Below are 57,671 nucleotides of genomic sequence, written 5' to 3'. Positions count from 1 at the left end.
ATCTGGCATTTGAACAGCATATTCAAGAAATAAACCATCTTCATCTTTAACATGACGCTGATTCGTTTCTAAATCGGGGTGCAGCATTGGAATAAATTTCCAAGGTGGTTTCGCTGCATTATCATTTTTTAAAATGAGATTAGGAGGATCATCCCAACTATTAATTGTTTGCCATTGATATTCGGGTTCAAGATCAGGGTTTTGTCGATGCCATTTCTGGTTGTCAATAAACCATTCATCACAACCGTCATCAGAAATAATTTTTGTCCAAGGAATTGGGACATAAAAATATTCAGGAGCATCTAACTTAGCCCAAAACGGCCCAGCTACATACAAGTTATCCCGAAGTTGTTTTTGAAGCTCTGTTTTTTTCAAGGCACTTTTGTTTTGATTTTTTTCTCGGCTAGCACTAAAGATAAGCCCTGATAAAGTAGCAGCTTCGGGGGGGAATTTAGAACGAGAAAGTCCCACTAAATTTTCAGGAGAAAGAAAACCGCCTGCGCTTCCATACATTAATCCTAAAGGCGTAACTGTAATCAGATATTGAAATCTAGGGCATTTTTTTTCTTCAGTCATCCTAAGTACCTGAACGCAAAAGTTGAATGAGTTATCTATCTATAAAATTATTTGATTTAGGAACACAGTTGCCATCCTACCTCAATTAAGTCATTAATCCAGAAGATCAGTTCTAAGGAGGAATCTTTGCCGACTATTTCCTCTCGTTCAAAAGATAAATATTCATCTTCACTTTGAAAATAGATCTTAACTAAAGCTAGAGCCATTCTTTCATCAATTAAATCTTCTTGCTCTTCAATTAAACTTAAATCAATAACATGGCGAGATCGGAGATAAGCTAAATCCTGATAAATATGGCTCCAATTTTGCCCTTTGTCTCGATCTTGATATTGATTTAAAATTCTTAAATAGTGCCAAGGGCAAGTCCATTGCACATATTGACCACTGTTAAAAACGACTCGGATAGTAACGCGATCGCGTCCTAAATTTTTCGAGCGTTCTTGAGCTTCACGGCAATGTTGTAAAATATCTCGTTGGGGAACACCAGAAGCTGCCCAAACCAACCCTAAACTAAGCGTAATTGCTTGTTCATGTTTAGCCCATTCTTGAGGAAGTTCCATTAACCAATCAAGAACAGTTTGACGAGAAATTGGTTGTTTTGGGTTACGGCTATAAATAACACCTAAAAAATCATCTCCTCCTGCATAAATAATTCGCCCCAATTTCTTTTTAGCAAACTCTCTTGTAAAGTTTTTTCCCCATTTCCGCATCGCTTTACTAAATTCTTGAAGCCCTTGATCACCGTCTTCCTCAGCAATTTCTTTAAGTTTATCTCCAACTTTATCTCCATCTCCCATAAACCAACCTGTCCACTGTCCATCTGATTTGGGGTTGCTATCTTCAGGACGGCGAACAATATCCTTAAAACTTCTTCCTAAAAAGGGCATTTCTAACGATTGACTAATATCACTGCGAGTGACTAATCGCTTCACTAATTCAGGAATGCTCAGGCGTTCTGAATCAGACAGAAATTTGCCTTCGGGTTGTACTTCTGGGTCTGAAGCTTCAGCAGTTAGCAAGATTTCTTCTTCTAAATCTTCTTCTTCTTGGGTTTCTGGATGAGTTTCTAAAGCTAAGGATAAATCTGTGTAGAACTGGTTTATAGCTTGGCGTTCAGAAGCAGATAATGCTTTTCTGGGGTCTAGGATTTTACAACCTAATCCAGGGTGAGCGATCGCATCGGTTCCTGTCAAACTAGAACTTTCACCAACCCAGTTTAAAGCAATCCAATTCCGAGACAGCTTTTGTTCCTCCAAATCTTCCATCGCAGTTTTTGGGCTTTCACCTTCACCCCGAAAAATTTCCCAGCTATAATTTCCCCAATGTTGCCATTGTTCTTCCCAATCATAAGTATATTGATCTAATTGACCTTCAATCCAACTTCGGCATTGGTTCAAAATCTGTTTCCATGCTGTTAGTAGTGCATCCCTAGCTTGTTGTTCACTAAACTCTCCTCTTAACAAGATTCGATTAGGCATTCCTTTTGGAATATTAATCAAACCGGGCGACAAAACTTGACAGCTTTTTTCAGCTTCTTTCACTAATCTATAAGTTAGATAGGAAAGGATTAATGATGCACCATAAAGGTCTCGCAGTTTTCGGGATTTTTCGATAAATCCTTGAACTGGAGCAAATGTAACAGCAATGTAACAATCCATAACTCCTGGTTCTGGCACTACAATTGGTGAACTTTTAACCTGATTAAAATGTCCCAGGACATTAGAAAATCTAATGTTCACCACAGGTTTAATCAGCCGAAACTTAAACGACTCATCGTGATACTTAAATTACAGCATTTATAGAAAACCTTAATCCCATTTGGTGCGATTGACGTAATTCTTAAGATTTTCTTGACAGTTGAAAACTTGTTATCTATTGTTAAATTTTACTAATTTTTTTAAAGTTTACTGGGCAAAAAACCTTAACTGCTCATATTAAAGCTTGTCTACAAGGCAAGAGCAAAAATCTGTTGCGCCGATAATTTAAACAGGGGAAAGGTTGGAGAAATAATAGAAGTATTTTCCCTAAATGGATTCATCTGATACTCTCCATCCTCTAAATTACAGACAAACAATGTCGGTTGCTTAGGACTACCAAGCAACTTTCTCGGCCCTAATGCTGCGTAATCAAGAATCCAATATTCCTCAATGCCCATTTCTTCATAATCTCGAAATTTATTGTAATAATCATCACGCCAATTCGTTGAAACAACTTCGACGATTAATTTAACTGAGTCAGGATTTTGGATAATTGATTCACTTTCCCATCGAGGTTCAGCCCCTAGAACTTCTTGATTCAAAACAATAATATCCGGTTCATAACCCGATTGTCCGCGCTTGGGTTTGATAATCGATTCTCTGGGAATAGTCCATATACCACCTTTGCTCATCTGCCTGATTACTATCAAGAGTTGCTCAATCAGAGAACCTGTTAAATTTGAATGTTGTCCCCTTGGCTTGGGCATTTCGATTATAACTCCATCATGCAATTCGTACCGTACAGTAGAGTTTTCAGGATACCAGTTGATAAACTCATCAAAGCTGTAAAGTTTGGATTCGGTTTGGGTTTGAGTCATCATTTTTTTACACAATTTTGATGGTTTTTTCAAGGCGCTGACGCGCTGTTAAGGGGATAGTTTTAATTTTTATCAATGCAGGGTTCACTGATTAAACTCATTGAAACATTAAGTCTTCTTCCCCCTCACTGGCGTATCGTTCCTGTTAATGGTAACAAACAACCATTAGGTTATTCCTGGCAACATCATTATTTCTCTCCCCAATCTCTAAAAACATCCCTGATTCACCAAGGCTCAGTCGCCGTATTCAATAAAGATAACAAATTGTACTCTGTCACTCCCAAGGGGATTGGGTTGCTCTGTGGACAAACTCAATCTGAGTTTTTAGTTGCTATTGATATTGATGGCATGAGTGCAATGGATGTTGTCGAAAAATTGTCTGCGGGTCAAGGATTACCTGCGACTGTCGCTTGGTCTTCGGGGCGGTCGGGGAGGGCGCAATATCTCTTTTCTATTCCCAGCCCAACAACAAGCTTTAAGTCTCGGAAAATCTCCACTGTCTCCGGTGAAGGATTGGAACTCAGGGGAGAGGGGCATCAATCCGTTCTCCCTCCTTCTCCCCATCCCCTTACAGGTTCTTACCACTGGCTTAATCGACCTGATACAACTGAAGTTGCGATCGCACCAGATTGGGTGATTGAGTTACTTTCCCAACCCCAACCTTCTCGAAAATATAAGAGAGTATCACCCCCAAAAATCCCCTCCGTTTCCTTCCTAAACTGCTCTATGACCGTAGAACAAGCAAAGCTGCTGTTGGAAATTATTCATCCTCGCTATGCTGACGACTATGAATCATGGATTTTCATAGGAATGTCACTGAAATATATTAGCGATTCTCTACTTCCTGATTGGGAGGAATGGAGCCAATTAAGCCATAAATATCAACCGGAAGAATGTAAATACAAATGGGAAAGTTTTCGAGGCATTGGAATTACTGAGCGCACCCTACATTACTACGCTAAATGTTCATGAACTGGTTAGCTCAGGCTTCTAACATCAACTGAATTGAACAATATTTATGTTGAATTTAAGCAAGATTTATTCAAGCTCTATTACCTCTGACTGGATTAACTTATTAATGGGAAAAACTTCAGAGCCTCAACTATCGCTTCCTAACTTTCGAGTCAGCCGCGTTTTAGCACCTGTTAAAATTCATCAAGTAACAGAGCCATTCCTCAAAGGAACATTTGTAACCAATGGAAAATACTTTGGTGTTGTCTCACAGGTTATTTCTAACTCCCATTATGCGATCCAAATTTCCTGGTGGGAATCTAATTCTGAGCAAGTCTCTGAAAAATTCTGCTACTCCTGGGATATGTTGCAGGCTTTAAAGATTAAACCGCTTGATTTATTTATTCCTCAAAAAACTCTTTTAACAATTCCAAATGGAACGTTAGTGATAACTGAAACAGGTGAGTTAATTCAGCTTTCACAAACTTTATTTTGGCTAAAAAGCGTTGATGAAGCAGGATATCATTTACTTAATCAAAATGAATCTTGGCTTTTTCCCCTTAAGGATTTCCCCGGAATCCCTTATGCTTGTCTGATTGATTTGCCCTCAAAAAATATCCTGGATGCTGCTAAAAATTTAAGTTTAACTGAGTTAAAAGTTCGGGCTAACTTGTGGCTAGCTCTCAATAGTCCCCAGAATCTTTTAGAACAACTACACTCATCCCCTAATCTTGCATCTGCTCTCAAAAAAGCTTTCATCCAAAGCAAATATTTACAAGCAGAACAGTTTTTGGGTGAAGATTTACAAACAGCATGGCAAGATGCTTTCTTATCTTACCTAGAAGAAAAAAAACGGACTGTTGGTTTATGGGGTTATCAAGTTAGTTCATCTGTTGTTCAGTCTACACTCAAATCTCGGCTTAACTCTTCCAAAGAATGCAACTATAACTATAAGTTTGGGCAAGTTATCGAGTTAAAACTTAACTCTAAAAAGCCTGTTATCATTAGATGGGAACCGGATGAAAATAACATTAGCTATGATGACCTAGAGCTTAAAAACAACTCAATTAGCCCTATTCTTCCATTCGTCAAATTATCAGAACAGGTTGGCTATCGAACCAGTGCAGATCATAAGTTTTATCAAGCAATAGTAGGGTTTTCCTCGAAAGCAGTTGCTCAATCTTGGTGGCGATCGCTCAAACAAGAACTCGGCTATCTCTCTAACTTAATGCCCAGTTACCACCCCAGTTTTAATCCAATCTCAGAATTAATGCCATCCCTCAAGTATTTCTATTGGGCTGAAAATCCTCGCCAAAAAACTCATACAGCCCGTTTGAAGCACTTAAAACAAGTAGCATCTTGGAACTTAAAAAAAGCTTATGAATTTTAAAGATAAATCTCTTCACTCTTGGTATACTACTATCCTTCGAGAGCAAGAAGATACAGCCTACTGCGATCATTTAGCAGTCAATATGCTGATAGAATTGTGTGAGATTGCTTTTCGTACCTCATCAAAACAATCCAAAAATCAGCCCCATAATTCTTCAATCATTTTAACCCGTTTAACTACCTTAGCACAGGTTCTCAACGTTTCCTCTTCTGCTATTCAACGCTCTCTAGAACTTTTAGACCAACTTCAGCTAATTTCTGTTTCTTATCCCTTTCAACCTGAAAAGTTGTTAGCTGGAGAAATTCAAATTAAAATTCAATATGAGCAGATTGCTAAATTATCAGAAGCTTCAACCTTGTCTAGTCGCAGAGGCTACATCTATGTTGTTCGTTCAGGAGTTAGTAATTTGTATAAAATTGGTCGAACAACAAACCTCAAAAAGCGACTACAAACTTTACAAACATCCTGTGCAGTCTCGTTAAATGTGGTTAAAACTCTTTTTTGTTCAGATGCGATCGCATTAGAAAAAGCTGCCCATACCAAATTTGCCCATTATCGAAAAACAGGAGAATGGTTTGCTCTCAATAATGAACAGTTAAATCAACTTTTAACTTGGCTAGACAACTGGAGATGAAACAGTTTCATCTCTCCAGTAGAATGCGCTGACGCGCTTAAGTTAAGTGAATTCAAGGTGAAAAATGTCAGATTTGGACAGTCAGTATAATTTTGAAAGTAATACAATTACCATTCACATTCAACTCTTACCTAAAACAGAATTGAACCAACCCAGAGTGGCTCTTATCGGTGTGGGAATTTCTAATTCTCCACCCATTCTTTCAAAAACAACCCTTGAGGAATTAAGGTTTCCCGATTTAATCAACTCAATGTTGGTACAATTAGAAAATGAACTTCCCCAAAGAAAAGCAATTGCACTAGAATTACTTGAGAAGCAAAAACTTGAAGAATCCCAACACAATTACCAGAAACGCTCCGTAGATTCACCCCCTCCACTTTCCTCATCAGTTTCTTCTCAATCTTCATCTCCCAAACATCAACTTACTCTCTTTTAAAACCATGCCTATCTTAATCCTTGAAGGTCAACGGATTCCTTTGTCTCCTGAACAAGCAGCAACAGATGAAACCATTATCAAAACTCTACTTCCATTCTATGCAGATGTTGCTGGAGCTACGCTAACTCGAAAGATGGTAGATGGAGAAGAACACATTGAAATTGTTAAGAAAGTTGGCACTAAGGGAAATGTAGCACTTGTTAACTCTCTCAAAGCAGCACCGGAAGCCATCAACCCTGCTTTGGCTTTAAGTTGGAAACTCAAACAACCCGAACTCCAGGGTCAATTAACGGTAGAAACTTTAATTGAAATAAGGGAAGAAATTGATGCAGCGATCGCTCAAGCAGAAATAGAAATTCACAGTACCTCAAAGACAATCTCTAATTTAATCCATTCCTCACCCCAGCCCTGTTGTTATCCAATTCTATGTTTTTAACCCCTTCATTATCAACAAATGCAATAACTTACTTGCAATCTCTCAAAGTTCCTACGCAAGTTAAGGATGGATTAGATTATTTAGAACAACTTAGGGAAAGTATTATACTGCTTTCCCTTTATAAAATCAACTTTCCTGATGACTGGAATCATTCAAAATCTCCGGTTTTAAACTTTAATTTTAATTCAGTTCATTCTCTCAGAGAATTAGAATTTTTTGATTTAGTTAATGAACGGCTTTTTCCTATATGTCAAAATGGATTTGAATTAGATGAACGGCTCTCTTTTATTCCTTTTATTCCTCAAAACTTTGATTGGTATTCACTTAGTATTGATGAATTTGAACCCATTGAACAGTTCCTAATTTGCTTATACGACTCTAGTTACCTTCAAACAAGTTGGAAGGAACATTTTGGAATTAATCCAAGTGATGTTTTAACAGTTGAACAAATTGATTGGCAGAAACTTCAATCTCTTTGCCAGACTGTACCAGAACCTTTATCCTATCTCTATGATGTGATGAGTATTATCGATCATAGTACAGGGAATATTTGGCTTGATGCCACCTTAGAAAGTAGTATTTACCTTGAATGGAACCAAGATAACATTGATATCCTAACTCAAGATTGGCAAGAAGCCCTTAAACTAAAAACGGCTTTTTGGGAGTTGAAACAATGGTTACAAACAGAAATTGCTAACCAACTCACGCTTATTAATCTTTGGAATTTAGCCCAAAAAGATGAATCTTTCTCTAACACCGCTTAATCCTCATACCCTTATTAATTCTCTCACTCATTCTCTCAATTCTCAAGTTCTTTGTACCTTAATTATTTTAGAGGGACAATACCTGATTCGATATCAAAAAGACAACCAAACTCTAACCCAGTTTATTTCCAGTGAAGCGGTCAGAAATGCTTTCTCTGAATTACCTATAGATTCAGGATTTCTTTCCCCTGGTATTGTTCGTATTGGCAGCCATCAAAAAGCACAGTGGATTGTTAAATTTATTCCCCCTTCTCGTCACAACTTACTAACGTTAGAAAATCATTCTCAATTTCAAATGATTTCGATTCCTTTACCTGGATTAGTTTTAATCGGAGTTAACCATCAATACTATTTATGGGCAATCAAATCTAAACAGTTTGATCCACAAGCTCAAGTTTACAATGCACCTTTTCCCAATATTAATCCCTTTAATGGTCGAATTTGCTTTGGAACTAATCCCGTACCAACTGCCTTGGCAACAACTATTAATGATGTATGGAATCTATTTATGAAGACTTCCTTCAATGGTGATAGCGTATCAGGAAAATCACGGAAATTTCCTCAAGATATAAGGTTGCAATGGGCAAAATTGGTTAATACAAAGCATTACCTATTGGGGGACTTAATCGCTATTTCTGATTCCAAGGATTCCAAACGAAAAGTTACTATTGCTGAAGTCATTGAATGTCTAATCAAACCATGACTACTCCACCACTAGCGAATTACTTGATCGCTCAAGATCCAACCCTTCCCCCTTTTAACGCTTTGATGTATGAGTTTATTATGGCAGGCAATGGTGTCATGCTTAGAAGTGTTCGGGAAGGATTAAATGTCATTGCTCCTTTCAAAGCTTGTACAATTCCTGGGTTAGCTTTTGTTCCTCCACAGTTTCATCTTCAATATCCTAAAGTTCCCCAAACTTTATTACAAGAAATTCTGAGACTGTCACAAAATGTAGCACCTCAAGAAATTCTATTTCATTTGTCTTGGCAAGATTCCCATTGGCAATTAACAGTTCCATTACAAACCCGTGACTTTTTAAGCGTAACTCGTTGGGAAAGTAGCTCAAATATCCTCATCGAAATTCACAGTCATCATGTTATGGAAGCTTCATTTTCTCAAATTGATAATGAAGAAGAATCCGGCTTCAAAATTTATGGAGTCCTCGGTACAATTTTTACTCAACCCACTTTGCGGTTAAGAATTGGAGTTTACCACCAACTCTTCTGGGAAATTCCAAGTCATTGGGTTTTCAATCTTCCCCCTCAAATTTCTGATGCGGTTTTCTAAAATTATGATAGATAATTCTTACTATAATGCACTTCCAATTGCCCTTGCTCCTCACAAACAAATCCAATTTATTCAAGTTGGTTGTGGAGGAACAGGCGGATTTTTAGTCCCAATGCTGGCACGACTCATCTTAGCATTGGAAAAAGGGGGAATAGCGGCTGAAGGTGTGTTTGTAGATTTTGATTCAGTAGAAGCCGTTAATGTTCCACGACAAAACTTTTGTGAAGCTGAAATTGGTTTGAATAAAGCTGATATTTTAGCCGTTCGATATAGTTTAGCTTATGGGGTTAAACTTGGAGCGATCGCAGAACAATTCTCACTTTCAATGATTCAACGTTCTTGGCAAAAACTAATTATTATCATTGGATGCGTTGATAATAGTACCGCAAGAATAGAACTCAGTCAATGTTTAGATTATGAGAGTTACTACTTCAGAGAACCCTTTCCTGAAATTTGGTGGTTAGATTGTGGAAATATGGGCCAAGGCATACCCGCCGGACAAGTCTTAATCGGTTCTACTAATAAATTTGATGCTAAAGCCGCCTTTAATGACTTTAAAAATCCCTCTTTCTGTATCCATCTTCCTTCTCCTAGTTGGCAACATCCTGAACTGCTTTTAGCACAGCCAGAGGAATTCTCTAAAAACCCCATTTCTTGTGCTGAAATCGCTCAAAGAAATGTTCAAAGTTTATTTATTAACCAACGAGTTGCTACTGAAGCCATAGAAATGTTATCCCAACTGGTATTAACCAAAACCTTACGACGATTTGCTACCTACTTTCATGCAGAAAGTGGTAGTAGTTCTCCTCGTTATACTTCCCAACAAACTTTAATCTCAAAACAGGATTCCTCTAAATACCTGATTAAGAGCGCGGATGCGCTTTAAATGGGAATAATTTACCTCCTAATGGAAAGTTAATCCATGAGCCACTTTTCAACTGTTAAAACCACTCTATCTCATCGGCAATCTCTTCTCAAAGCACTTGAAGTAATTCTCGAAAAAGTGGGAATTAATTCAGAGATTGAAAGCCATAATGTTCCGGTTCTGCTTAATAATGATTACGACAAAACCGATCAACAACAAGCTGAGGTTGTCATTCGTCGTAACTTCTTAGAAGGCTTACTAGATCTTGGCTTTCGTTGGCATCCTGAACAAAACAGTTTTGAAGCCGTTATTGATCCTTGGGATTTTGAACGCAATTTACTGGGAAAACATTTTAAAACTGTCCAAAATTTCCTAGAAGAACTGCAAATTGCTCATAATACAGCGTTCATTGATATTCACTATCCTGAACATCTCTGGACAAGAGAAACACTGATAACCGGAGATGGAACAACCACTATAACTTTGACTCAAAAAGTAGATGTTTACGCTTAAATAATTTATGTCTCAACCCATCCAAATCCAAATTACTCAAACCAAAGGGCAACCTTTAAAAGTAGAAGTTTTCCATGCCGAAGGAGAAACTTGTACGGCCATTACAGCCCCCCTAAATCAATTAGGATGTTCTCAAACTCAACTCAAATCTGAATACTTTGAACCTACCCTTTCAGTTCAAAAACCAACGGATATTCATTTAGAGTAAGTGAGAAAATTCTTTATTTTTTGACCATTAATTAGGAAGTTAAATCTGGTTATAAAATTTAACTTCCTTTTCCCTTTTAACTTCTTTATCTATGTTTGACACAGAACAACTTATTTTACTGTTCAAAGCAGGAATTGCTACGGTTACAGTGGATACACCTGCCGCTTCTGAACCTACATTGATTGAAAAAATTGCCCTAGAACTCCGAGAACGATACAGAGTTTTAATCCAATGGGATTGTGGGAACCAATTCCTTAACTTAACCCCAAGAGTTGAGAGAAATCTGATTACTAAAATTAACAAGAGTGCTACCCCAAATGTTAATCAAGAAGTTCATCCTGTTATTACTTTTATTAAACATTTGGAACGCCTTATTTCTGAAGATAATCAGCCTACTTTAATTCTCGCTAAAGATTTCCTTGAATTGGTCACTCAAGGCAATTCCCGTTCCGACTGGTTAAGACTTTCCAAAGATCTATTTTTCGGACTTAAACGTTCGCCCCATCGTTTGATACTGACTCATCATGAGTTAAATATTCCCCATTATTTTCAAGATTTAGTGTGGGAACTATCTAATCCTTTACCCACAGAATTAGAAGTTGAACAGCTTAAGATTAACAAAATTACTTTTCTATCTGCCAATGCCAGACAAAATAACATTGATTTTGAAGTCAATCTAAGTGAGCAACAACAACGACAATTGACTGGCGCTCTTCAAGGAATGACAACTGAAGGCATTGAAGATGCACTGCAACTGGTGGCAATTACCAACCGAGGCATTACACCCCAAGCGATTACCCAAATTCTGGAAATTAAAAAGCAGCATTTGGCAAGCAAAGGCGTAACTTTTGCCCCATCCCCCGATGTACCTGTGCAAGGTCTTCCTGCCATTAGTCATTGGGCGCAAATGCAACTCCCATTGCTTGATGCCACTTCCCGTGCTACTCATCATCTGGATCAACCTGCTCATATTCTTTTTATTGGTGTGTCTGGTACAGGTAAATCTTTAGCGGTTAAAGCGATCGCTGCCGAATGGGGAGTTCCTTGTTTAGTGTTAGATCTGGGAAAACTAATGAGTAAAGAACTCGGTAGTAGTGAAGCAAATCTCAGAAGTATTTTGCAACAAGCGGAAGCTTTAGCGCCCTGCTTACTGTGGATTGATGAGATGGATAAACAAGTGTCTCAACAGTCTTCTGAGAGGGACGGGGGAACATCTTCTCGGATGATAGGAACATTATTAACTTGGCTTGAAGAGAACAAAACAGATGTAATTGTTGCTGCAACAGCTAATCGTCCTTGGGGATTTTCTAAAGAAATGCTGCGCCGTTTCAAAGTCTTTTATGTAGATTTACCCAATCTTTCAACAAGAGCAGAAATTTGGCAAGTACAACTTGCTCATTATCTCATTGAATTAGATGCTCAATGGATTCAACAATTAGCAGAACGCTCTATTTCAATGACGGGTGCAGAAATCCGTAATGTAGTTAAAGAAGCTGCCACAGAAGCATTTGCTTTAGGACATCCTAGAATTGTGAGTGGCGATCGCTTGCTTAATTTAATTAACTCTAAACCTGCACAATTTCGAGGGGATACCGAAGAATTAAATGCTTTGAGAAAGTGGGCTATTAATGGCGGAGGTGAATTAGCATCTCCTGTCAGTTCGTTTAATTCATCTGAATCTTCTGATACCTCATCTAATCCCTCATCCCATCGAGATTTGTATTGGAATTAACCAGTTTTTAAAGTTAAGTGCCAGTTTTTAATCCTGGCACTTTCACAGTGATATTAGGAGAGAACCAATAATGCTAACTTGTCGCTACCGATTCAATCGAGCATCGGGAAAAGTGTATCGAGAAAGTCCCACAGGTTTAGTAGAACTTTCGGAATCGCTAGATACAATTATTCTTCATGCAACACCTGCGGTTTACGGTCAACCTTTTCCTAACTTAATGGCACAGGACTGGATTAACTTATGTTTTCTAGATCCTCAGATGAACTGGTGTTTTGCTTTACTTAATAGTGGACAATCAGATGCCTTGCGTCCTTTTCTCAATTATCAAATTCAACAAGGACAGAACCTTTTCAATCAATTAACTCGTATTACTTTAATTCCGCAAACCTCCCGCTTAGGTAGGCGTTGGTATACTTATTCATTTGAAGCGCATCCCTTACCCGTGGGAATTAATCTGCTCCAAATACTCCAAAAAAATTCTCATTTTCCTCTCATTGACCCAACCATTGATCTTAGCTTTCCTGAACCTAAATTAGATTTTTTAAACTTTACCAGTCCTCCTCCTCAACTTTCTATCCAATTAGTTGATCAACGAACTCCCTTCTTATCTTGGGATTGATTTCAATGATTTGGACTTCTACTCTAAACCCTTTTTTATTTTAGTAAACTCACATGATGTGGATAACGGCTGAAGATTTATCTCGTCTTGCTGCTTCAAACAATCTTGAGAATATGGAAGCAATAGCAGAAGCTAAAAGTCATCCAAAAGAAGAACAATTTCGTCTCCTGATGGAACAATCTTTAATGGAACTTCCTATCGCTCCTTTTCTAGCCAACACCCCTCAGTTTAAACAGTGGTTCTCTCAACTACAATTATTAGCTCCTGAAATCTGGAGTAACGAACCCAATACCTGGAAAACCTATGGACAATTGCTTCAATTTTCATATAAAAATGTCATTCTTTCTACCAAAATTGACTTACTCATTTATCGGTATCAGCAACTTGAAATTATCAATTGGGCAACTCATTGCCCTGAAGATTTAGAAAACGTCCTCACCGATTGGAAGCCTCAACTTGACTTATTCATCCTAGCCAAAACTGAGTCTTATCTGCCTTCTCAAATTCAGATGACTTATTGGTTTCTTCAAGAAGAGAATGATCCCATTAAAGTCAGCCGCTCATACAGTATGGAAGCTTATCAAGCTTTTCAAGAGCAACTCGAACAAGTTCTTTCTAAAATTTCACCCCCAGACGGGACTAATAACTTTCCTGTTGAAGATACATTGACTCAATTTTTAAGAGGAAAAATATCTATCAAGAATTATCTTGATTCCATCCCAGAAATTGAAATTTAAAAGCCATGAATTCTTCTCATTACCCCCCCTTACCTCGACAAATTGACTTAGGTTCAGGCTTCCATCTCAATGTACTTTCAGATCGAATTGCGACAATAACCGACTCCAAAGGTAACAGAAAGACAACCTACTTCGGTTTTCACACAGAAGAAGACGCCCTTCGATTTAAAATAGCAATTGAACAGCAAGGATTAGGGAGTGCTGCAATTGTCAGACCTAGCCAGAGGCTATCAAGGGTTAATTGGGAATGTAAGGTATGGGGGTGTGCTACCCACCTGATTCTGGCTCTGCTTGAACGACAATCAATAGTGGCTCTTAACTCAACAGTATTATCACAGCGCTGACGCGCCATTATCAGACACAATTGAACTACAAAATTCAATCATGAATTCATCAAATAACGACGCTAAACTACAACGGGCTACCGCAAAGCTAATTCGTTTGGTTCGACAAGCGGTTCAGCAAGCTTCACCTTCAGAGGCTTTAGCCATCTGGAAATTAGTGAAAACTCAAGAAATTCGGCGACAAGCACCTAACCTGGAAGCTAATCAACTGGACGCTATGTTGGCAATGTTAGCTAAGGATTCTGGTGCTGACATTGTAGAAGCAAGCCTAACTTTTGAAACAGCATCCCCTCCTTCCCCACCTACTTTAGACACACAAGAACCTGCATTAGCTTCATCAATAAACCGTAAAGGAAAATAGTTCAAAAATGGCAAATACATCCATTCAACCCATTTCTGAAACATTAGATGAATTGGGAGAACAGCTTGAACTGCTCAGTCAATATCTAGAATCTGAAAATCCAGAAGACAAAGCGATGGCAGAAGAAATTTATCAACAATTAGAACCTAAGTTAGAAAAGAAAATTGATGGATATGTCGCTTATATCAATCGTCTAAAAGCTAACCGAGAGTTCCGCCAACTTGAAGCCAAACGAATCTCTAGTTTAGCTAAAAATGATGAAGCCCGGATTATTTGGCTAACAGAAAAGCTATTGGGATTTATGGAACAGAGAATTGAACAACTCGGCGAACAACGAGGACGTAAACTCGAAGGACTCCTGTGTAAAGTTTCCCTTTGTCAAAATGGAGGTCAACCTCAAGTTTGGATTAATTCAGAACTTGCAGTTCAAGATTTTCCGGCTGAATATGTTCTTCAACTTCCCCAATTAAATACACAAAAGCTTAAAGAGGATGTTCTTGCTACTGAATCAGGAGAACTTTGTGATGAGCAGGGTCGTATGATTGCCAAAGTTTTGCCCAGAGGCAAACATATTCGCCTTGTTTAAGCTAACTGAAATCTTTTCTAATCAGGTTTGTCCAGGCTTTTTCTACCAGTCTGGACAACCGCTAATATTCAAAGCATTTCTTGGAGTGTTCATTTCATCTTTTAACCATGCAAGTGTTTAAACAAGTTTCCTATGTACAAATTCTGAAGGGATGGCAAACTTATGTGTTTCCGGTTTCTGGTGGTTTTTTACGCTATAAGCTGTTGACAACTTCCCAAGAATTAGAGGAAGCAAAAGAACGCTGCCATCTTGAAGGATGGAAAATAATCGATGCAACTCGACTGGTTAAACAACTCAACAAAATTAGTCGATGAAAACTTAGCGCTGACGCGCCTCTCCTGTGATCTATTGGAGCTTAAATTTAATGCTAAATTCCTCCCAAAGTTTCTTTGATTCTCTGGTTAAATCTTCCTTTTTCATTGAAAAAACAACAATCTTGCCATCACCTTTAATCGAAAGCAATGTTAAGTTAAGCGACGATGAAGTAAATGAAGATCAAGAAAAAGAGTGGTTTGAACGGTGGGATGCTTCTCACCTTGGTCACAGTGATGTAGATTTGCATTTTTAACCCTTAAGTTATGATTCATCAACAATTAATTTGTGAAGTTTCCTCAACAAGTGTAATTAATTCTTTTTCTAACTCAAGCTGTAAAAGTTTAGTAATTTCTGACTCTGAGGAGTATATAGAACTTAAATTTAATACAGACTCTCTTCAACAGCTTGCTGAAATGATTGGTTGCTTGTCTCGGCTTCATCAACTGCTCCAAGAAGAAAAAAAGCAAGAAATGATGACCCAGTTAAAATCTCTCAATTTAGCTTTTTCTCTTCCTAATTTTTCGGACATACATCAGGAAAATTCCCAAACAGAGCTTCCCTTCTAGTCTAGCAATTTTCCTCTTGGAAAAATGCACTCCGTACACAGCCCTAGTCCTTATTAATTATTTCTGGGAGAACCCGTGAAAAATAAAACGACTCAATCAGAATCAGCAAATTTTTCTAACCCTAATGAAATCATGAATAACACAGAAACTCCCGAACTCGAATTAGAACGAGATGAATTTGCTGACCCTCAGTACCTTGACCCCAATGCTCGGTTGCCACGCATTCAAGCCTTACGAGGCACCACTGCAAAACTGTGTGGTTACTTTATCCCTACCAAACAAATGGCAAAAGCAGGATGGTTGAACTTCGATGAAAAATTACTGACAACCTACACCTTTGAGGTCACAGGAATTGAGGAACAAGGACTTCTCATTCCTGCACCCCGAATGTTGGTCTGTCCTCGAACTCCGACCTTGGCTTATGACCGCAAAGCCACCAAAGAATCAAAACAAATTACGCTTTTGGGACGCTACCTACCTGAACACAAAGAGGATGAAAATATTGGGAATACTCAGTATTTTGAGGTGTTTTTAGTTGATGAAAACAATCAGCCCTTGCATCAAGTTCCCCTATCCTACCGAGCTAGTGGTGCAAACCAAGCTACTTTTGCCACCCATTGGCAAGAATTTATTGATGAAATGACGGCTTGCCATGCTATCACCAACCGCATGGCGGCTCGGGGTAAAAATAATCTCTTTAAATGCTTGTGTGTATTTTGCTTCACAACAGCACGAGAACTCGCTGGTACGAAACAGAAAAGCCCTGCTTGTAAAGTCATTTCTCATGAAGTTCCTACCCTTGAAACCTGGAAGCAGTATTTTGTTGGATTTAACAAAGAAAACAAACAAAAAGTTTGGGAAGCCTTGCAACCTGCTCAACCTTTACTAATTCCAGAACACCAAGCTAACCCCAATACTCGGCATCAACTTCCCTCAGCATCCTCAGTTCAACATCCCGATTATTAAACACTCCATTTCTTTATCCATCCTTCATGAGTTGGGTGGATAATGTCCCCTCATTAATTACTTCAAAATTACCATGAAATTTTCCTGTCCTGCTAAACAACTCACGACAGCCCTTAATACTGTCATGGGAGCAATACCCACTAAGCCTAATCATCCAATTTTGGCTCATGTTCTTCTGTTAGCAACTCCTCAAACAATAGAAGTTCGAGCGTTTGACCTCAGCTTAGGTATCACTGCCCAATTTAATGCTCCTGTTGAAGTTGAGGGAGCTTTGACTCTCCCTGCTAAACATTTACTGAATCTGATTGCTAGTTTACCGAAAGACGAAGAACTATCTGTTGAGATGGAACTTAATCAAACTGAAGCGATATTAACCAGTGCAGGTAAACGTTATACATTCCGAGGCTTCAAAGCTTCTCAATTTCCTCAGTTACCCACAGAGTTCCCCTTAACAGTCCCAGCAATCCGATTAACTGCTACTGTTCTAGCTCGTGGTTTAAAAACCACTTTATTTGCAGCAACAACCGATGAGATGAAGCCAGTTTTAAGTGGTATTAGATTAACTGTAGAAGCAGACAAAGTAGAGTTCGCCGCCACCAATGGAAAAGTCCTTGCCGTTGTTCAAGATTCTATCCCAACTCATGAAAATCAACAACAATCCGAAACCACTAAAAAACACAAAACTAAACGCAAATCCCTTCCTTCTGCCTCAAGCCAATGGGGAATTACAATCCCCAAAACTGCTTTGAAAGAACTGCAAAAACTCTTAGGAAATCCCACAGATAACTTAACCGATTCTGAAGTGCTACTGCATTTTAATGAAAGCCAAATTCTATTTACCAGTGCTACCTTTAGTTTAGTTTGTCGGGCTTTAACAGGGGATTATCCTGATTATACTCAATTGATTCCTAAACAATGGAGTCATGAAGTTACGGTTAGTTCTCATCAACTTTTAGCAGCCGTTACTCGTCTAGCTACTTTCGATAAGCATAAAATTATTCGCTTAGTTCTTAATCCGACTGAGCAAGTGATCTCTTTATATGGACAAGGACAAGACATTGGTTCAGGGGCAGAATCTCTACCTGCTTTAATTCAAGGTGAGGGTTTGGAAATTGGTTTCGATGCTGATGTTTTGATTCCAGCCCTCAAAGCGATTCCAACTTCTGAGGTACGCTTTTCATTCAATAAAGCCAATACTCCAGCCACACTCAACACAGTTGCTAACTCTCTTGGAACTGCAACAGTTTTGGTGATGCCTGTAGAATTGTGGAGTACAGAACCCCCTTCACTTTCATCGACTTCACAAGCTTTAACAGTATCTTCTGATGAATTTCAATCCATAGATACAGAACCAGAAGAAGCTTCAGAATCTGAGACTGATTCAGAAGATTCTCAACTAGAACTTGCTGCACTCCCCATGTAAAACTTTCCTTAATTTCATACCCCCATAAACTCAATCAATGCAAAATAGAAAATTAAACAATACCCCATTTAGGGTGCTATAATTGCTTTTTAATTTGGGCTTTATGGGGTTTTATTAACTTTAGCTTATTTGCAAACAATGTATCAGCCTTTTCATCAAAAATATCGCCCCCAATGTTTTGCTGATTTAGTCGGTCAAGAAGCAATTGCAACTGCTTTAAGCAATGGAATTAATTTAGGACGCATTGCTCATGCCTATTTGTTCACAGGGCCAAGAGGAACAGGAAAAACATCTTCGGCTCGAATTCTTGCCAAATCTCTCAACTGTCTTAATCATCCAAACCCTACCAGTTCTCCTTGTGGTCAATGTGCCTCTTGTCAAGGCATTACGAGCAGCATTGCCTTAGATGTTTTAGAACTTGATGCTGCTAGCAATAATGGTGTTGAACAAATTCGAGAAATTTGTACAGGGGCGCATTTAACTCCCGTACAAGCTCGCTACAAAATTTATGTCATTGATGAAGTACATGGATTAAGTGGTGCTGCGACTCAAGCTTTATTGAAAACTCTTGAGAAACCTCCCCATAATGTAGTCTTTGTTCTCTGTACGACTGAACCCCAAAAACTCCCGAATACCATTATTTCTCGTTGCCAACGCTATAATTTTCAGCGTATTTCTATTGATGCAATGGTTAACCATTTAAACCAAATTGCCCAATTAGAAGGCTTAGAAATGGATTCACAGGCAAGCCATTTAGTGGCTCAGTTAGCAACTGGAGGATTGCGAGATGCCCTATCCTTATTAGAACAACTAAGCTTGTTAGAATCGGTAATTACTTCTCAATTGGTATGGGAATTAGTGGGTGCAGTGCCACAGCAGGAATTACTATCTTTGGTTGAAGCGATCGCATTGGACTCCGAATCAGATACAATTAATCAAGTACAAACTTTGCTCAACTTTGGAAAAGAACCGTTGGTTATTCTTCAGAATTTAACTCAATTCTATACTCTCTTATTAATCGCTCAAACTAGAAAAATTCCTAGGGAGTTGTCAACAACTGAAGTTGAGCTAGAACAGTTGCAAAAACTGGCAAAGTCTTTGGGTCGCAATGGAATTTTAGCCAGCATTCAACACTTGAGAACTTGCGAATCTCAAATCAAATTTTCGACCCAATCTTGGCTATGGCTTGAGGTGGCTGTATTAGGATTATTACCCAGTTCTCAACCCACCTACTCCCCTGTTAATACACATAGCATCACCTCACCTCCGGCTTCCTTTTCAGGTGTTACAGTTCCTCCTCAACAGGTTTGGCAAACTGTACTGGCTAAAGTTCCACCCTCTTTGAAAGTGCTATTATCTCAACACTGTGCTTTAGCAAGTTTCTGTGAAGATAGCGCAACAATCCAAGTCAATAGCACTGCTTTAAAAGCTAGAGTAGATCACCAACGTGCTACTATAGAATCAGCATTTGCGATGGCAACACAGCGAACAATTAAAGTTTCCGTTTTGGCTTAGTTTTTTAGGGAGAAGTTTATTTCCATTCAAAATTGATTAAGATTTTCTAGCTTCTCCTTTCTTCACCATCTTTCGAGGTTTAAACAATGCACTATCAATATACTTTGTTCTTGCAACCCGAAGAAGAACTTTTACCTCAAATTGTTTTACTTGATCATCCTCAATTTATTCCCCTATTAAAACAATGGGAAAACTCCACTCAATTTGGGTTTGATATTGAGACTTTTTCCTCCTCAGCAGAACCTAACGGTGCTTTATTTCCCAATCAAGGAGAAATCCGCATTCTTTCTTTAGCTATTCCAACTTTTGATGGTATCAAAGTTTTAGTCATTGATTTGGGATTTGATTCCCAACAAAGGAATGAGATTAAACAACAGTTATCTCAATTGGGATTTTGGGAAGTTTTTCAGGAAAGATTAGCTAACCCTAAAGTAGAAGTTGTGGGTCATGCCTTAGAATTTGAGCAACAATGGATGCTCGTCAAATATGGTTATAAAATTCGGGGAATCCAAGATACAAAGTTGATGAGCCAAATCTATTGGGCAGGTCTTGATCCTTGGTTAGATAAAATTAACAATAAACCTCACTCCTTAGCTTCTGTATGTTGGAGGCTCGGCATTACAATTGATAAAACCCAGCAAACATCTGATTGGGGGTGGGGTGATAAAAGTGGTGGAAAATTAAGTCATAATCAACTCAATTATGCGGCTTACGATGCTGAAGTTGTTCTGCACGTTCAGGCGCGACTTGAACCCTTATTAAAAGAAATTGGAGTTTGGAGTTCTTATCTAGCAGAATGTAGTGCTTCTCCCGCTTTTGCACAAATGACTCATCGAGGAATGCCTGTGAATGAGGAGGTTTTAATCGATGTCATTAACCAGTATGAAAGTGCTTATCAAGATTTAATGGAGAAATTGAGAACGACATTTCCTGAAGCAGTTCTTCATCTTTATTCAACTAAAGAGTTACCCAAACTCATTAATAACCAATTTCAGCTTAAAATTTCTCAAGCAAATGCTGATACTTTAAGCCAATATTGGCAAATCCCAGAATTAAGGTTAATTTCAGTGATTAAAACCACAAAAACTTACCTGGATTATCTGTACAATCTTCAAGAAGTATTAACAGAGGGATATGTTAGAGGAAGTTATACCCTAATTAATAGTGCTGCTTTTGGACGCAGCAGTTGCCAGAATCCCAACCTACAAAATCCCCCTAATCCTAGCAACTTACCCTCTGAACTTACTGCTTATAATTTGCCCCCGATTCGTTCTGTTTTTGTTGCTCACCCCCAAACTCAATTAATTATTGCTGACTTATCTAAAGCTCATACCCGAATTGCCTGTGAAGCATCAGGAGATCAAGAATTAATCGAACGATTTCACTCAGAAAGTCAAGAAATTTTCTGTTCAATTGCTGCTAAAATTGCTCAAATCCAAGGATTAGGGAAAGATTGGACAGAAGAAAATATCCAACTCTGGGTTAAAGATAAATCCCACTTGAATCACAAAACGGCTGCAATGTTGCGCTCTATCAGTAAAACCATTCATTATGGTTGCTTAAATCTACAAGGCTATAAAACATTTCAAAAAACTATCCGAACGGGAGGCAATATTAATTTAACTGATGAAGAAGCTAAAACGAGTCAATTAGGTTGGAAAAAAACCTATGCAGGTGTTGCTAATTTTTGTCAAAAAATTATTCAACAAGCTAACAGCACTTTGCCTCCTGTTTTAGGAATTGAAGAGATTAAAAGCCGCACCAAATTTGGCTTAGGCTATGTCCGTTGTTTAACGGGACGAGGCGTATTTCTGCCTAAATATCCTCAGAAGTTCAGTCAACAGAAAAGCCTTAGTGTAAAAGGGCCTGATGCAACAGCAGCCTATTGGACAATGGCAGAAGCCGATATTATTAAGAACGCTCTGGGTGAGCTTATAACTGTCTTAGATCAGCATCCCCATTGGCAAGCTCATATTGGCAATATGGCTCATGATGAAATTGATGGCATTGTTAGCACTAATCAAGCTCTAATGTTTGCAACAGCAATTCAAAATGCTATGAGAAATGCCATGAGCCAATTTATTAAGAGTATCCCTGTGGATGAGGGAGAAGAACCGAGTCGTTTGATTTATGACTCTTGGGCAGAAAAGTAGTTGCTAATTCAGTTATCACTTATCAGTTATAAGCTGAAATTTTTTCGCTGAATCAGAAGTAATTTTTAGTTTAATTACTGATTTTTATCAAGGGAGGATTTTACCATGCCAGTTTATCTGTACTGGGGAAATGATGATTATCTGATAGAGCGTCAGGTTAATCAATTACGCAAAAGCATTGTTCATCCCGACTGGGAAGCTTTCAATTTTTTCAGTTATCCGTTTAGTGCAGATCACTTCAAAGTTGCTCTTAATGATATCCGCACTGTACCCGTTGGGACTGGTGGACGCTTAGTGATTCTTTCCAACTGCACTGAATTAAAAACAATTAATAACGCACTGTTAGAACAGTTTAAGCACATTTTGAACAATCTACCGACAAGCAATCATTTATTATTTACTTGTCTAATTCCATTAGATCAACGGCTTAAATTTACTAAACTACTTTGCCAATATGCTACAGTTCAAGAGTTCTCTTTAATTCCCTCTTGGAATACCCAAAAGCTAACAGAACAGGTTAAGAATGCTGCATCCAGTATGGAGATTTCTTTATCCCATGCTGCTGCTACACTCTTAACATCCTCTGTGGGAAATAATACTCGCCTATTATACCAGGAATTAGAGAAACTTTCGTTAGTGACAGTAGACAAATTCATTGATATTCACACTGTAGAAACTTGGGTTAGTATTACAACAACAAATACCTTCCAACTTGCTCAAGCTATCTGTGTAAAAGATGCCAACAAAGCAACACAGGTTTTTACAACGCTTCTGAATCATAATGAACCGATTCTTAAGATTATTGCGGCTTTAACCAGCCTATTTCGCACTTGGTTAGCTGTTAAAATCATGATTGATGAAGGTGAAACGGATTCTCGTGCTATTGCTGCTGTTGCGGGAGTGAGTAATCCGAATCGAGTTTATCACCTCAAACAAGAAGTTGCTTCTATTTCTTTAACTCGGCTACAACACATTCTGACTCAATTACTAGACTTAGAAATTCTTGCTAAAACCCATGAGGATGCCACACTATGTACGAGCCAAATCATCAATCTTTGTCATTGATTAACTTTCCCAAATTTTCACCTTTTTCTGAAATATCTAATCTCAATAGTATTAAAAGTCAATCAATCCCCACTCAACTCCTCCAAAAAGCAATTGCAATTAATCAAGTTACTACTGCATTTCTATTTACTGGCTCTAATGATTTGGAAAAGCGACAAATCCTCAAGTATTTTCTCCCCCTGTTGCTACATCATTGTCAGAGTTCAGAAGCCGTAGAAAATTGCAGGTCTCTAATCGAGGTAGGAAATCACCCTGATATTTTATGGATAGAACCGAGTTACCTTCATCAAGGCAATTTGATCTTAAAGAGTAGTGCTTGCCAAGAACAACTAACATTTAAACACTCTCCTCAAATTCGCATTGAGCAAATTCGAGAAATCAATCAATTTTTAGCTTATCCTCCCTTGACAGCTTCTATTAAAATTATCATCATTGAAGATGCAGAATTGATGAATAATAATGCGGCTCAGGGGTTACTCAAAAGGCTTGAAGAACCCGGAAAAGCTACGTTTATTTTATTGACTTCTCATGCTGAACTTCTCCTACCTACAATCTGTTCACGCTGTCAAATTATCCCGTTTAAAAGTTTAAGCTTATCAGAGATGAGCGAAATCTTGCAGATGAATGGATTTTCTCAAATTTGTGAACACCCTGATATTCTCCAAATGGCACAAGGCAGTCTAAATCAGGCTTTTGAGATTTGGGATGCAATCATTAAAATTCAACAAATTGACTCAACTTTACTGCAACTGTCTTTCTTTAATCAAAAACTGTCTCAGCTTCTTCTGGCTGCTAAACTGATTAGCCAATCCTTAGATTATTCATCCCAAAAGTGCCTATTAAGTTATTGGCAATATCAATTTTGGAGGACTCAGCGTAATCGGAAAAAAATTGAGATTTTGGAGTCTGCTAAACAAACACTTCATCGCGCTTCTAATCAGTTAGTTTGGGAAGTTTGCTTATTGAAATTAGCCGAGCAATCAAGAAAGGCTGATGCCTTTCTATAAAGATAAGTATCGGTTGAAGATAAAACGATGAACCATTCTACCATTTTACCTACTCAGAAAGTTTCTCTAAGTGACCTCAATGTTTTAGCTTTTCAACTTAGAGAAGCCGGAGCTAAGTTTCGCTCTACCATTCATAAGCAAGAAGCCACAATTGTTTTCTCGGCTTTACCAACACCTGCTTTATCCATTTTAGAAACTATTGGGAAAAATCAGGAAGCTACTAACAGAGATGAAGAATCTCTACTGGCTGGAGAAGGTTCTCAATCAACACAGGAAAAGAGTTTAAAACTGGATAATGAAGAAACAACTGTTATTAATACCGTTGAACTGGATCAGCAAGATCACCTGATAAATTTAAAAGATGATCAAACGTTGGAATCCATCAAGGAATCTGTTGAGCCTACTTTAGAACCTTCTTCAAACCCTAATCAGATAACTGATCTTTTAGCAACGGAAAAACAATTGTTGAAATTGAGTAAAACCAAACTCAAAAAGTTAGCACATCAATATAATATTGAAGGTCGAAGCAAGTTAGATCATCATCAATTAGTGAGTGCTTTAGCGAATCGAGTTCCACTCAAAAACTTATCAGGCATTAAGAACACAACTGATTATCAACTTCCTAAAAATTGATTAAGGCGCTGTCGCGCTATTTTCAAGAGATTTCAAGAGGAAAACAGTATGTCAGATAACTTCAATGTTATTAACTTAGTTGGTCGTGTAGGTCAACAACCAGAAACTCAATACTTCGAGAGCGGTGCTGTTTTAACTAAGCTGTCTCTTGCTGTTAATCGACGCAGTAATAAAAAAGACAGCGAGCCGGATTGGTTTGCGCTGGAAATTTGGGGAAATATTGCTGAAGTAGCTGCTAATTATACAGATAAAGGCAGTTTAATTGGAATTCAAGGAGAACTCAAACTGGATGAATGGATTGAACAAACTACGGGTCAACAAAGAGTTAAACCTGTAATTCGAGTCCATAATTTAGAATTACTAGGATCTAATCCCAACTCCAATTCCCGCACTCATACCTCCGATAATTCTGACACTACCGCTTCAATTTCCGACAAGGATACCAGTGACTTTTAAAATGTCGGACTTAAAAAAATCTCTCGGAACTTTTTAGGATTTCGGGAGATTTTTGAATCAGCAAGCTTTTGTTAATCATTAACTTAAACTAGGAGAAATAAACCATGAATAATGTACAATTGAGAGTCCGAATTAATTCTCTGCAAACCAACCATACTCAAGACGGTACTTTAACCATTTCTGGAGATTCTTCCTTTAAGTATTACGACCGAGGTGGATTTAAAGTTCGTTCCTTACGATTTCAAGCTTATGGGGAAGCCGCCGTTACACTTAATCAGGGCGGAGTGGGTGCAGTTCATGTTTTATCAGGACGGCTGAGTATTTTTAAGCCTAATGATAGCCATCCCAATCATCAAATGTTGCTTACCGTAGAAAGAACTGTAATTGTGGGTGAGTCTACCGATTTTCAATCCACTTCTGCTAGTGCTGAGGTTCCTGCTTCTGAGTCGGTTCCCACAGTTACTAATACTCAGTCTGTTCCTATTCCTACTACTAGCAACGGCAAAGCCACAGCAGATTACAGCGCTATTCCCTTTTAGTTAACTCATCATTAATTTTAGCATTAACTTAGCCAGCAGGAATAACCTGTTGGTTTTTTTTTCTGGGTTTCTTATGGTTTCTTAGCCGTTGATTAAAAAGGCTCTGACGAGCAAGTTGCAGTAATGAATTGAGAGAAATTGAATGATTACTGTTACCGTTTCTCATAATGCTGCTAATGTCGTTGGCTCTTTATCTCAACGAGCTATCAAGACGTTACAACAAGCTGAATTTTCTGTTGTCAGACAGGAAGCTTCTTATGGGTTTACAGGTAGTTTAACAATCCCCTTATTTCCTCAGATTGGTTTAACTTGGAAGGGGGTTAAAAACTGTTTAGAAATGGCAGGTTATCAAGTCAACATTATTTGCTAATCGTTCTCGGTTATCCTGGCTCATTCAACAACAGCCAGGATATTTTTTTGATTTGAAAGGTGCAACATACAATGATGTACAATCAACGGTTAAAAGTTGTTATTAGCGGTTCTCGAAGTTTGAAACGGCTTCCACCAGAGGCAATTGCAACAATTCAACGGATAATTCAGCTTAATGCTATTATCTTAATTGGGGATTGTTATGGGACAGATTTTTTAGTACAAACTTACCTAAAACAAGCGGATTATCATCAAGTTAAAGTTTTTCATATTGGTAAGTCTCCTAGAAACAATGCAGGGTTTGCTACTGTACAAATCAAAGGTTCTTACAGTGAACGCGATCGCATTATGTGTTCACAGGCAGATTTTGGTTTAGCTATTATTCAAAATAATTCCCCAGGAACTCTCAAAAATATTCAACGAATGCCCCATCGAGTAAAGGTTATTAGAGTTCCTGTTAATTTCTCTTAAATTTAAGGAAGTCTTACTAATGCTAGGTAGACTTCCTTAAATTTAAAAGAAATTATTGAACTAACAATTATGCTTAACACAATAACCATTAATTCTTGTCCATTCCCTATTGCCCATTCCCCATTTCCCATTTATAAAGACTGAATCTCCTCCAAACTTAATCCCGTTAATTCAACAATTTGCTCTATATTAAAGCCCTTTCGTAATAAATTTAAAGCAAATTCTTGGAGTGCTTCCCGTTTTCCTTCAGCTTTCCCTTCAATTTTGCCTTGTAATTTTCCTTCTAGTTTTCCTTCTTCCAGAATTTCTTGATAAATCACTGAATTTCGCATAACATCACTCCGTAAAATTCTTTTCACTGTGTCTTGATTTAAAACCAAACCTGCCAAAATAGCTGAAGCAGCCGTAAGATTACTTTGAACTTGTTGATCCGTAATTTCCTCAATCACTTCAGCAACTTGAGTTAATATCATTGTTGGATCATCCGTCTGACTCAATACCGCAAAGGGTAACAATCCTGTTACATTCAAAAATCGTTCAGGGGGTTGTTCCCAAAGACGAATCACCTCAAACTGATGAAACGTATTTTCTAAGCGAAAACTATTTTCCTGAACTAAAGGAGAATTGGTTTGATCCAAATAAATCACCACCTGCCGCATGACCTTATTGGGGAAACGGCGATAAACCCTTACTCGATAATCTAGCATCCGAAAGGGAATTTTTGCATCAGGTTCGGTTTGAAATTCTGTGTGCAAAACCAAATCATCCGATTGCAGTAAGATTAAAGAATCAGCCCGAATGGGTTCCAAAGATAACTCTTGAGGACTCAACTCAGTCAACCTTACTGGAGAACCCAATAACCAACTCGCTAAATCTTCAGAAAAATTTTCTGCAAGGAACTTGCAAATACTATCAAACACCCCAGATTATCCCTCCAAAATTACTTGACCCATTCGTTTTAAAATCCTCCCCATTATTGCCCATTCCCTATTACCCTACCTCCATCAACTAGACTCATAACCAACTCCTTAATTTAAAATAACTCTCCTGATTGCTTTTCTAACAAAGTTTGCTCAGATTGTGAAATTTCTTGCTTGTGTTCTTCCTCCTGTGAAGACTTGACATAATCCTCAGTTTGACTTTTATCCTCTATCAAAATTTGAGGTGTTTCTGGTAATAACAAAGATTGGCGAACATAATAAGCATGCTGTAATAAAGCATTGAAATTATCCAATCCTAACTGTCGCAATTGTTGAGCCGTGAGGTTGCCCCCTTCCAGATAAGCGATCGCTGCATAGGCCATTCTGAGAGCTTGCCATACTTTTTGGTTCTGCTGCTTCACACCATCACGCTTAATGTAATGTAAGATTTGAGCATCCAACGTATCTTCAAAAGGTTGCAATCTTAACGTTAAATTTTCTCGCTTCTGATTACTCTTGCTCATGTTTTGTACCTTTCCAAATTCCATAAATATCTACAAATCGAGTTAAGTCTGAAGATTCTAACTCAGTCGATTTCTCCGACTTAAACAATGTTTTTTCCAGTTGGTCTATCATCTGAGTCGCTTTCTTTTGAAGTTGTGCTGAAGGCGCTGCATCTCCCTGAGCAATTGTGGCTTGCATTAGTTCAAGTTGCTGTGAGTAATTCAAATTCTGTCGTTCATCACACTCAGCTAACCAACTGCGATAACGTTTTTCGCCCTCCACATCTCCCCAGTTGCGCCGATAAGTTGCAGCCTTAGCATCATCCCACTCAGGAGGCTTAGGAGGTGAAGGAAAGGGGGGCATAATTGTCTGTTGTGAAGGCAGAGCGATCGCTTTATATAAAGGAATAGAAGGAAATGTAGCTTCAATATCATCCAGATATAAAGGGGCAGCACCGCCCGCAATGATTAATTCCGACGCATCTTCTATGATGGGTGTCGCCCAAGTGAAAAGTTGTTGCCACAAATGACGCTTCGCAGAAGTCATAGCTTTAACCAATTGTTCCAATTCAATCGGTTTCTGGCTTTTATCAGTTGTAGCTAATCGTTGAATCAGAGGATTATTAATCGATAAATCTTTGCCAACTTGGAGTAAAACAGTTGTTAACTCCGATGCTGATTGTCCCAAACTCGAAGTTTGCACCGTCGCCACTAAATTGTAAAAACCGAGGTTATTGGTAAAGCCCAAAGCCGACCCATGATCATAAACAATTAAACTGGTATTTCGTTCGCCAAACATCCACACCACAGCTTTATTTTTTAATAGCCAATCTGCACCCCCTTCTTCTTGGTAACGCAACATAATTAATCCAGCACCTTCTGGTTTACAGCTTAAATCGTGCAGTTTAATCCGCAAGCGATTTCCCCGAAACTCAAACTCTGATAGTGCCTTAGTGAGTTCAGTTTTTAAATCATTCTCAGGAGTAATGGCAAACTTATATTCTGGATAAGGCAATAATAAGATGAGATCTAACTCCCATCGAGGAGGTAAATCGTAGAGTTCCTGTATTACCCCAGAAATCGCCAACAGCTTAGGAATGGCAGTCATTTGCTTGGGTTGTTTTTGTTCAGATGAGCGAGTCGCATCTACCGCATATTTTTCAGCCAGTTTCCCCACTGCATAGTATTGTGTTCCCAATCTGATCCACGCATCGGTTTGGGGATAACTTTTAACGAGTAAACTGCCTTGATGTTGAGTAATTTGAAAATCATCCAACTCCACCACTCTCGATCCCATCATTAATTTTTGAGGGGGATGATTAGGAAGTTGCACGATTACTTTGAGGGAGGAGTCTCCTAAATCCGCCCAAATTTTGATGAGTCTCGTTGTATTTTTTTCCATACCTCTGTGACTCCCATTCAGTATTTTTACTCTAAATTTAACGAGATCTTTCTGCACCTATTTGTGCCTTTAGATATAAGTTTCTGCACTTTTTTGAGTTTCTTTTGCACTTGTTCTCACTCACTCTCTTTAGTTTCGCCCTAGTTTTCGGTGAGGATGAGTGCAGAAATTACTCAAAGTTCACTACAATTTGGGCGTAAATTACTCCCCCTCTACTCACGACAGTTTCAGACAAAGCTTGATGTTTTACGAGAAGAATTGAAGGAGCAAGCAATAGGATTGTCCGTACAGATGTATATCTAAAGTTAGAGTTAGGTTCATTAAAATCTTGGCTAATTTAAGGCTATGAAAAATCCAACTGAATTTCCCAATCAGTCTAAACTCAAACGAATTGATGTGCGCGTTAGCGAAGCTGAGTTACTTTTGTTGCAGCAATATTCAACAGAGTGCAAGGTTTCCATCTCTGAGTATCTGCGGCGTTGTAGTTTGAAGCGAAATTTACCTCGCCCTCCGACTCATTCCTCACAGACAACTCTTTCTATATTGGTGTCAAAGCTTGTTGAGGAACTGAGTGCGTTGAGTGCGATCGCGCGCAGCACCAACCACCCTGATATAAGTGAACGGGCGGTTGCCATTGCCCAACTACTGTCAGAAATTTATCAGGTGTCCTTATGATTGCCAACATTACCCGTGGCTCTAACTTTACTGGAGTATTGCGCTATGTGATGGAGAAGCCCAATGCTGAATTGATGATGACTAATGTAGCGAGTGCATATGGAGAATTAACCGATTTAGCCAAGGCGTTTCGAGTCACAGCAGCAACTAATCCTAGAGTCAAAAAGCCAGTGTATCACCTTAGCATTTCTCCAGCACAAGGAGATACTTTATCTACGGCTCAATGGCTAAAATTAANTGGGTTGTCTATTGACATCCAATCGTGCTACCATTTCGGATAACAGGAAAGGTAAATAACCTGTCTAAAAACCTAGTTGCCTAAAGGTAAAGCGCACTGAACCTTGACAATTAAATCTATGCGGTTCTACTGCACAGTTCTAGTTTTCCCCAGCAGTGGGTAAAAGATTCATGGGAACTAGACGACCAGTTTTTAAACAAAAAAGAACTCGCAGTCATGCGAATAGGGTAGGGCATATCCGAATTTACGCTTGGGGAGAATCCCACCTCTGGTTAAAGCACTGCAAGGTACTTTGATTAAGTGGTTTCATTGAACCAAGAATCCCCACGCCTTCAGGCTGGGGAGTGTCAATAACACCTCCCCGCTAATAGCCCTTGTCGCTGCTTTGGGTGACTTAACTATTTTGCAATCTCTTTATCCAGAAGTATTAGTTCCTTTTGAAGTCTGCCAAGAAATTCTTAGTGGCGGTTCTAGTAACTTTGCTGTTGCCGAATTTACTGCTGCTAACTGGCTACAAAAACAGCCTGACCCTCTGAATATTTCTCCTCTCCTCCTCAACTCATTAGACATTGGCGAAGCCTCAGTTATTCAATTAGCCTTAAATGAAAATATCCCAACCGTTTGTATTGATGAATCGGTTGGACGGCGAATTGCTAGATTAAGCGGTCTTTCCGTTACAGGTTCCATTGGGATTTTATTACGTGCCAAGCAGGAAGGCTACCCTTTATCAATTAAACAATCTATTCAACAAATGATTAACCAAGGAATTCGATTAAGTACAACTGTAATTGAATTCGCCCTCAAGCAAGCCGGAGAAAATAATTAATCCAACTCAAAATTAACCTATCTTTTAATCTAATACGAGAAACTTCATCGGGCAATATTATAAATACTTTTTACCTGAGTTAAGCGAGTAGCAAAGAGTAAAGCCGCTAAAATATCATCCCGTTCTAAGTCCTCATAGTCTGCTAAAATTTCCTCAATACTCATCCCAGAACTCAGTAACTCTAAAATAAACTCAACCGGATAACGCAAGCCCCGGATACAAGGTTTGCCATGACAAATATTTAGATCGAGAGTAACTCGTTGCAAAAGGGAGTCATTCATGAAACTATATTCTGAACTCAACTCATTATAGCAACTTATTTGCTTTAGCAAGAAGATCTTTATTAAGAATTAATTAACTTAATAAAAAACTACTTTGGCAAAAAAACTGTTATTTATAACGGTAGTTACATCAAGCTTGTTCCTCAAGTGTTCAGTACAAATTGATAAGATGATTATGCAAAGCAAGTGGAAGAATAGGCTTTTAAAATATTCCTAAAAATCAAGAATTATAGTAAGCCCTAAAAAGCTTAAGTGAAAAAAAGTTAGTACACCCACAGTACCAAGTTAGATCATTAGGTGATTGACTCTGATTGATTCTAACCTTCAAAAGATAGCTAGTGATATCAATCCCTCCTCCGACTTACTCCACAAATGAATTCGTCGATTGGCATCCTTTGATTTTCAGGTCAAATGCTACGTCTCTAGCTTTGCACAAAACTCCCATCCTGTTACCCATTAATTACTCGCCACTACCCCAGTAACGCAGGTTACGGTCGCTATGCTGCAAATTTGCTCCGGCCTTCCTCATGGTTACAAAACTTGTAACCATTGATTTATATGGCTTTAGCCCGTTTTTTGCATTTTCTAAATTCTCCCATGCTGTGACTTTATCCTCCCATGCTGTGACTTTATCCTCCCATGCTGTGACCTAAAAAATTTTAAACCTTTATACAGTAAGGGTTTTAGCGATGGTTACAAGCCTGATCAGTTTGATCAGTCTTGATCCACGCGAGGTAAAAAAGCCAAAAAAAGCAGGGCGGTAGTATGGGAAAACTCAATTCCCAGTCTCGTTATGAAACCTTACTCAACCCACTACAGGCTGTTTAAACGCCATCAACGCCCCTTAACTGCTCAACTGGCAATAACACACCCCTACTCCTCCAAAACAACGCTTCTAGGGGGTGAATTCTTTGGCTAAATTCATTTCTAGTAAACGGTCTAACCCCTGCCCGATTTGTAACGACATTAAAGGCAAGTGTCGTATCCTCCCCGATAGTGACCTGGTGTTGTGCATGAACAGCGCCGTTGACCTTGACGGTTGGCGGTTTCTCGGACTTTCTCAAGGGGGGTTATGGGGAAAATATGTACCCCTACGTCCTGGCGAGTTAACCCCAGAAGACAAAATACTCCGACGCCAACAAGCCGAAGAACGCTCATTAGAACGACTTGCCATTAAACAAGGGATTGCAGAAAGTTTGTCGATGCAACAGCGCGATCGCAACTTCCGACAACTTCTGAACCAACTTAGCCTTCACCCCGATGACCGAAAAGACTTAGAACGTCGAGGGTTATCCCCTGAACAAATTCGCCGGGGAATGTTTCGTTCCGTTTCTCCAACAGTCAAACTCGATGAACCCGTCTCTCCTCAACTTCCTGGTATGGCGGTAGACGGACGACATCTAACCGTTAAACATCAAGGTTACTTCTGCCCCATCTTCAACCCAGAAGGATTAATTATTGGCGGTCAAATTCGGCTTCGAGACACCGTAAACAGCAAATATCGATGGTTACTTTCTCCGCAAAATCGTAATCGTTCCCATGCTGTGACCTCCCACCTTCAAGAAACAGGTGAACTTCCCCTACAATGTGTCTGGGTTAATCCCCAACAACGGGATATTCGACTCGCTGAAGGAATTCTCAAACCTTGGATTGCTGCCCACCGCAGACATCAAAACTATTTGGGTGCAGCCGGAGGACAATTTACCAGCAGTCCTCAATTGCTTAATTGTTACCTTGAAATTTTCCAACCCCAACGAATCATTCTGACTCCTGATGGAGGTGCTAAAAATAATCCCCATGTCCTGAGACAGTATCGGCATCTTTATCAACTCCTGCAATCTTGGGGTTACTTTTTATGGGTTGAGTGGTGGGGTCAGGAAACCAAACAACATCCTGATGTTGATGAAATTACCTCAGATACCGCCACAGAAATTATCCCTTACTCGGAATGGGATGTCACAGTAGGGGAAGAAAGGATAGCCTTCGGTGAAAACGCTTTCATCTCGGCTACTGAGTGGGAAAATCGGTTTAAATTACCTCAACTCAAAACTGAGTTAACCCAAACCCTCAAAACTTTTTTTACCAAAGTTTTCAAGAAACCTTCGGTAACACCAGGATTTGCACCGCAACTCCCTAAAAATCCTTCCCAAAATCCAGAGGCAAAATTTCCTGTCTCTACCAGCGCCATAGTTAAATGGCAGCCACCCAAATTTTCTCAAATTAACTACAAACCCGGAAAATTACCTGAGTTTGAAGATTGGTTACAAATCGGTTCACCCAGTATTCAGTTTGAAGCAGGGCAACGTCTAACACTCCTTAAAGAAGCATACAATAAGGGTTATCAAACCATCAAAGATTCCACTCCTCCAGGTTACGGAAAATCTTATGATGCAGGGCAAATTAATTTATCAACTTTTGATATTGACCTAAACAATAAAGATAATAAAACTCGGATTTTTTATCTATCCCCTGACCATCGAAATCCCACTAATATTACCCTTGAACAAAATTATGTTGATCTCGAAGCGAGACACGAAGGATTAATTCAAGACACCACTCGCAAAACAGCAATGGGAAATCCCTTCTTAGAACGTTGGAAATTTTCTAAGCAATATCAAGCCCCTACTATTCCCACGAACTGTCCTGAAACTCGCACATTTGAACTGACAGCACAACGAAATTTAACTGTTTTTGGCGGTCAGGATTCTCCCATCTGCCAAAGTTGTCCTCACTTACATGGGTGCAGTTTCTTAAATCAACGACGGGAAACCTTAAGCCATGAACGGTTAATTCGGGCTGACATTCACTCAATGTCAAAACCAGCCGAAACTGACATTGGCATTATTGAGGAGTCAGGAGTTAACTTACATCCCACTCAAACCGTGAGTGTAACCTTGGCAGATATTGAGAGGACGGCGGGAAAACTACAATTTGCAAAAGATCTCCGTATCTTTAAAGCATTGCGTCCTATTTTAAGTTCTGTTTATCAAGCCATTAAAGATTTATCTTCTCAAAATAAACGCTATGGAATGAGCCATTTTGAGTTGATGAAAGTATTACCCACACCGGAAGAACTTAACGATAAAATTTGGGAACTGTATGCAGACGATTGGTTAAAAACTAACGATGTTTGGGGAAAACCTCGTTATCACTATGAAATGATTGATGGTGAACCTGTTGCTACCCATATTATCGGTGAAGATTGGGAAATTCCCTCTCTCCACGACCTCAAACAGGAATGCTATCGTTTGTTAGGACATAACCTGGATAAATTGTTAAATGGAACAATGACTCCGCAGGAAAAGCAACAAGTTATTGAAGAAAATCTGATCCTAAATTGGATAGCTCCCCTTGTTAATGCTCTCTGTGGAAATCGGAAAATTAGTTTGCAAGTTGTTGGGAATACCTTAAGCATTACCCAACCTTGGAAACGCCACTTAGAGATTGTCAACTCTTTTGGATTTAGAATTTTCCTGGATGCGACTCAAACGAAAGAAGATTTAGCCCGAAATCTCAAGATCGCTTCGACACAGATCTTAGAAATTCGCCAACGTCAACAACCGATTCCTAATTTACAGATTCATATTATTCGAGGATTAGGACATTGTGGAAAACAACGACGAAAAACCCAACAGGATAGAATTAAATTAGCTGTAGAGGCGATCGCCTATCGTCATCAAGGTCAACGAGTTGCTGTTAATGATCATAAGGCAGTTACAGAAGACTATCAACCTTTACTCCATACTATTTTAGAAAAATTGGGTTATTGGCATCGAGATACAAGGGGTTCTAATCAGTTTCTTAATACTCAAATTCTTTTAAATGTTGGTTTACCCATTCCCAATTTAGGACAACTTGCGGCTCAATGGCAAGCCCTCACAGGACAGTCAAGAAAGCCAACTCAATTAACAGGAGAATATGGAGCCTGGGTATATCGTAAAATTTGGGCTGAACTCATTCAAGCAGATGCTCGACTTCGTGCTCATTTGAGACAGAATGAACAATTGCACGTCTATCATTTGGCTGATTTAGATAATGCTGCGGTATTACAGTTACGTTTAGCGTTTCCAGGTGCAACGGTTACTGTTGAAGAGGTTTATGATTATGCACCAGAAGCCGCCTCGAAAGGGATACAAATTGAACGAGGAATTATAGCGACTATGTGGGATTTAATAGAAGGTGGCAAGAAAACAACGATTGATCAAGTTGCTGAATTGGTGGGGGTTACACAGGGACGAATTAGTCAAATGTGTTCATCATTAGGGGGTTTTAAGCAAGTCAAAAAAACTTTAATTTTGTTATTAGAAGCTATTAATAGCAAAACTAAACTTTTGGATTTACCAGAAGAACTCAAATGGATAGCTCAAGTTTATCTCCCTGCGGTTGCTCAAACTTTAGAATCTGGGACACAAATAACGGCGGAGGAAAGCACAATTGAGGTGGTTCGTGATTTAATGACTGTTACTAAGGTTTACAGTATGAAGCCATTGAAATTGATTTTAGCTAACACTCCCCTATCTACTTTGTGCCAGTTATTTAGGGTATTAGTCCGTGTATTACCCATTGAGATTCAGGAGGTTTTAAAATCGTTCTTTTTATTGGAAATGTCTCTTACCGCTTGATCAAGCCTACTATTACCCAAATTAGGAAATATCGAGTTAGGGTCAATAATGGAACTCGCTACTTAACCCAATAGCCTGTAACTAACCAAGCACCAAGTCCTGAACCGATCCAACCCAATAAAATCATCCAAATGAACGATACAATCGCTCGACCTGTTGCGGCTCCGATCGCTCCCGATTCAGGTGGGCCTGTTTCCCGATCTTCCAGCTTAATCATGAAGTCATAAAAGCAAGCTCCAGCGATCGCCATCAACACAAACCCAACAATTCCACCGACCGGAATCAACAGCAAACTCCAGGTCAACCCAACGCGCACAATTGCACCCCAAAGGATAAACAAAGTTGGACTAAGCAATATTATCAAAGGCAAAAAAAATCTAATCATAATTACTGTAAATTTTCCCAATCAATTGTGCTTCAACCTGTGAGTTAGGATTGAGTTAAATGTTTCTTTCTGCTATTTTCCTTAGCCACACGCCCAAACAAACGCAAACTGGTCTTTGTGTGTTCGACATTGAAGGACATGAGCAATGCCCATATCCCCAAACATATACGAAAGATTTTTACGCGAAGCCAGTTGAAACACTTGTCGCATCGGAGCATGGCAAACGGGACAGCCCGGACACTCCATCCCCTGAACCCAACGCGGATAGCCTCCGAGTTTATCGCCGTTATCAGTGGGGTATACCTCATCATATTCATCTAAGTCATCCAAACCTAACCTTCTGACCACCTCATCCCAAAAGTGATCCTCCTGCACCTGCTCAAAGCCATAAACTAGCGCCACCAAATCGTCAAGATCAGGATAATCTTCAATTTCTCGCCAATCAGTGATCGTCAGAGCCGGAAAATGCGTTCCATAAGCTTCACCATTAATTTCGGGTAAAGGAGGAGTTGAACCGTTTCCCACTGGCTGCACTAAACGAATCCTAACCTTTCTAATCAAATAGGGTACTCGACCATAATAAATGGTTCCCAATTCATAATCTGCCTCCGAGTTACACCCAATACAGTGAAACAGTTGCAGTAGACCTGTACCAAACTCCTCACGCACAGGTTCGGGTAACTCACCCAAATTCAGTTGCAGAAACAGTTGCATTGGCTTGCTGCAACAAGGACAAGTCGGCCAGGGTTCCTCTGCTGCTAACCAAGGGCGACCACAAAACTTAGAAGCGAGGAGAGTACCATCCCCTTGAGTAACGACTGGTTTCCAAGCGGGACGGATAAATCGGGTAATGTCGAGGTCTGAGTGAAGACGAGTATTTTTAACCTTGAGATGAGATATTTGAACGGACAAAATTTGCAGATTTCCCTGAACACAGATTAATCGCAAACTATTAATTTCCCCAGGGGGGATGCGATGTTGATATTGACACAGAAAGACGTTATTCAAATCAACAACAAATTCAGTTTCTTGAACCGTGATTGTTAATGTAAACTGATGACCTAACCCCATCTCTAGGGGTAAGGAAAGTCTCTCTTCCAGACCCCAATGTCTGCTCTTGGTATTTTGTACAATTTGCCCTTCAGATAAACGAGGATTAAAGTGATAGGCGAAGTCTTGTCCTGTCATCAGGTTGAACGAAAAGGAGGGACTATTGGAGATAGCAACAATTGTCACCGTGGAACCCACCCCTAGTTGTATAGCCTGCCACCACGCCTCTTGGTTAGCTTGAAGGGTGCTTGCCATGACTGGAGTTGTCGGGTGAGCTATTTCCTGACGGGAAGGTTCTTCTGTGATTGGGGTTAGGAGAGATGAGCTAGAAAGACGCAATCTCACATAACCCTTTTTTAGCTTCTCATTAATTTTCTTCTGAGCTTCTGCTTGAGCTTTTTGGAGACTGTTATAGGTGCTGCGATTGGTTTGTCCGCTTGTACCAATGCGTCCATAGCGAATGATGACATCAAAGGCGTTAACGGTGACTTCATAGAATTTGTGGGAATGGTCGTCGGAAAGTTCCAAGTAGACGGGAGGACATGAATAGTAAGGGTCATAGCTGAGGAGGGTGGAGTGATAATAATCCTCTGCTTCCTCGTGGGACTGAAACTCCCGCACGTCTTCAGATAAAAAATTTCCGCCATAACCAGTACGAATTAGCCTGACTTGCAAACCCTCCAGGGTGAGCTTTCCATAATTGGGCATTTTGCCTGTATCGATTTCAAACTCGTAGCTTTGGGAGGGGTTAGGAATCGCTGTATTAGCTTCTATCGAAGAATTAGCAGAGAGGGACGCTTCGGAGCGTGTCCCAATTTCAACAAAGGCACTCCCACTCATGAACAAACTGCCATCTTCTTGTATAAGCAGGGTTTCAGTGAAGGGATCGGTTGTCCAAGCCAGCAAAACCGAGCGACTATCGGGTAAGATAGTGTACTGACCACGGCGATCTGTGCTTAACAATCGATAAGAGCCATCGGGTTCAAATAAATAACAGTATTTGTCTTTGTGTAGCCAGATTGAGTGGAGCAGTTTCTCCCGAAGACTGTTTTCTGGCTGTGTTGTGAATAAAGGAGAGGAATTGTTAGGCATAGACGACTTGTGCTTTTTTCTCCTCAAATCTAGCTCAAAACATTCGTCACCGATTCATATCTATAGACTATGAAATTTTCAGAGTTATCACAACAAACCCTAGAAAAAATAAAAACTTTGCAGTGGGATAGAATCATTGAAAAACATGAAGGCCCTGAAAGTTGGGAATCTGTTTTGCGCTGGGATACCGTTGAAATTCTTGAAATTGAGGGTCGTTCAGTTCTCCTCCCGATAGATCAATCTCAGCATGACAATCTAACCATTTTAAGAACGATTTGGAGTGCAGATGGAAATTCAGTTACGCTCTTTCTAAAAGATACTACCTATTTTGATGATGATTTTATGTCGGGATATTTAGCAATTTGTGATCGACTTAAAGAAGACGATTTATTTGTTTCTATCGTCTATCATGAATGGTTTATTATTGAAAATAAAGAAGCTTTAGCTGAAGAATAACTTTCAATGACTTCGTTAACTATTGATTGTAATTCTGACTGATAACTCCTAGCTACCGATTTAATCTTATGGCTCCAATTCTTCCTAAATTGACAATCAAACCGGGCTATCAACCTCAATCTTCAGATACAACACCTGAAGCCGATTTATTAGGATTCTGGCTCTTAAAACAACGAACACCCGAACAGCGACTGTTGATGGGAAGCTCGATGAACCAAAATGCTCGTCGCTTTGCTATTAACTGCTTCCGCCAACGCTTTTTTGATTTAAAAGAACCAGAATTTGCTCAAAAACTCGCCCAAGCTTGGTTAGGTGAAGATTGTCCACAACATTATATTCCCACCGGAGATGAAATGACTTGGGTTCAAGATTCCATTAGTCTGGCTGAAATTCTTCACCCAATTTTTGAATGCCACAATATTCCTTATGATATTACAGGAGGAGTTGCTGCTATTGCCNGTTGCAACAGCGTTTAGAATTTACGCCTCGACAACTGCTGTATCTGGAATATTTGGAAAAAGTTTTAACGTTACCTCGGCTTTCCGGCTGTTAATTTCTTAGCGAGCGTGAAAACAGCCTTCCCCAACAGAGGAAAGCTGTGTTGCTTGTGGCGTAATCTCTTAAGGAAGTTAGGTTAAGATAATACGTCTTATCTTAAGCCGAGTTTTTCATCTACAAAGAGTGCGTCAAGAGTGCGGAGTGCGAGGTGCGGAGTGTGGAGTGCGAGGTGCGGAGTGCGGAGTGCGGAGTGCGAGGTGCGGAGTGTGGAGTGCGGAGTGCGTGAAAGTTATATTCAAGACATCAGGTTTTGGTAGAGAATATCAATGCACCACGTTAACTTGAAAGAAGCTGAAACAAAACTAGCAGAATTGATTGAAGAAGCAGCAAGCGGAGAAGAAGTTGTAATCACACGCAGTGATGGAGCAGCTTTCCTAATTGTGCCGCTTGTTGGAGTGGGAGCTATCCCTAAATTCGGCAGTGCTAAGGGTAAGGTGATTATGTCGGATGATTTTGATGAGCCATTGGCAGATTTTGAGGAATACGCTCCCTGAAAATCTTGCTTGACACTCATCTATAGTGACTAGAGATAGCGTGTTTACAAGTTATCCTGTGCAATTAGTTTGGTAAGATGCTCTGACAATCAGCATTCTGAGTTAGGCATTCATATAGCCGTTTTTTTAACTCCTGTGCAGCCAATTCTTGCTCTCGCACCTTACCCACCCGCAAACTATCCACTAAACACAATAACTCATAAAATAAAGGATCAGCCTCCACAACTTCCGGCACAGAGCGATATAAAGGCGTAATTTCCTGACCCTTGACCTTCCCCTTGGTAAAGGGCCATACATAGAGATTTTGATCATCCGTCATCAACAAACCCTTCAAGGGTTCAGCAGAATGAGCCGTGGGTATACCCCGTACCAATGCCCCAGGATAAGCCGGAAAAACGTATTTTAAACCATGTATAAGATATTCCTCCACAGCCGCTTTTAACACTTTCCTTCTTTTGCTGTTATACAAATGGCACTGTTCACAACGCTGTAAAGCCGCATACACGACAGAAGGACTGGTCTTTAAACTTTTTGCCAAATCATCATAAGTCCACATCGAATCTAAACAGTGAACTTTGAGCAAGATGACGATATCTTGAGGTTTTTGAGCCGATTTCATTCGGGAGCGAGTCAGCAATATTCTTGATTCATGAATTACGAATAAAAATAGTATAACTTAAATGATTTCATTTGAAATTGGCGTTTGAATGGGGAATGAAAACCAATCATAATATCTAAAGTGGGTACACCCATCTCGACATGATCTCATTCATGATTAATCGTTTTGAGTCTGCAAATAGGCACTTAGATCTTCCAAAGAGTTAAAATTGAGGACAGCTATACTTAAGTCTTCAAGTTGTTCAATCGATAGTGCCTCCACCTGGGCTTGTATCTCTGGCGGTAGCCCATTTGCGAGTAAAGAAAAATCTTGTAATTTATGGTAGAGTTGATTAAGAATAATAGCCAGAGCCGCTTCTTTACGAACGGTAAGCCTCGTTTGACTAATCAACGCTTTGATATCGGCATTAAAGGCAATCTCTTGGGCAGCAATACTCGCCTCTTCAACAATCCTATTGCCCAGACGAATATTATGGCAAGCATCCCACTCCGTTTCTGCCGTCAACTCGGTTTCATAGTGGACAACAATCCAATAACGTTTCAACTCACTCATACAACTTCACAATTTCAAGGGTTTATATTCAAGGAGATGCGGCAATGACATCAAACCTGTTCAATGAATTTATCGATGCCGGCCCAGAAGCCAAACTAGAATTAATTGAATCCAAGTTAATCGTCGGTAATACCCTAGTTGGTAGCCGTCTGCTGCTCAAACAAATTCTCACCGGATGGGGAGCGCGTGCCGCCATCGCCCTAGCTCCTATACAACACTGGTTAGAAGCTCTCCGTCTTACCTATAACGGGCCGATTCCGCCCGGATTAGACAGTACAGAAACCATCGCCACCACCTTACAAACCTGGGCGGCTAGTTTCCCCTACCAACCCCAAGACCTGCTACCCGGTTCCAGAGGAGAAGAAAACTATCACAATCCCATCCGTAGTTATATCAGCCACTCCTTCTGGGAAATCGCAGAAAAACTAGGAGGGCAATCATTCAGTCGTGATTTTGTCATGCGCCTAGGCAACAATGGCTTCACCCCAGACATCCTCTTATTTTTAGGGCCGCCGCGCAACACACTTAGAGAATACTACCTCGAAGGGCCAGCCGAAATGGTACTCGAAGTGCTGCGACCCGGACATGAATACGCAGACCGCATCATCAAACGAGACTATTACGCCGCAGGTGGAGTACCAGAATACATCATTCTCAATCCAGCCCGAAAAGAAATCGAATTTTGGCACTTAATCGACGGAAAATATGAGCGAATGGCCCCTGACCCATCAGGATGCTACCGACCGCAGAGCGTACCGGGGTTAGTGTTTCTCCCCGACAATCTGTGGAGAGAAGATGAAGACTGGTATCGCTGGCCCCAAGACCCTCCAATTGTTTATATTGAAGGTACACAGCCAGAAAGTCGAAGACTGCGAACCGTAGAGAATGGTTTAGATTGGGGATGTTTACCATTTAATCCGCAATTGCAGTTAGAGCCAGTACCCATTTCTTTTGAACAGTATATTGCTTGGTGTCCAGAAGCCAAGTTTGAGTTCTGGGACGGGAAACCCCAAATTGGCGGTAAAGAAGGCATCCGCAACTTGATTGGGATGTTACTGATGACATGCGGTTTAGCAGATGCTTTAAAGGTCTTGTCGCCCGTTGAGTGGGTAACCGCGTTATTAGAAACAGAAACTTTGAGACAGCAAGATGCCCAACGGAAAGCAGTTTGGTGGGATTTGGCTCGTCAAGCAGCTACCCTATTGCGTTCTAAATATGGGGTAACTCGCTTGGGAGTCATTGGAGATTTAGTCAAACCTGAGCCCTTAAATTTTTGGTCTGAAATTACACTGGTTGTTTGGGATTTACCAGAGAGGAAAGGTTACGAGATTTACCAGGATTTGTCTAATTTGAGCAAGGAACCTGAGATTAACTTAATTGAGGCAGAGAGCAAGTATGCTACGCTAGCTCAACAGCAGTCAATTTCTCAATTTCTGGTTGAGATTTAGTTCCCCTCGATTTCTTGTTGAAGTGTTTGACCAAAAATTTGGGATAAAATTAAACCTAAATCCTATTTTTGTATTCCTCAACTCTATCTAAATCGCACTCCGCACCCCGCACTCCGCACTCTATAATCCCTATGAACACCCTCCCGTCTCATTCTGCTGTTGAAATTGTTCCGGCTTCTGTTGCTAGGACATTAGCTGAACGCAATGTGATGGAGGATTTATTAGCTACAAAACGTTCTGAGAATACTCGGAAAGCTTATAATCGGGATTTGAAGGATTTCTTTTGGGCAGTTGCTCATCAAGAACCAACCGCCCAGTTAGTGATTGAGTTTTTACAGCTATCGAAGGAACAAGCTTTAAGTTTGGTATTGGGTTATAAGCAGCAATTGTTATCCAAAAAGTTATCAGAAGCAACAATAAATCGACGTTTAGCCGCGATTAAAGCATTAGTGGCATTTGCTTATCGGATTGGACAATGTGGTTGGACGTTAGCCGAATTAAAGGGAGAGAAGGTTAAAACTTATCGTGATACGACAGGAATTCCTCCGGTGGTGTTTAAGAGGATGTTGCAAATTCCCAATCGTCGTACATTAAAAGGGAAGCGGGATTATGCTTTGTTAAGGTTGTTGTGGGATAATGTTTTGCGGCGGGAAGAGGTATGTCAAGCTAATCTTGAGGATTTGGACTTGGAGGGCAAGACACTCAAGATTTTGGGGAAGGGTAAAGGAACGCAGAAGGAAACGGTAACGTTATCAAAGCCAACGGTGGAAGCTCTACAAGATTGGTTGGTGGCGAGACGAGAATTGAAACGCTCTAAACCTTTATTTATTGCCTTGGATAGAGCGAGTTACGGTCATCGACTTACGGGGACAGGGGTTTATAAAATTGTTAGTCAAATTGCCAGAGAAGCAGGGATTAATAAACCGTTATCGCCTCACCGGATTCGTCATTCGGGGATAACAGCGGCATTGGAAGCAACGAATGGGGATGTGCGGAAGGTGCAGAAATTGAGCCGCCATTCGGATTTGAATACGTTGATGATTTATGACGATAATCGGAAAAATCAGCAGGGGGAAGTCACGGATTTGTTGGCGGATTTGGTTTAAGAAGATTAATGTCCTAACCTCGGCTTTGACTACCATATAAAGTTATAGCTTAGGCGATCGCTTTAGTGTTAAAGTGNTTGTTCGACTTGTCAACGGCGATTTCGAGATGCTGAATCTTTCGATTCTCTGGGAGTTTTGATTATGATTTTATTCGCTTTTCTTTTCTTGGTTTCGATTCAAATTTTCAACCCCAGTCGTTCTCAAACCCCTGGAAGCCAAACCACCTCCTTTAAATCCATTTAAAGTTATGATACCCTTTTTAAAATCCTATCTAAAAATGGCTGATTTCTTCACCCCAATAGAAACCGAATTCCTGCACAAAATCTGATTGTTCACCCTAAAATAGTGGCTAGGAACCCGGTTTCTGATCTCCACCTGACACCCTACTTAACAGGCAAGATGGCCTGTTCCACACACCCAACATGAACGAACAACGCTTCAACGCCTATCTGACTTTAATTCAAAATCTCCTCGCCTGTCCTAATGGCGAACAACCCCAAATTTTACAGAAAAATCAAGACTTACTGGATCAAGATTTCCTACAGGTTTTATTCGCAGTATCTTCACAATTGCAGGAAGACGGAAGACAAGAGGAAGCAGAATATTTAATCAATTTAGCAGAAAAATTATCAGCTTGGCTTGGGAACAGGAACTTCTCGGAAGATTATTATAATTTTTTAATAGAAGTTTTGCAAGCAATTTCAGATAGTCGAGGAAATCCTCAAGTTGTTTATCCCCTATTTCAACAAAACCTCGATAAACTCGATGAAAATTTAGCCAATATTTTGACAAACTGGGCAACAGCTACATTTAAAGAAGTTTCTAGGGAAACGGCTTACAACATTGCAGCAGATATTTGCAATTTTGCGAATTTAATCCAACAGTTTCCTCTAGGAAACCGCAAGAAAAATTTAGAGATTAGTATCGCCACCTATCAAGTGGCTTTAGAAACTTATACTCGTGCAGCTTTTCCTAAACAATGGGCAACCATTCAAAATAATCTGGCTACTGCCTATTTTGATAGAATTAAAGGGGAAAAAGCTGATAATATCGAAAGGGCAATCGCCGCCTACCAAGCTGCTTTAGAAATTAGAACTCGTGAAGCTTGTCCTGAAGAATGGGCAATGACTCAAAATAATCTGGCTGCTGCCTATTCTGATAGAATCAAAGGGGAAAAAGCTGATAATATTGAACAGGCAATCGCCGCCTACCAAGCTGCTTTAGAAATTTTAACCCGTAAAGCTTTTTCTAAACAATGGGCAACGGTTAAAAATAATCTGGCTACTGCCTATAAGGATCGAATCAGAGGGGAAAAAGCTGATAATATTGAACAAGCAATCACCACTTTTAAAGCGACTTTAGAAATTTATACCCGTGAAGCTTGTCCTGAAGAATGGGCAATGACTCAAAATAATCTAGCTCTTGCCTATAATGATAGAATCAAAGGGGAGAAAGCTGATAATATTGAACAGGCGATCACAGCATTCCAATCGGCTTTAGAAATTTATACCTGTGCAGCATTTCCTTATGAATGGGCAAGGACTCAAAATAATCTAGCTATTGCCTATTTGGATAGAATCAAAGGGGAAAAAGCCGATAATATTGAACAGGCGATCACAGCATCCCAATCGGCTTTAGAAATTAGAACCCGTGAAGCTTGTTCTGAAGATTGGGCAATGACTCAAAATAATCTAGCCGCTGCCTATTGGAATAGAATCAAAGGGGAGAAAGCTGATAATATTGAACAGGCGATCGCAGCATTTCAATCGGCTTTAGAAATTTATACTCGTGCAGCATTTCCTTATGAATGGGCAAGAACTCAAAATAATCTGGCTCTTGCCTATAATGATAGAATCAAAGGGGAAAAAGCTGATAATATTGAACAGGCAATCGCAGCATTTCAAGCTGCTTTAGAAATTTATACTCGTGAAGCTTTTCCTCAAGATTGGGCAAGGACTCAAAATAATATAGCTATTGGCTATTCTAATCGAATCAAAGGGGAAAAAGCTGGGAATATTGAACAGGCGATCACAGCCTATAAAGTTGCTTTAGAAATTTATACTCGTGAAGCTTTTCCTGAAGATTGGGCAATGACTCAAAATAATCTAGCTCTTGCCTATAATGATAGAATCAAAGGGGAAAAAGCTGATAATATTGAACAAGTGATCGCCACTTTTAAAGCGACTTTAGAAATTTATGCCCGTGAGGCTTTTCCTGAACAATGGGCAACCACTCAAAATAATCTAGCTCTTGCCTATTGGAATAGAATCAAAGGGGAAAAAGCTGATAATATTGAACGGGCAATCGTTGGCTCCCAAGCTGCTTTAGAAATTTATACCCGTGAAGCTTTTCCTGAACAATGGGCAATGACTCAAAATAGTCTGGCTGCTGCCTATTCTGATAGAATCAAAGGGGAAAAAGCTGATAATATTAAACGGGCGATTAAAGGGTTTCGGTTAGCATTAGAAATTAGAACACCGGAAGCGTTTCCTTTAGATTGTTTACAGTCGGGTAATAATTTAGGAAATACGGCGTTTAATGCGGAGTTGTGGGAGATTGCTATAGAAGGATATAGAAAGGCAATAGGAGCAGTCGAAATTAGTCGCAGTTGGGCGATAACGGATGAACGAAGACAGGAAATTATAGCGCAAGCGGTGGGAGTTTATCATAATATTGTCCAGTGTTATATTAATCTCGATCAAGTTGATAAAGCCATTGAATATGCAGAACGTTCTCGATCTAAACGGTTAGTGGATTTAATGGCAAGTAATGACCTTTATGCTGACGGTAAAATTTCCCCAGAAGTGCAGAAGTATTTGCAAGATTATGATCTTCTGCAACAACGGATTGATCAAGAACGGGAACGTTTACGGCGAGAATTTGATGGGAATAAAACCTTAGTAGAAAGTGTCAGTCGTCAGCACCAGCGAGAAGCAGTTGAATTCAGTAAAGACACGATTGAACAATTAGAAGAGGAAAAACAGCAACTCTGGGAACAAATTCGCAGTCGTGATCCGGTGTTATCAAGACAAATTAAAGTCGAGCCTCTGGATTTTACCATAATTCAAGGTTTAATTGAAACGCCCAAAACCGCGATTCTAAATTTCTACACCACCACCAACCAAACCCACATTTTTATCCTCTATCAAAACAAACCGCCCCAACTCCATACCTGCGAGAATTTAAGTTATAGAAAATTACGAGAATTAGGGGTTGACGAGTGGTTAATTCCCTATTTAGAATCCAATCAAGTCTGGGAAGCAAAAATGGGCGATTTCTTACAAAATCTAGCCGAACAGTTAAACCTCAACACCTTAATTAACACCTATCTTTCTGGTATTGAAGAATTAATTATTATTCCCCATATGTTTTGGCATCAAATTCCCTTTGCTGCGTTACCTTTAACCGATGCTTCTGAGTCTTCATCCTCTCAACAACCTGGAGGAATACGTCAAATTTTTAACTCGTTTCTGCGACTAGAAAAACCCCAAAATCAAACCACCCATAGCGATAATGTTCCGGTATCAACTGTTCAAGAAAATTCTAAATATTTGGGAGATAAATTCCGCCTGCGTTATGTTCCCAGTTGCCAAATCTTGAAATTCTGTCAAGAACGACCCCCACTCAATCTATCACATTATGGAACCGTTGAAAACCCCGACGGCACGCTTCCGGGTGCAAGTTATGAAGGAGAAAAAATTGCTCAACTTTATAAGATTCCCGATGATAACCGTTTAAAAGGTCGAGAACAAGGAACGGTTAAAAACTACCGCAACCTGTTAGAAAAAGTTCAGGTATTCCATTCTAGTCATCATGCGTCGTGCGATTTAGATAGTCCCTTAGAATCTCGATTAATCTTAGCCGATGGTACAATTACATTAGGGCAAATCATGACCCCCGGTTGGCGACTTCCCCAGTTATCGGATATTTTTCTATCCTGTTGCGAAACCAATCTAGGGGTTGCCGAAGTCACCGATGATATTCTAACGTTATCAACAGGTTTCCTCTGTGCTGGGGCGCGAAATGTCGTGAGTACGTTATGGGCAGTTAATGACTTAGCAACGGCGTTATTTTCTATCTTCTATTATAGAAATCGTAAACAGGGTCATAACCGTTCAGTCTCTTTACAAATGGCTCAGGTTAAGTTAAGAGGGTTAACGAAAAAAACGTTAAAAAATCAATATCATGACGAGTTAGAAGCTCGTTTTACTCAACAGTTTAACCAAGCTAACGCCCAAAGACAACAAGCTAAGGCAGAGCGAGATAAACAATCAAAAGGAACCCCAGAATATGAACAATGCCAGAAAGAATATCAATATTGGAATCGAATTGCAACTAAAAATTTTAATGCTCAAGAAAGTTTAAAAGATTTTTGTAATCAAGAATATCCCTTTGATCATCCGGTTTATTGGGCGGGTTTCATTTGTTCAGGATTAACATAAGAAACCGTTGCTTATCCCTTCCCTCCGTCGTTTTGTGAATGCGAGCGATCGCTTCCAGAATATCTTGAATCCGCATTGACCATTCCCTAGAAGGCACGAATTGCCTCCTTGAGAACAGGTTGTCGTAAATGTTCTCTCAAAGCATCTTGTGTCCCTAAATCAATGGGGCACCCCAAAATATCTTCTAAAAAATGTTGCACCCGAAACAAGTCAAATAAACTCGCTTCTATGGAAAAATCGACTAAAAAATCTACATCACTATCTGGTTGTGCTTCATCCCGTGCGACCGAACCAAATAAATCTAAAGACTTCACACCCAAAGCTTTTAATTCTTCTGTGTGATTCGCTAAAATTGCCAGCGCTTCATCTCTTTTCATAAAATACCTAACACCTGAAACCCGATACCCGACACCTAACTAACGTTTGCATAACTCTAACAGTTGCGTGCGATATAGCAATATACCAATTCGGAAAACTGTTATGAGTCGCACCTATTCCCGTCGTCACTATCAACCCTCACCCCCAGTTGAGAATCTCCCTTGGTGGAAATCCCCCTTAATCTTAGGAGCTATTATAGCAGGAATTGGGATCATTGGTAGTACCCTTTGGATTGAATATACAACCCAAAGAGTTATCCATATTCGCGCTGATGATAGTTCTGATTCTGCTGAAAAATATAGCTTAGAACGACAACAACATTGCCGCGCCAGTATTCAACAGTATAAACCTGGTGATGTTGCCATTACCACTGCTTTTGCCGATCGCCCTGTTACTACTCAAAATATCTCGATTTTCAATAGTTTATCGCTTTTGGGTCAGTGTAATAAAGCTCAACGTCCGATTAAAAACCAACAACCCGGCACCTCACTAATTTTACTGTTAGAAGACGTTAACAGACTCATTAAAAAAGAGCGCGATCGCCGAAATTATAACCCGGTTGTTGTCACCATTACCTTACAGGATACTGAACCAGGGCCGAATCAACCCCCACCGGATGATCAACGCCTTCAAGAATTAGTACATCAAATTACAGCCGATCAAGGAACAATTATGTTGATGGTGGAAAACCCGAATGTTAATCATCAACTGAGAACACTTCTAACTGAGGAAACCTCCGCCGAAATCTGCTCCTTTGCTGATATTTCAAATTGTGTTAATAAAGCTTTTGAAATCGGGCGGAAATTATAAATTTTTGCTACAGGTAAAATCTTTGCATAACTTCTAAAAGCTTTCTCGATAGTAAGGTAGAACAAAATAATTGTTAATCGATCAAACCTAATCGTTAACGCTCTCAAACATTTGCTAGTCATTAAGGAGTATTGATCATGAGTTCTAATTATTCTCATCACCATCAAAAACAGTTTCAAATTGATCAATTAGTTGATAGTTGGCGACATCTTCCCCAAGAAGTTATCGCCCGGTTGCCAAAAGGTCTTCGTGCTAAAATGAGTGAACGACAGCAGCGATCGGGTAAATCTCGTGTGGCAGAATCTCGCATTGATGACTTAAAACCCACCGCTACACGTCAACCCTCCGACTCTTTTAAAAAAGCAACTAAAATTGTTGTTGTGATGATTGGTGCATTAACCTTTAGTGCCGGAACCCAAGTATTAACCTCTCGTTTAGGGTCAATGGCGTTACCTGCGGCAATGGCTGGGGGTGCTTTAGCAAGTTTTCTTGTTGATGACCGTGCAACTAAAGTCACAACAAAAGCTCGTTTAGCTCACAGCACAAATCAAGCACTGAGTAGCATTATTAAGCAAAAAGAATCCCAATCTTTTATTAATGAATTAGGAGAATTATACTACAGCATTCAAACCGCATTAATCCAAGAAATTGAAGGCAAAAATTTAGGTAAACAACTCTGGATTGATGGAGTTTTAGCGGGGTCATTAAGTGCAGCAGAATTCACCATTAATTTTTGGATTGTGGCACAATTAGGATTACCCGGAGGATTATTAATTGAAGCAATTGCTGCTAGTTTACCCGTAACATTAATTTGGATTGCTGCCGCTTTTCAGAGCGATCACTTTGAATTACCGGAAAAATTTGCTGATTTAATGAACAAATATGAACCCGCTTTATTTCCCCCTGTAGGAATGACAGAAGAAGAATTACACAACCTGCTGACGATGGAAATTGCCCAGGAACAACGGATTGATTATTTAGTGAAATTCGTTGCAGAAGGAGATGATAGCGGACGGTTAAAGAACTTACCAATGGCTGAAGCAGATTATGATATTAATCAAATTCGCGATCGCAAATATCAGTTAGAACAAGAACGGGATATAGCTGTTGAACAACGTTTATTCGCTCATCGTGCTGAAATTAATAATCTGCCGAATCAATTCCCCATTCCTGAAGTTAATCTGACGGGTTTGAGTCCCCAACAAATTAAGGAAAAGGAGGAAAAAATTAAACAGCAAAAAGCGATTTGGGTACAGCAAAAAACGGCTGAATTAAAAGCCAATTTAGAGCAAGATTTAAAAATAATCGCTCACCGTTATGAAACCCAGATCAAGCAATGCGAGGAAGATCTGACAGAAGTTCAGAAGCGGTATCATGAGGGATATGATCGCTGGCAAGAAGACGACGAACCGAGAAGCGACATTGCTTAAGAGAATTGAGAGAAGATTAAGCGAGGGGTGCTTTTCGGGTATAATCCCAGCATCCCTTTTTTGCTTGACCTTTCAACTATGCACCCATTAGATGAAAAGCTTGAAGAGTTGGTATTAAAAGCGCAATTACATTTTAATGACCCTCCAAGAAGGCGTAGAGTTATACAGGAGTTATGGGATATTATGTTACCGTCAAGACGCCGACCACCACAGCCTACTGATGATGAGGCAAGGCGCAGACTAGGTGGCTTGAAAAACAGCTGTCGTAACATATATGGGTCTAAATTAGAAGGTGATTTTGAGGAAGATTGGCCCGATGTTTTACAGGAAGCTCAAACAGAAGTTTTGACGAAAATTGATATTTATAAAAAAGGAGTTGATTCTCAGCTATATACAGCATGGCTGAATTTTTGCAAAACATTACCATCACAGCCAAATTCTGAAGTTTATTCAGAGTTTCAAAACCAAGTCGATAAATTTCGGAATCGTTTTATTCAAAGACGAACAAAAAAGGCTAGTGCTCAAAAAGTAATGATTTTTGCCTTTCATCTTCTGCTCCAGAGCGGGTCATATAAAATCCTATTACTGCTTATGCACGACTACCCAAAAAAGAAAAACGGCATGATTGTTGTTAAACCTTATCCGCAGGAAAAAGCCCAACATCTATCTCAAATTTGTGAAAATTTTTGCAACAGCATTCAAACTAATGAAATAGATTTACAACAAGCCTGGAATACTTTTTGTGCTGAAGTTCAGAAACTTTATCGACCTCTCAAGTTTTGGAACTGGTTTGCTAGTTATATAAAATTTCGCTTTATTGATATTATCCGAGAGCGAACCAAAGAGGTTTCAGCCGATGCGCCGGATGCAAAACAAAAAGAAGATTCTAAAGCTCAGACGCGATTAGATAAAATTCAGGATAAAGCTGATTCAGGGTTGTCTCAACAGCAGATTAAACTAATTTACGAAGATCCAGATGGAATTTTCCGAGGAAAGCATATTAAAAATTTCCCTGAAGAAGATTTTAGAGCCATTGCTATTTTAAAATTCAGGGATGCTACCTTACAAGAAATTGGCAATCATTTCAATCATGCCATCATAGAAACAGAAAAAACCAGAAATAGAAATTTAACAGAAGAGGAAAAAAAGAAACTTTATGCTCAACAAACAATTAGTTCTTTTTACACTCGTGCCTGTTATTATTTTAAACCCATTCTTGAAGAATATTTAGAAGCTAGAATAGCCCTACCACAACCTGTTATCGAACAAATTGTTAATGATTTAGAAGGGAAGTATAATAAAAGAAGAATGCCCGGTTATTCTCAAATCACTTTTAAAGGGATAATTGAGGCTCGATTAGGCGGAGTTCCTTCTTGGAAACTTCTAGCACAACAATTACGCATTGATGTCAAGGATTTGATTTATTTTTACCTAGATTCTATCAGTTATTTTAAACTGATGACAAAACCCAAGACTCGAACCAGAAAAAGTAAAAAACATAGTGAAACAGAGATTAACAATTAGGAGATAACAGCCATGACTTACACAAATCGTTCAATGTTTACAGTTCCTATAACCTCAAAAGCTTGTAAGTTAGCTAAGTCGTTTAAAAGTCAATATGAAAATCCGACGAAAGCTGAACAAGTTTATCTGAATACCCTTGCGGTTTATGCCGTAGAAACCTATTGTGAATGTTTAGGAATTGAGACAGATTTAGAAAATTCTGATAGTCTAAATTCTGTGATGCAGCCGTTAATGAATATCGCCGATTTAGAAATAGAAGGAATTGGCAAAATAGAATGTCGTCCTGTGTTACCAGAAGATGAATTTTGTTATATTCCCGTTGACACTTGGGAAAATCGCATTGGTTATATTGTTGTAGAAATTGATGAACCATCAAGAGAAGCAACCCTATTAGGATTTTACCCTCCGGTTAATGCTTTAGAAATGATGGAAGAAATTTCTCTTGATAGTTTTCTTCCTTTAGAAACATTTATTGATTATCTAAACCGACTCGAATCAGCTTTGGTTTTTTTTCAGAGTGATGATGAGGTCGTGGAGACAGTTAAAATCCGACTAGCAGAACAGCCTATAACAGAAATTATTGCTGGACTTGAACGAATTTATCGCATCCATCCTAAAGATAAATGGCGCTATGCTGGCGGTAAGTTTTTAGCGAGTGCAGCACAAGAAGATATAGCTTGGCGTGGAGGGAACCGAGAGGATAATTTCAATAATGATGAATGGCAAGAGTTAGCAGAAGAATTAATGAATAAGTTAGATGAGATTTGGAAGGATAAAGTTGATATTTTATCAGAAACTAACGTTGTAAATCAACCTTTACCTCAACCAATGATTAATGCTCAATTTAACACGCTTCCTGTAAATTTTGTTCATTTAAACAATTGGTTAGATCCCAATCAAGAATCGTTGAACCATTGGCTTTCTTTTGAAATTTTCTTAAAAAGTTTGCCCGAAAATCGTTCTTTAAGGTTTGTGGCTGCACCCCGTTCTCGCAGTGCAGAGACAGAAGATCGATTAGAAAGTGTCAGTAAAGTTTGGCAATTTCAACTTTTAGACTATCCCTTAGTCTTGGTTATGGCATATCAAGTAGAATCAGAAGAAAAACGAACAGTTATCGCGCGATTATATCCGAATGGGGAAGATGCTTATCTACCTCCTGATGTGAAATTAATTATCTTAGAGGAATCTGGGGAAGTTTTTTTAGAAGCTACTTCTCGCAGTGTTGATAATTGGATTCAATTAGAATTTCAAGGGGAACCAGGAGAACGATTTAGTATCAAGATAGAACTAGGAGAAGCAAGCATCACGGATAATTTTATGATTTGATAACGGGTTTCGGGTTTCGGGTTTCGGGTGTAGAAGGCTTGATCATTAAGGCTCACAGGTATCAGAAATGTCCTAATATGACTTTCGATTGCTAGCAGTCCCCTGAACAGTGTTTGACTTTAATAACGACTATGCTCTTTACAAGTCAAGTATTCTAGCTGACACCCGACACCTGACACCTGACACCTGCTCCGCATAACTTTGAATTCTCATAACGATTAGTAGTCATCAAGCCAAAATATGAGGAGTTTTAAGATGGCTGCTTCTGAAATCGTTATGCACCGGATGTTTGTCGAAATCGTTGCCCAGTATCACCCCTTTGCTGAGTATGTCGGTTATCAAGAGGCTGAAGATGGATTTATTATCTGCTATCGAGGCGCTAATGGGGAACAATATATGGCAATTGATACCCAAGGCAATGTGTTAGGAGATACGACGATGGGAACAACAAGAACAATGGGAATTGTAGCTATCGGTGCGGCTATTCTTGGTGCAATGTTTGGGGGTTCAAATTCCTAGTTAGATTAAGAAGCCGGGTTTCTGACGTTATCTCTCGGTTCCTATCAAAAGCTTGATCAAGAAACCCGGTTTCTCGACTTTCCTACAGGGTTCAGAAACCGGGTTTCTTATGTTATCTTTCGACTCTTATCAAAAGTTTGTTCAGAAACCTGGTGTCTCGACTTGTAGATATTTTTCCTGACTTGATGTGATAGAATAGATGTCGAATAACACCCCTTTTGTCCAGATTGATTTAACACCTGAATACAATATGAACTATCACGAACGGATCACGATTAAACCAGGTATGCGAAGTGGTAAACCTTGCATTCGCGGAATGCGGATTACAGTTTACGATGTGTTATCTTATCTAGCATCAGGAATGACTTATCAAGAGATTCTTGATGATTTTCCTTATCTGACTCAAGAGGATATTTTAGCTTGTTTGAGCTATGCAGCAGATCGGGAGAGACAAATATTATTAATTCAGGCATAGTGATGTATGGATTTATGCACAAAATAATGGTTTTGCGATCGCTACCAAAGATAGCGACTACAATGAGCTTTTGATGTTACGTGGTTTTCCGCCTAAAATCATTTGGATCAGACGTGGAAACTGCTCAACTTCAGAAATCGAAGCGATGCTGAGAACACATATTAATGATATTCAAACATTGTTTGATGATTCATCGTTAGGGATATTAACCCTGTACTGAGGTATTATGGAATTAATTGCGCTGGATGATACTGGTAGGTTTTGGAGAGCGCGATCGCTTTTCTTGGTTGACTCGCCTATTGGCTATACTGGAGTGAACTAACCTAATTTACATCTTGCACCTGCTCATAAATCCCGCCCCCGACCGGGACTTAAAACTTGTTTGTAATATCAATCTTTACAATAACTGAGATATAACTGCTAGTCAAATGATAAAATAAGCGGTAGGTCGTCCCCAACCTCGATTGCTGGCAATCCTTTTATAGCAATGGACAAAAATGTTAGGACGGATGATAGTAGGGTCAATTCTTGAATTGACCCTACTATCTCCTCGGAAATTGTCCTAACCCTCTTGGCTCCTGCTATACCAGAAACTTAAACCTTAACTACCAAAGGTTTGTTTATATATCACTTGAAAACAAAGAGTATCTAGTTATTGACCGGGGAAACGCAATGGGTAAATTAGCTGTAATCGAAATAGGAGATGGTGATTTTGAACATGGTTTTTCAGTCACCATTAGGATCGGGGAAGAGGGGCAATCTCACACTACTGGAGTACCAGGTAAATTGCCTGCCAAGCTCGAACTTCCAGAACTTTATAAAGACTGGCGGGAGTCGTATCGCCGTCAAGTGCCTGATCCTAGTCGTGCATCAAATGGCATAATTACGAATTATTCTATACCTGAAATAATTGAAAAAGGTAAAAATTTAAAAGCCGGGTTAAATGAATGGCTAAATTCCCAAGCGTTTCATACAATTAAGGATAGCTTACAACGAGAGTTAAGCAAATCAGAGGAAATTCGGGTCATCATTCAGACAGACATAATAGAGTTGCAGCAGTTACCTTGGCATCTGTGGGACATTTTCGATCACTATCGCAAGGCTGATGTTGGTTTGAGTCGGAGAACTCATGCCCCGGCACTAAAACAAATGTTATTTGATCGTCAAGGTAAAATTAGGCTATTAGCAACTTTTGGTTGTGTTACTGGAAAAGATGGTAACAAGATTAATACAGAAAAAGATCAAGAATTTTTACAAGAGCATCTAGGTGATATTGCAGATTTGCATTTTCTAGAAAATCCTAGAATAGAAGATTTAAACAAGGCTCTGAAGGAATATAAAGCAGATATATTTTTCTATGCAGGTCACAGTTCTACGGATGTGAATGGTCAAACAGGTCAGATCGATGGTAAAAGAATTGAGAATTTGGAATTTGCATTTAGGAAAGCAGTTGAGCATGGTTTAAAGTTAGCTATTTTTAATTCTTGCGAGGGATTAGGAATAGCTAGAAATTTAGCTCTTTTACAAATTCCTCAAATAATTATTATGCGCGAACCGATTCCAGATAAGGTTGCCCATGAATTTTTGAAAAGTTTTCTTGAGGAATTCGTTAACAATAAAAAATCACTTTATTTAGCATTAAGGGAAGCACGAGAAAGTTTACAGCATCTAGAGGAAAACTTTCCTTGTGCTACTTGGTTGCCAGTTATTTTCCAAGATTTGACAGAAATACCTCCGACTTGGAACGAATTGCAACAAATGCCATCTGAAAATTTAAACCAAAACCAACAAACACTAAATTCCTCAACTCAACCTCAAACAGAGCAAGCATCTAATCAAAGTTGGATTAAACGTTATTTGGGAAAAATTTGCATAGGCGCGGCAGGATTGATTATCCTGGGTGGGATAATGGGAGTGATGGCATTGCGTAATCAAGCGACCCTCGATCAAATTGCGAAAAATAATACCGTTTCAATTAAGGGTAAAAATCAAGGATCGGGAGTTATTTTTGCAAAGAAAGATAATAATTACTATGTTCTTACTGCTAAAAGTGTAGTTAATCCTAAAGATCAATACAAGATTGTTACGGTAGACAGAGAAGAATATCCTGCTAAGATAAACAAAAACCTATCTGATATAGACTTAGTTATTTTGCAGTTTACCAGTAATGAAAATTACACCATCGCTCGTTTAGCAAATTCTGATACAGCAAGGGAAGGCACAGCAGTTTTTCTTTCAGGCTGGTCACAAATTGATGGCAGCGAAAAACCATCATATTATCATTTTATTGAGGGAGAAATTGTCAGTCTGCCCAGAGCATTACGAAATGGCTACACCTTGATCTACGACAGTAATAGCCGTGAAGGAATGATTGGTGGCCCACTAATAGATGCACATGGTTGTGTAATTGGCATTCATGCTCGACCGGAAACTGAAGCTCTGCGAAATCTTGAATCTGCTCAAATCGGTCTTGTAAAAAATGGCTTTAACCAAGGCATTCCCATGAGACACATTTTAGAAAAAATTTCTGAGCCGGAACTAGAAAATGATTTAGGAAGGGTGGATAAAGATTGTAGGTAAAAAAGATTTTCCCTGTGCGTCTTGGTTGCCAATTATTTGTCAAAATCCGGCAGAAATTCCCCCAACATGGGATTCATTACAGGGCATTTCTAAATAATAGTGCTAAAGCACAACAACGTACCCAGAAACCGGGTTTCTCATGTTATCTCTCGACTCAAATCAAAAGTTTTGTAAAGAAACCCAGTTTCTATTGCTGCATAATTCTTGTTTTTTAGCTCGATGAAGGGTTAGTTAACCAAGCATAGCTACTTATGGAAACTAACCCCAGAAATCGGAAATTTGCCGGAAGTATTGCCACTTTAACACCTCACTCTTACTATCCTAATACTTGGGAAACAGAACGCTTATTCCTCAGACCCTTTAATGGTGAAGATTTAATGGAGCTTTATCGAGTTTATGGCAATTCAGAAGTCATGCGTTTTGTCAGTAAAACGGAGAAAACCTTATCAGAAACAGAGACAGAAT

Annotated in this window: 61 protein-coding genes (2 of these 61 running past the window's edge); 49 read left to right on the top strand and 12 right to left on the bottom strand. The window is 39.4% G+C overall.

Going from position 1 to position 57,671, the window contains the following annotated elements; translation table 11 throughout:
- From PL9214_RS27485 to PL9214_RS27475, 3 genes are all read right to left on the bottom strand, one after another.
- Positions 1 to 576, bottom strand: the 5' portion of a protein-coding gene (locus PL9214_RS27485) for a CRISPR-associated protein (RefSeq protein ID WP_072722492.1). Its footprint begins 477 nt before the window's first position; the window shows 576 of its 1,053 coding nt (coding positions 1–576); its start codon is at positions 574 to 576; its stop codon lies beyond the left edge, outside the window.
- Between the two features lie 56 nt (positions 577 to 632).
- Entirely contained in the window at positions 633 to 2,234 is a 1,602-nt protein-coding gene (locus PL9214_RS27480) for a Cas10/Cmr2 second palm domain-containing protein (protein WP_072722628.1), read from the bottom strand.
- 287 nt (positions 2,235 to 2,521) lie between these two features.
- Positions 2,522 to 3,154, bottom strand: a complete 633-nt coding sequence (locus PL9214_RS27475; RefSeq protein WP_437126704.1) for a Uma2 family endonuclease — start codon at positions 3,152 to 3,154, stop codon at positions 2,522 to 2,524.
- 72 nt (positions 3,155 to 3,226) lie between these two features.
- On the opposite strand from PL9214_RS27475, the gene PL9214_RS27470 reads away from it, so the two are divergent.
- The 30 genes from PL9214_RS27470 (at position 3,227) to PL9214_RS27320 (ending at position 26,495) form a co-directional block, all read left to right on the top strand.
- The gene (locus tag PL9214_RS27470; protein ID WP_072722490.1) at positions 3,227 to 4,123 is read left to right on the top strand and encodes a bifunctional DNA primase/polymerase; all 897 of its coding nucleotides are present in this window, start codon (positions 3,227 to 3,229) and stop codon (positions 4,121 to 4,123) included.
- Between the two features lie 46 nt (positions 4,124 to 4,169).
- Complete coding sequence (locus tag PL9214_RS27465) at positions 4,170 to 5,492, top strand: hypothetical protein (protein ID WP_072722489.1); 1,323 nt, start codon at positions 4,170 to 4,172, stop codon at positions 5,490 to 5,492.
- The gene (locus PL9214_RS27460) at positions 5,482 to 6,126 is read left to right on the top strand and encodes a GIY-YIG nuclease family protein (RefSeq protein ID WP_072722488.1); all 645 of its coding nucleotides are present in this window, start codon (positions 5,482 to 5,484) and stop codon (positions 6,124 to 6,126) included. Before PL9214_RS27465 ends, PL9214_RS27460 begins: the two co-directional genes overlap by 11 nt.
- Positions 6,127 to 6,190: 64 nt before the next feature.
- Positions 6,191 to 6,562: a hypothetical protein gene (locus PL9214_RS27455; protein ID WP_072722487.1), complete on the top strand. Its 372-nt coding sequence runs from the start codon at positions 6,191 to 6,193 to the stop codon at positions 6,560 to 6,562.
- 4 nt (positions 6,563 to 6,566) lie between these two features.
- Positions 6,567 to 6,998 carry a hypothetical protein gene (locus PL9214_RS27450; RefSeq protein ID WP_072722486.1) on the top strand — a complete coding sequence of 144 codons (432 nt, stop codon included), beginning with the start codon at positions 6,567 to 6,569 and terminating at the stop codon, positions 6,996 to 6,998.
- Positions 6,989 to 7,762, top strand: coding sequence for a hypothetical protein (locus tag PL9214_RS27445; protein WP_072722485.1), 774 nt, complete (start codon positions 6,989 to 6,991; stop codon positions 7,760 to 7,762). Before PL9214_RS27450 ends, PL9214_RS27445 begins: the two co-directional genes overlap by 10 nt.
- Positions 7,737 to 8,465, top strand: coding sequence for a hypothetical protein (locus PL9214_RS27440; protein WP_072722484.1), 729 nt, complete (start codon positions 7,737 to 7,739; stop codon positions 8,463 to 8,465). The genes PL9214_RS27445 and PL9214_RS27440 overlap by 26 nt, the downstream gene beginning before the upstream one ends.
- Positions 8,447 to 9,052 carry a hypothetical protein gene (locus PL9214_RS27435; RefSeq protein ID WP_083580226.1) on the top strand — a complete coding sequence of 202 codons (606 nt, stop codon included), beginning with the start codon at positions 8,447 to 8,449 and terminating at the stop codon, positions 9,050 to 9,052. Before PL9214_RS27440 ends, PL9214_RS27435 begins: the two co-directional genes overlap by 19 nt.
- A gap of 4 nt (positions 9,053 to 9,056) precedes the next feature.
- Positions 9,057 to 9,938, top strand: a complete 882-nt coding sequence (locus tag PL9214_RS27430; RefSeq protein WP_072722626.1) for a ThiF family adenylyltransferase — start codon at positions 9,057 to 9,059, stop codon at positions 9,936 to 9,938.
- Between the two features lie 36 nt (positions 9,939 to 9,974).
- The gene (locus tag PL9214_RS27425) at positions 9,975 to 10,430 is read left to right on the top strand and encodes a DUF1257 domain-containing protein (protein ID WP_072722483.1); all 456 of its coding nucleotides are present in this window, start codon (positions 9,975 to 9,977) and stop codon (positions 10,428 to 10,430) included.
- Between the two features lie 7 nt (positions 10,431 to 10,437).
- Complete coding sequence (locus PL9214_RS27420; protein ID WP_072722482.1) at positions 10,438 to 10,638, top strand: hypothetical protein; 201 nt, start codon at positions 10,438 to 10,440, stop codon at positions 10,636 to 10,638.
- Positions 10,639 to 10,729: 91 nt separating this feature from the next.
- Positions 10,730 to 12,370 carry an AAA family ATPase gene (locus tag PL9214_RS27415; protein WP_072722481.1) on the top strand — a complete coding sequence of 547 codons (1,641 nt, stop codon included), beginning with the start codon at positions 10,730 to 10,732 and terminating at the stop codon, positions 12,368 to 12,370.
- A 70-nt stretch (positions 12,371 to 12,440) separates the two neighbouring features.
- Positions 12,441 to 12,989 (top strand): hypothetical protein, encoded by a 549-nt coding sequence (locus PL9214_RS27410; RefSeq protein ID WP_072722480.1) that lies wholly within the window; start codon positions 12,441 to 12,443, stop codon positions 12,987 to 12,989.
- A 53-nt stretch (positions 12,990 to 13,042) separates the two neighbouring features.
- Positions 13,043 to 13,726, top strand: a complete 684-nt coding sequence (locus PL9214_RS27405) for a PD-(D/E)XK nuclease family protein (RefSeq protein ID WP_139295182.1) — start codon at positions 13,043 to 13,045, stop codon at positions 13,724 to 13,726.
- 384 nt (positions 13,727 to 14,110) lie between these two features.
- The gene (locus PL9214_RS27395; protein ID WP_072722477.1) at positions 14,111 to 14,431 is read left to right on the top strand and encodes a hypothetical protein; all 321 of its coding nucleotides are present in this window, start codon (positions 14,111 to 14,113) and stop codon (positions 14,429 to 14,431) included.
- 7 nt (positions 14,432 to 14,438) lie between these two features.
- Positions 14,439 to 15,017, top strand: coding sequence for a siphovirus Gp157 family protein (locus tag PL9214_RS27390; protein ID WP_072722476.1), 579 nt, complete (start codon positions 14,439 to 14,441; stop codon positions 15,015 to 15,017).
- A gap of 107 nt (positions 15,018 to 15,124) precedes the next feature.
- A complete protein-coding gene (locus PL9214_RS27385; protein ID WP_072722475.1) occupies positions 15,125 to 15,331 on the top strand; it encodes a hypothetical protein in 207 nt (68 codons plus the stop codon).
- 50 nt (positions 15,332 to 15,381) lie between these two features.
- Positions 15,382 to 15,585 (top strand): hypothetical protein, encoded by a 204-nt coding sequence (locus PL9214_RS27380; RefSeq protein WP_072722474.1) that lies wholly within the window; start codon positions 15,382 to 15,384, stop codon positions 15,583 to 15,585.
- Between the two features lie 10 nt (positions 15,586 to 15,595).
- Positions 15,596 to 15,898, top strand: a complete 303-nt coding sequence (locus PL9214_RS27375; RefSeq protein WP_072722473.1) for a hypothetical protein — start codon at positions 15,596 to 15,598, stop codon at positions 15,896 to 15,898.
- A 132-nt stretch (positions 15,899 to 16,030) separates the two neighbouring features.
- Positions 16,031 to 16,864 carry a DUF5895 domain-containing protein gene (locus PL9214_RS27370; protein WP_072722625.1) on the top strand — a complete coding sequence of 278 codons (834 nt, stop codon included), beginning with the start codon at positions 16,031 to 16,033 and terminating at the stop codon, positions 16,862 to 16,864.
- Positions 16,865 to 16,937: 73 nt separating this feature from the next.
- Positions 16,938 to 18,287, top strand: a complete 1,350-nt coding sequence (gene dnaN / locus PL9214_RS27365; protein WP_072722472.1) for a DNA polymerase III subunit beta — start codon at positions 16,938 to 16,940, stop codon at positions 18,285 to 18,287.
- A 138-nt stretch (positions 18,288 to 18,425) separates the two neighbouring features.
- The gene (gene dnaX, locus PL9214_RS27360; protein ID WP_072722471.1) at positions 18,426 to 19,802 is read left to right on the top strand and encodes a DNA polymerase III subunit gamma/tau; all 1,377 of its coding nucleotides are present in this window, start codon (positions 18,426 to 18,428) and stop codon (positions 19,800 to 19,802) included.
- A gap of 86 nt (positions 19,803 to 19,888) precedes the next feature.
- Positions 19,889 to 21,955, top strand: coding sequence for a DNA polymerase (locus PL9214_RS27355; protein ID WP_072722470.1), 2,067 nt, complete (start codon positions 19,889 to 19,891; stop codon positions 21,953 to 21,955).
- A 105-nt stretch (positions 21,956 to 22,060) separates the two neighbouring features.
- Entirely contained in the window at positions 22,061 to 23,020 is a 960-nt protein-coding gene (holA, locus tag PL9214_RS27350; RefSeq protein WP_072722469.1) for a DNA polymerase III subunit delta, read from the top strand.
- Positions 22,987 to 24,027, top strand: coding sequence for a DNA polymerase III delta subunit-related protein (locus tag PL9214_RS27345; RefSeq protein ID WP_083580225.1), 1,041 nt, complete (start codon positions 22,987 to 22,989; stop codon positions 24,025 to 24,027). The genes holA and PL9214_RS27345 overlap by 34 nt, the downstream gene beginning before the upstream one ends.
- Positions 24,028 to 24,054: 27 nt before the next feature.
- Positions 24,055 to 24,660: a hypothetical protein gene (locus tag PL9214_RS27340; protein WP_072722468.1), complete on the top strand. Its 606-nt coding sequence runs from the start codon at positions 24,055 to 24,057 to the stop codon at positions 24,658 to 24,660.
- 48 nt (positions 24,661 to 24,708) lie between these two features.
- A complete protein-coding gene (gene ssb / locus PL9214_RS27335) occupies positions 24,709 to 25,116 on the top strand; it encodes a single-stranded DNA-binding protein (RefSeq protein WP_072722467.1) in 408 nt (135 codons plus the stop codon).
- 104 nt (positions 25,117 to 25,220) lie between these two features.
- Positions 25,221 to 25,655 (top strand): hypothetical protein, encoded by a 435-nt coding sequence (locus tag PL9214_RS27330; RefSeq protein ID WP_072722466.1) that lies wholly within the window; start codon positions 25,221 to 25,223, stop codon positions 25,653 to 25,655.
- A gap of 142 nt (positions 25,656 to 25,797) precedes the next feature.
- Entirely contained in the window at positions 25,798 to 26,025 is a 228-nt protein-coding gene (locus tag PL9214_RS27325) for a hypothetical protein (RefSeq protein ID WP_072722465.1), read from the top strand.
- A 71-nt stretch (positions 26,026 to 26,096) separates the two neighbouring features.
- On the top strand, positions 26,097 to 26,495 hold the full coding sequence (locus PL9214_RS27320; RefSeq protein WP_139295181.1) for a hypothetical protein: 399 nt from the start codon (positions 26,097 to 26,099) through the stop codon (positions 26,493 to 26,495).
- A 131-nt stretch (positions 26,496 to 26,626) separates the two neighbouring features.
- On the opposite strand, the gene PL9214_RS27315 is transcribed toward PL9214_RS27320, so the two are convergent.
- The 3 genes from PL9214_RS27315 to PL9214_RS27305 all read right to left on the bottom strand — a co-directional run bounded on the left by PL9214_RS27315 (position 26,627) and on the right by PL9214_RS27305 (position 29,320).
- On the bottom strand, positions 26,627 to 27,415 hold the full coding sequence (locus PL9214_RS27315; protein ID WP_072722463.1) for an Rpn family recombination-promoting nuclease/putative transposase: 789 nt from the start codon (positions 27,413 to 27,415) through the stop codon (positions 26,627 to 26,629).
- 113 nt (positions 27,416 to 27,528) lie between these two features.
- The gene (locus PL9214_RS27310; RefSeq protein ID WP_072722462.1) at positions 27,529 to 27,939 is read right to left on the bottom strand and encodes a hypothetical protein; all 411 of its coding nucleotides are present in this window, start codon (positions 27,937 to 27,939) and stop codon (positions 27,529 to 27,531) included.
- A complete protein-coding gene (locus tag PL9214_RS27305) occupies positions 27,926 to 29,320 on the bottom strand; it encodes a ParM/StbA family protein (protein WP_072722461.1) in 1,395 nt (464 codons plus the stop codon). The genes PL9214_RS27310 and PL9214_RS27305 overlap by 14 nt, the downstream gene beginning before the upstream one ends.
- A gap of 345 nt (positions 29,321 to 29,665) precedes the next feature.
- Here PL9214_RS27305 and PL9214_RS27300 point away from each other — a divergent pair, with 345 nt between their 5' ends.
- The 3 genes from PL9214_RS27300 (at position 29,666) to PL9214_RS27290 (ending at position 31,059) form a co-directional block, all read left to right on the top strand.
- Positions 29,666 to 29,995 (top strand): plasmid mobilization protein, encoded by a 330-nt coding sequence (locus PL9214_RS27300; protein ID WP_072722460.1) that lies wholly within the window; start codon positions 29,666 to 29,668, stop codon positions 29,993 to 29,995.
- On the top strand, positions 29,992 to 30,276 hold the full coding sequence (locus PL9214_RS33310; RefSeq protein WP_072722459.1) for a relaxase/mobilization nuclease domain-containing protein: 285 nt from the start codon (positions 29,992 to 29,994) through the stop codon (positions 30,274 to 30,276). The genes PL9214_RS27300 and PL9214_RS33310 overlap by 4 nt, the downstream gene beginning before the upstream one ends.
- Positions 30,277 to 30,570: 294 nt before the next feature.
- A complete protein-coding gene (locus PL9214_RS27290) occupies positions 30,571 to 31,059 on the top strand; it encodes a PIN domain-containing protein (RefSeq protein ID WP_072722458.1) in 489 nt (162 codons plus the stop codon).
- A gap of 44 nt (positions 31,060 to 31,103) precedes the next feature.
- On the opposite strand, the gene PL9214_RS27285 is transcribed toward PL9214_RS27290, so the two are convergent.
- Positions 31,104 to 31,340, bottom strand: coding sequence for a DUF433 domain-containing protein (locus PL9214_RS27285; protein ID WP_072722457.1), 237 nt, complete (start codon positions 31,338 to 31,340; stop codon positions 31,104 to 31,106).
- A 527-nt stretch (positions 31,341 to 31,867) separates the two neighbouring features.
- On the opposite strand from PL9214_RS27285, the gene PL9214_RS32865 reads away from it, so the two are divergent.
- Both PL9214_RS32865 and PL9214_RS27280 read left to right on the top strand, forming a co-directional pair.
- Positions 31,868 to 31,993: a hypothetical protein gene (locus PL9214_RS32865; protein ID WP_281250377.1), complete on the top strand. Its 126-nt coding sequence runs from the start codon at positions 31,868 to 31,870 to the stop codon at positions 31,991 to 31,993.
- Positions 31,994 to 32,353: 360 nt separating this feature from the next.
- Positions 32,354 to 35,962 (top strand): pyrimidine dimer DNA glycosylase/endonuclease V, encoded by a 3,609-nt coding sequence (locus PL9214_RS27280; RefSeq protein WP_072722456.1) that lies wholly within the window; start codon positions 32,354 to 32,356, stop codon positions 35,960 to 35,962.
- Between the two features lie 58 nt (positions 35,963 to 36,020).
- Here PL9214_RS27280 and PL9214_RS27275 read toward each other — a convergent pair whose 3' ends face one another.
- Positions 36,021 to 36,302 (bottom strand): hypothetical protein, encoded by a 282-nt coding sequence (locus PL9214_RS27275; RefSeq protein WP_072722455.1) that lies wholly within the window; start codon positions 36,300 to 36,302, stop codon positions 36,021 to 36,023.
- Positions 36,303 to 36,428: 126 nt separating this feature from the next.
- Positions 36,429 to 38,489, bottom strand: a complete 2,061-nt coding sequence (locus PL9214_RS27270) for a WGR domain-containing protein (RefSeq protein ID WP_072722454.1) — start codon at positions 38,487 to 38,489, stop codon at positions 36,429 to 36,431.
- Between the two features lie 69 nt (positions 38,490 to 38,558).
- Between PL9214_RS27270 and PL9214_RS27265 the strand changes: the two genes are divergently transcribed.
- Entirely contained in the window at positions 38,559 to 38,945 is a 387-nt protein-coding gene (locus PL9214_RS27265; RefSeq protein WP_072722453.1) for a hypothetical protein, read from the top strand.
- Positions 38,946 to 39,769: 824 nt separating this feature from the next.
- A complete protein-coding gene (locus PL9214_RS27255) occupies positions 39,770 to 39,997 on the top strand; it encodes a type II toxin-antitoxin system Phd/YefM family antitoxin (RefSeq protein ID WP_072722451.1) in 228 nt (75 codons plus the stop codon).
- 64 nt (positions 39,998 to 40,061) lie between these two features.
- On the opposite strand, the gene PL9214_RS27250 is transcribed toward PL9214_RS27255, so the two are convergent.
- Entirely contained in the window at positions 40,062 to 40,634 is a 573-nt protein-coding gene (locus PL9214_RS27250) for a hypothetical protein (protein WP_245824383.1), read from the bottom strand.
- Positions 40,635 to 40,772: 138 nt separating this feature from the next.
- Positions 40,773 to 41,168 (bottom strand): DUF4351 domain-containing protein, encoded by a 396-nt coding sequence (locus PL9214_RS27245; protein WP_072722449.1) that lies wholly within the window; start codon positions 41,166 to 41,168, stop codon positions 40,773 to 40,775.
- A 44-nt stretch (positions 41,169 to 41,212) separates the two neighbouring features.
- Between PL9214_RS27245 and PL9214_RS27240 the strand changes: the two genes are divergently transcribed.
- From PL9214_RS27240 to PL9214_RS27230, 3 genes are all read left to right on the top strand, one after another.
- Positions 41,213 to 42,616, top strand: a complete 1,404-nt coding sequence (locus tag PL9214_RS27240) for a Uma2 family endonuclease (RefSeq protein ID WP_072722448.1) — start codon at positions 41,213 to 41,215, stop codon at positions 42,614 to 42,616.
- Between the two features lie 131 nt (positions 42,617 to 42,747).
- Entirely contained in the window at positions 42,748 to 43,722 is a 975-nt protein-coding gene (locus PL9214_RS27235; RefSeq protein WP_083580224.1) for a tyrosine-type recombinase/integrase, read from the top strand.
- Between the two features lie 422 nt (positions 43,723 to 44,144).
- Positions 44,145 to 48,164, top strand: a complete 4,020-nt coding sequence (locus tag PL9214_RS27230) for a CHAT domain-containing protein (protein WP_072722447.1) — start codon at positions 44,145 to 44,147, stop codon at positions 48,162 to 48,164.
- Positions 48,165 to 48,250: 86 nt separating this feature from the next.
- Here the strand turns inward: PL9214_RS27230 and PL9214_RS27225 are convergent, their stop codons facing one another.
- Positions 48,251 to 48,541 carry a nucleotidyltransferase family protein gene (locus PL9214_RS27225; protein WP_072722446.1) on the bottom strand — a complete coding sequence of 97 codons (291 nt, stop codon included), beginning with the start codon at positions 48,539 to 48,541 and terminating at the stop codon, positions 48,251 to 48,253.
- A 103-nt stretch (positions 48,542 to 48,644) separates the two neighbouring features.
- On the opposite strand from PL9214_RS27225, the gene PL9214_RS27220 reads away from it, so the two are divergent.
- The 9 genes from PL9214_RS27220 to PL9214_RS27180 form a co-directional block, all read left to right on the top strand.
- The gene (locus PL9214_RS27220) at positions 48,645 to 49,352 is read left to right on the top strand and encodes a hypothetical protein (protein ID WP_072722445.1); all 708 of its coding nucleotides are present in this window, start codon (positions 48,645 to 48,647) and stop codon (positions 49,350 to 49,352) included.
- Between the two features lie 137 nt (positions 49,353 to 49,489).
- On the top strand, positions 49,490 to 50,782 hold the full coding sequence (locus PL9214_RS27215) for a hypothetical protein (RefSeq protein ID WP_072722444.1): 1,293 nt from the start codon (positions 49,490 to 49,492) through the stop codon (positions 50,780 to 50,782).
- Between the two features lie 78 nt (positions 50,783 to 50,860).
- Positions 50,861 to 52,306 (top strand): hypothetical protein, encoded by a 1,446-nt coding sequence (locus PL9214_RS27210; RefSeq protein ID WP_139295178.1) that lies wholly within the window; start codon positions 50,861 to 50,863, stop codon positions 52,304 to 52,306.
- A gap of 12 nt (positions 52,307 to 52,318) precedes the next feature.
- The gene (locus PL9214_RS27205) at positions 52,319 to 53,632 is read left to right on the top strand and encodes a DUF1822 family protein (RefSeq protein ID WP_083580223.1); all 1,314 of its coding nucleotides are present in this window, start codon (positions 52,319 to 52,321) and stop codon (positions 53,630 to 53,632) included.
- A 255-nt stretch (positions 53,633 to 53,887) separates the two neighbouring features.
- A complete protein-coding gene (locus PL9214_RS27200; protein ID WP_072722441.1) occupies positions 53,888 to 54,151 on the top strand; it encodes a hypothetical protein in 264 nt (87 codons plus the stop codon).
- Between the two features lie 250 nt (positions 54,152 to 54,401).
- Complete coding sequence (locus PL9214_RS27195) at positions 54,402 to 54,626, top strand: DUF433 domain-containing protein (RefSeq protein ID WP_072722622.1); 225 nt, start codon at positions 54,402 to 54,404, stop codon at positions 54,624 to 54,626.
- 10 nt (positions 54,627 to 54,636) lie between these two features.
- On the top strand, positions 54,637 to 54,846 hold the full coding sequence (locus tag PL9214_RS32860; RefSeq protein ID WP_186440488.1) for a DUF5615 family PIN-like protein: 210 nt from the start codon (positions 54,637 to 54,639) through the stop codon (positions 54,844 to 54,846).
- A 452-nt stretch (positions 54,847 to 55,298) separates the two neighbouring features.
- A complete protein-coding gene (locus tag PL9214_RS27185; protein WP_072722440.1) occupies positions 55,299 to 57,206 on the top strand; it encodes a S1 family peptidase in 1,908 nt (635 codons plus the stop codon).
- A gap of 251 nt (positions 57,207 to 57,457) precedes the next feature.
- On the top strand, positions 57,458 to 57,671 hold the 5' end (the start) of the coding sequence (locus PL9214_RS27180; RefSeq protein ID WP_072722439.1) for a GNAT family N-acetyltransferase. The gene runs 401 nt beyond the window's last position; only the first 214 of its 615 coding nucleotides appear in the window; the start codon lies at positions 57,458 to 57,460; its stop codon lies off the right edge, out of view.

The sequence above is a fragment of the Planktothrix tepida PCC 9214 genome (assembly GCF_900009145.1).
Lineage (GTDB): Bacteria > Cyanobacteriota > Cyanobacteriia > Cyanobacteriales > Microcoleaceae > Planktothrix > Planktothrix tepida.
The sequence above is the reverse complement of the archived record's forward strand: the minus strand, read 5'-3'. Positions and strand labels throughout refer to the sequence as shown.

Bases quoted from the DNA above. Each gene is read 5' to 3' on its own strand.
- PL9214_RS27255 (WP_072722451.1), top strand. From the start codon at position 39,770: ATGCACCACGTTAACTTGAAAGAAGCTGAAACAAAACTAGCAGAATTG.
- PL9214_RS27200 (WP_072722441.1), top strand. From the start codon at position 53,888: ATGGCTGCTTCTGAAATCGTTATGCACCGGATGTTTGTCGAAATCGTT.
- PL9214_RS27375 (WP_072722473.1), top strand. From the start codon at position 15,596: ATGATTCATCAACAATTAATTTGTGAAGTTTCCTCAACAAGTGTAATT.
- PL9214_RS27220 (WP_072722445.1), top strand. From the start codon at position 48,645: ATGAGTCGCACCTATTCCCGTCGTCACTATCAACCCTCACCCCCAGTT.
- PL9214_RS27380 (WP_072722474.1), top strand. From the start codon at position 15,382: ATGCTAAATTCCTCCCAAAGTTTCTTTGATTCTCTGGTTAAATCTTCC.
- PL9214_RS27395 (WP_072722477.1), top strand. From the start codon at position 14,111: ATGAATTCATCAAATAACGACGCTAAACTACAACGGGCTACCGCAAAG.
- PL9214_RS27305 (WP_072722461.1), bottom strand. From the start codon at position 29,320: ATGGAAAAAAATACAACGAGACTCATCAAAATTTGGGCGGATTTAGGA.
- PL9214_RS27280 (WP_072722456.1), top strand. From the start codon at position 32,354: ATGAACAGCGCCGTTGACCTTGACGGTTGGCGGTTTCTCGGACTTTCT.
- PL9214_RS27330 (WP_072722466.1), top strand. From the start codon at position 25,221: ATGAATAATGTACAATTGAGAGTCCGAATTAATTCTCTGCAAACCAAC.
- PL9214_RS27320 (WP_139295181.1), top strand. From the start codon at position 26,097: ATGATGTACAATCAACGGTTAAAAGTTGTTATTAGCGGTTCTCGAAGT.
- PL9214_RS27205 (WP_083580223.1), top strand. From the start codon at position 52,319: ATGACTTACACAAATCGTTCAATGTTTACAGTTCCTATAACCTCAAAA.
- PL9214_RS27435 (WP_083580226.1), top strand. From the start codon at position 8,447: ATGTCTAATCAAACCATGACTACTCCACCACTAGCGAATTACTTGATC.
- PL9214_RS27415 (WP_072722481.1), top strand. From the start codon at position 10,730: ATGTTTGACACAGAACAACTTATTTTACTGTTCAAAGCAGGAATTGCT.
- PL9214_RS27210 (WP_139295178.1), top strand. From the start codon at position 50,861: ATGCACCCATTAGATGAAAAGCTTGAAGAGTTGGTATTAAAAGCGCAA.
- PL9214_RS27230 (WP_072722447.1), top strand. From the start codon at position 44,145: ATGAACGAACAACGCTTCAACGCCTATCTGACTTTAATTCAAAATCTC.
- PL9214_RS27455 (WP_072722487.1), top strand. From the start codon at position 6,191: ATGTCAGATTTGGACAGTCAGTATAATTTTGAAAGTAATACAATTACC.
- PL9214_RS27235 (WP_083580224.1), top strand. From the start codon at position 42,748: ATGAACACCCTCCCGTCTCATTCTGCTGTTGAAATTGTTCCGGCTTCT.
- PL9214_RS27405 (WP_139295182.1), top strand. From the start codon at position 13,043: ATGATGTGGATAACGGCTGAAGATTTATCTCGTCTTGCTGCTTCAAAC.
- PL9214_RS27470 (WP_072722490.1), top strand. From the start codon at position 3,227: ATGCAGGGTTCACTGATTAAACTCATTGAAACATTAAGTCTTCTTCCC.
- PL9214_RS27445 (WP_072722485.1), top strand. From the start codon at position 6,989: ATGTTTTTAACCCCTTCATTATCAACAAATGCAATAACTTACTTGCAA.
- PL9214_RS27185 (WP_072722440.1), top strand. From the start codon at position 55,299: ATGGGTAAATTAGCTGTAATCGAAATAGGAGATGGTGATTTTGAACAT.
- PL9214_RS27225 (WP_072722446.1), bottom strand. From the start codon at position 48,541: ATGAAAAGAGATGAAGCGCTGGCAATTTTAGCGAATCACACAGAAGAA.
- PL9214_RS27480 (WP_072722628.1), bottom strand. From the start codon at position 2,234: ATGGATTGTTACATTGCTGTTACATTTGCTCCAGTTCAAGGATTTATC.
- PL9214_RS27465 (WP_072722489.1), top strand. From the start codon at position 4,170: ATGTTGAATTTAAGCAAGATTTATTCAAGCTCTATTACCTCTGACTGG.
- PL9214_RS27265 (WP_072722453.1), top strand. From the start codon at position 38,559: ATGAAATTTTCAGAGTTATCACAACAAACCCTAGAAAAAATAAAAACT.
- PL9214_RS27215 (WP_072722444.1), top strand. From the start codon at position 49,490: ATGAGTTCTAATTATTCTCATCACCATCAAAAACAGTTTCAAATTGAT.
- PL9214_RS27430 (WP_072722626.1), top strand. From the start codon at position 9,057: ATGATAGATAATTCTTACTATAATGCACTTCCAATTGCCCTTGCTCCT.
- PL9214_RS27195 (WP_072722622.1), top strand. From the start codon at position 54,402: ATGAACTATCACGAACGGATCACGATTAAACCAGGTATGCGAAGTGGT.
- PL9214_RS27450 (WP_072722486.1), top strand. From the start codon at position 6,567: ATGCCTATCTTAATCCTTGAAGGTCAACGGATTCCTTTGTCTCCTGAA.
- PL9214_RS27390 (WP_072722476.1), top strand. From the start codon at position 14,439: ATGGCAAATACATCCATTCAACCCATTTCTGAAACATTAGATGAATTG.
- dnaX (WP_072722471.1), top strand. From the start codon at position 18,426: ATGTATCAGCCTTTTCATCAAAAATATCGCCCCCAATGTTTTGCTGAT.
- PL9214_RS27345 (WP_083580225.1), top strand. From the start codon at position 22,987: ATGTACGAGCCAAATCATCAATCTTTGTCATTGATTAACTTTCCCAAA.
- PL9214_RS27355 (WP_072722470.1), top strand. From the start codon at position 19,889: ATGCACTATCAATATACTTTGTTCTTGCAACCCGAAGAAGAACTTTTA.
- PL9214_RS32865 (WP_281250377.1), top strand. From the start codon at position 31,868: ATGGTTACAAAACTTGTAACCATTGATTTATATGGCTTTAGCCCGTTT.
- PL9214_RS27245 (WP_072722449.1), bottom strand. From the start codon at position 41,168: ATGAGTGAGTTGAAACGTTATTGGATTGTTGTCCACTATGAAACCGAG.
- PL9214_RS27310 (WP_072722462.1), bottom strand. From the start codon at position 27,939: ATGAGCAAGAGTAATCAGAAGCGAGAAAATTTAACGTTAAGATTGCAA.
- PL9214_RS27340 (WP_072722468.1), top strand. From the start codon at position 24,055: ATGAACCATTCTACCATTTTACCTACTCAGAAAGTTTCTCTAAGTGAC.
- PL9214_RS27425 (WP_072722483.1), top strand. From the start codon at position 9,975: ATGAGCCACTTTTCAACTGTTAAAACCACTCTATCTCATCGGCAATCT.
- PL9214_RS27270 (WP_072722454.1), bottom strand. From the start codon at position 38,489: ATGCCTAACAATTCCTCTCCTTTATTCACAACACAGCCAGAAAACAGT.
- PL9214_RS27285 (WP_072722457.1), bottom strand. From the start codon at position 31,340: ATGAATGACTCCCTTTTGCAACGAGTTACTCTCGATCTAAATATTTGT.
- PL9214_RS27475 (WP_437126704.1), bottom strand. From the start codon at position 3,154: ATGATGACTCAAACCCAAACCGAATCCAAACTTTACAGCTTTGATGAG.
- holA (WP_072722469.1), top strand. From the start codon at position 22,061: ATGCCAGTTTATCTGTACTGGGGAAATGATGATTATCTGATAGAGCGT.
- PL9214_RS27325 (WP_072722465.1), top strand. From the start codon at position 25,798: ATGATTACTGTTACCGTTTCTCATAATGCTGCTAATGTCGTTGGCTCT.
- ssb (WP_072722467.1), top strand. From the start codon at position 24,709: ATGTCAGATAACTTCAATGTTATTAACTTAGTTGGTCGTGTAGGTCAA.
- dnaN (WP_072722472.1), top strand. From the start codon at position 16,938: ATGAAATTTTCCTGTCCTGCTAAACAACTCACGACAGCCCTTAATACT.
- PL9214_RS27440 (WP_072722484.1), top strand. From the start codon at position 7,737: ATGAATCTTTCTCTAACACCGCTTAATCCTCATACCCTTATTAATTCT.
- PL9214_RS27370 (WP_072722625.1), top strand. From the start codon at position 16,031: ATGAATAACACAGAAACTCCCGAACTCGAATTAGAACGAGATGAATTT.
- PL9214_RS27385 (WP_072722475.1), top strand. From the start codon at position 15,125: ATGCAAGTGTTTAAACAAGTTTCCTATGTACAAATTCTGAAGGGATGG.
- PL9214_RS27460 (WP_072722488.1), top strand. From the start codon at position 5,482: ATGAATTTTAAAGATAAATCTCTTCACTCTTGGTATACTACTATCCTT.
- PL9214_RS27300 (WP_072722460.1), top strand. From the start codon at position 29,666: ATGAAAAATCCAACTGAATTTCCCAATCAGTCTAAACTCAAACGAATT.
- PL9214_RS27410 (WP_072722480.1), top strand. From the start codon at position 12,441: ATGCTAACTTGTCGCTACCGATTCAATCGAGCATCGGGAAAAGTGTAT.
- PL9214_RS27420 (WP_072722482.1), top strand. From the start codon at position 10,438: ATGTCTCAACCCATCCAAATCCAAATTACTCAAACCAAAGGGCAACCT.
- PL9214_RS27240 (WP_072722448.1), top strand. From the start codon at position 41,213: ATGACATCAAACCTGTTCAATGAATTTATCGATGCCGGCCCAGAAGCC.